Annotated in this window: 48 protein-coding genes, 2 tRNA genes, 1 pseudogene and 1 riboswitch (1 of these 52 running past the window's edge); of the genes and pseudogenes, 13 read left to right on the top strand and 38 right to left on the bottom strand. The window is 65.4% G+C overall.

All coding sequences use genetic code 11. From position 1 onward, the window contains the following. From dnaB to rnr, 7 genes are all read right to left on the bottom strand, one after another. On the bottom strand, positions 1–1,288 hold the 5' portion of the coding sequence (gene dnaB, locus CAG29_RS23715) for a replicative DNA helicase (RefSeq protein WP_085582867.1). Its footprint begins 110 nt before the window's first position; the window shows 1,288 of its 1,398 coding nt (coding positions 1–1,288); the start codon lies at positions 1,286–1,288; its stop codon lies off the left edge, out of view. 135 nt (positions 1,289–1,423) lie between these two features. Then, complete coding sequence (rplI, locus tag CAG29_RS23710) at positions 1,424–1,870, bottom strand: 50S ribosomal protein L9 (protein WP_085582869.1); 447 nt, start codon at positions 1,868–1,870, stop codon at positions 1,424–1,426. Positions 1,871–1,891: 21 nt separating this feature from the next. Next, positions 1,892–2,785, bottom strand: a complete 894-nt coding sequence (locus CAG29_RS23705) for a hypothetical protein (RefSeq protein WP_085582871.1) — start codon at positions 2,783–2,785, stop codon at positions 1,892–1,894. 37 nt (positions 2,786–2,822) lie between these two features. Further along, a complete protein-coding gene (gene rpsR / locus CAG29_RS23700; protein ID WP_002551829.1) occupies positions 2,823–3,053 on the bottom strand; it encodes a 30S ribosomal protein S18 in 231 nt (76 codons plus the stop codon). Between the two features lie 28 nt (positions 3,054–3,081). Further along, complete coding sequence (gene rpsF / locus CAG29_RS23695; protein ID WP_085582873.1) at positions 3,082–3,510, bottom strand: 30S ribosomal protein S6; 429 nt, start codon at positions 3,508–3,510, stop codon at positions 3,082–3,084. 355 nt (positions 3,511–3,865) lie between these two features. Then, on the bottom strand, positions 3,866–4,627 hold the full coding sequence (rlmB, locus tag CAG29_RS23690) for a 23S rRNA (guanosine(2251)-2'-O)-methyltransferase RlmB (protein WP_085582875.1): 762 nt from the start codon (positions 4,625–4,627) through the stop codon (positions 3,866–3,868). Further along, positions 4,624–7,239 (bottom strand): ribonuclease R, encoded by a 2,616-nt coding sequence (rnr, locus tag CAG29_RS23685; RefSeq protein WP_085695225.1) that lies wholly within the window; start codon positions 7,237–7,239, stop codon positions 4,624–4,626. The genes rlmB and rnr overlap by 4 nt, the downstream gene beginning before the upstream one ends. A 226-nt stretch (positions 7,240–7,465) precedes the next feature. Between rnr and CAG29_RS23680 the strand changes: the two genes are divergently transcribed. The 4 genes from CAG29_RS23680 (at position 7,466) to CAG29_RS23665 (ending at position 10,661) form a co-directional block, all read left to right on the top strand. Further along, positions 7,466–7,552 (top strand) — tRNA-Leu (locus CAG29_RS23680). 165 nt (positions 7,553–7,717) lie between these two features. After that, positions 7,718–7,804: transfer RNA gene (locus CAG29_RS23675), tRNA-Leu, on the top strand. Positions 7,805–8,088: 284 nt separating this feature from the next. Continuing rightward, complete coding sequence (locus CAG29_RS23670) at positions 8,089–9,099, top strand: extracellular solute-binding protein (RefSeq protein ID WP_085582879.1); 1,011 nt, start codon at positions 8,089–8,091, stop codon at positions 9,097–9,099. Then, a complete protein-coding gene (locus tag CAG29_RS23665; RefSeq protein ID WP_085695224.1) occupies positions 9,099–10,661 on the top strand; it encodes an iron ABC transporter permease in 1,563 nt (520 codons plus the stop codon). The genes CAG29_RS23670 and CAG29_RS23665 overlap by 1 nt, the downstream gene beginning before the upstream one ends. A 177-nt stretch (positions 10,662–10,838) precedes the next feature. On the opposite strand, the gene CAG29_RS23660 is transcribed toward CAG29_RS23665, so the two are convergent. From CAG29_RS23660 to CAG29_RS23605, 12 genes are all read right to left on the bottom strand, one after another. Beyond that, positions 10,839–12,773 (bottom strand): methyl-accepting chemotaxis protein, encoded by a 1,935-nt coding sequence (locus tag CAG29_RS23660; protein WP_085582883.1) that lies wholly within the window; start codon positions 12,771–12,773, stop codon positions 10,839–10,841. Between the two features lie 140 nt (positions 12,774–12,913). Beyond that, positions 12,914–14,206, bottom strand: coding sequence for an adenylosuccinate synthase (locus CAG29_RS23655; protein WP_085582885.1), 1,293 nt, complete (start codon positions 14,204–14,206; stop codon positions 12,914–12,916). Between the two features lie 54 nt (positions 14,207–14,260). Then, a complete protein-coding gene (locus CAG29_RS23650; RefSeq protein WP_085582887.1) occupies positions 14,261–15,448 on the bottom strand; it encodes an ATP phosphoribosyltransferase regulatory subunit in 1,188 nt (395 codons plus the stop codon). Between the two features lie 313 nt (positions 15,449–15,761). Then, complete coding sequence (hflC, locus tag CAG29_RS23645; protein ID WP_085582889.1) at positions 15,762–16,631, bottom strand: protease modulator HflC; 870 nt, start codon at positions 16,629–16,631, stop codon at positions 15,762–15,764. Next, a complete protein-coding gene (hflK, locus tag CAG29_RS23640; protein ID WP_085582891.1) occupies positions 16,631–17,806 on the bottom strand; it encodes an FtsH protease activity modulator HflK in 1,176 nt (391 codons plus the stop codon). The genes hflC and hflK overlap by 1 nt, the downstream gene beginning before the upstream one ends. Positions 17,807–17,902: 96 nt before the next feature. Continuing rightward, a complete protein-coding gene (hflX, locus tag CAG29_RS23635; RefSeq protein ID WP_085582893.1) occupies positions 17,903–19,204 on the bottom strand; it encodes a ribosome rescue GTPase HflX in 1,302 nt (433 codons plus the stop codon). Between the two features lie 12 nt (positions 19,205–19,216). After that, positions 19,217–19,477 (bottom strand): RNA chaperone Hfq, encoded by a 261-nt coding sequence (gene hfq / locus CAG29_RS23630; protein ID WP_003221112.1) that lies wholly within the window; start codon positions 19,475–19,477, stop codon positions 19,217–19,219. A gap of 95 nt (positions 19,478–19,572) precedes the next feature. Then, positions 19,573–20,544, bottom strand: coding sequence for a tRNA (adenosine(37)-N6)-dimethylallyltransferase MiaA (miaA, locus tag CAG29_RS23625; protein ID WP_085582894.1), 972 nt, complete (start codon positions 20,542–20,544; stop codon positions 19,573–19,575). Then, positions 20,544–22,466: a DNA mismatch repair endonuclease MutL gene (gene mutL / locus CAG29_RS23620; RefSeq protein ID WP_085630956.1), complete on the bottom strand. Its 1,923-nt coding sequence runs from the start codon at positions 22,464–22,466 to the stop codon at positions 20,544–20,546. Before mutL ends, miaA begins: the two co-directional genes overlap by 1 nt. Continuing rightward, positions 22,463–23,842: an N-acetylmuramoyl-L-alanine amidase gene (locus tag CAG29_RS23615; RefSeq protein WP_371856111.1), complete on the bottom strand. Its 1,380-nt coding sequence runs from the start codon at positions 23,840–23,842 to the stop codon at positions 22,463–22,465. The genes mutL and CAG29_RS23615 overlap by 4 nt, the downstream gene beginning before the upstream one ends. Positions 23,843–23,893: 51 nt before the next feature. Further along, on the bottom strand, positions 23,894–24,364 hold the full coding sequence (gene tsaE / locus CAG29_RS23610; RefSeq protein WP_085582900.1) for a tRNA (adenosine(37)-N6)-threonylcarbamoyltransferase complex ATPase subunit type 1 TsaE: 471 nt from the start codon (positions 24,362–24,364) through the stop codon (positions 23,894–23,896). Further along, positions 24,352–25,851: an NAD(P)H-hydrate dehydratase gene (locus CAG29_RS23605; protein WP_085695223.1), complete on the bottom strand. Its 1,500-nt coding sequence runs from the start codon at positions 25,849–25,851 to the stop codon at positions 24,352–24,354. The genes tsaE and CAG29_RS23605 overlap by 13 nt, the downstream gene beginning before the upstream one ends. Before the next feature lie 63 nt (positions 25,852–25,914). Here CAG29_RS23605 and queG point away from each other — a divergent pair, with 63 nt between their 5' ends. After that, the gene (gene queG, locus CAG29_RS23600) at positions 25,915–26,985 is read left to right on the top strand and encodes a tRNA epoxyqueuosine(34) reductase QueG (RefSeq protein ID WP_085656591.1); all 1,071 of its coding nucleotides are present in this window, start codon (positions 25,915–25,917) and stop codon (positions 26,983–26,985) included. 5 nt (positions 26,986–26,990) lie between these two features. Here queG and CAG29_RS23595 read toward each other — a convergent pair whose 3' ends face one another. From CAG29_RS23595 to orn, 3 genes are all read right to left on the bottom strand, one after another. Beyond that, positions 26,991–28,034 (bottom strand): Fic family protein, encoded by a 1,044-nt coding sequence (locus CAG29_RS23595; RefSeq protein ID WP_085695222.1) that lies wholly within the window; start codon positions 28,032–28,034, stop codon positions 26,991–26,993. Between the two features lie 151 nt (positions 28,035–28,185). Continuing rightward, complete coding sequence (locus CAG29_RS23590) at positions 28,186–28,797, bottom strand: trimeric intracellular cation channel family protein (protein ID WP_085582906.1); 612 nt, start codon at positions 28,795–28,797, stop codon at positions 28,186–28,188. A 210-nt stretch (positions 28,798–29,007) separates the two neighbouring features. Then, positions 29,008–29,550 (bottom strand): oligoribonuclease, encoded by a 543-nt coding sequence (orn, locus tag CAG29_RS23585; protein WP_085582908.1) that lies wholly within the window; start codon positions 29,548–29,550, stop codon positions 29,008–29,010. A gap of 110 nt (positions 29,551–29,660) precedes the next feature. Between orn and rsgA the strand changes: the two genes are divergently transcribed. Next, positions 29,661–30,692 carry a small ribosomal subunit biogenesis GTPase RsgA gene (gene rsgA, locus CAG29_RS23580; RefSeq protein ID WP_085582910.1) on the top strand — a complete coding sequence of 344 codons (1,032 nt, stop codon included), beginning with the start codon at positions 29,661–29,663 and terminating at the stop codon, positions 30,690–30,692. A gap of 48 nt (positions 30,693–30,740) precedes the next feature. Here the strand turns inward: rsgA and motB are convergent, their stop codons facing one another. Continuing rightward, a complete protein-coding gene (gene motB / locus CAG29_RS23575) occupies positions 30,741–31,862 on the bottom strand; it encodes a flagellar motor protein MotB (RefSeq protein WP_085695221.1) in 1,122 nt (373 codons plus the stop codon). A 3-nt stretch (positions 31,863–31,865) separates the two neighbouring features. Further along, a complete protein-coding gene (gene motA, locus CAG29_RS23570) occupies positions 31,866–32,717 on the bottom strand; it encodes a flagellar motor stator protein MotA (protein WP_085582914.1) in 852 nt (283 codons plus the stop codon). A gap of 166 nt (positions 32,718–32,883) precedes the next feature. Here motA and CAG29_RS23565 point away from each other — a divergent pair, with 166 nt between their 5' ends. The 4 genes from CAG29_RS23565 to CAG29_RS23550 all read left to right on the top strand — a co-directional run bounded on the left by CAG29_RS23565 (position 32,884) and on the right by CAG29_RS23550 (position 38,081). After that, a complete protein-coding gene (locus tag CAG29_RS23565; protein ID WP_085695220.1) occupies positions 32,884–34,422 on the top strand; it encodes an HDOD domain-containing protein in 1,539 nt (512 codons plus the stop codon). 39 nt (positions 34,423–34,461) lie between these two features. Then, the gene (locus tag CAG29_RS23560; protein WP_085630966.1) at positions 34,462–35,277 is read left to right on the top strand and encodes a rhodanese-like domain-containing protein; all 816 of its coding nucleotides are present in this window, start codon (positions 34,462–34,464) and stop codon (positions 35,275–35,277) included. A 19-nt stretch (positions 35,278–35,296) separates the two neighbouring features. After that, positions 35,297–36,157 (top strand): archaetidylserine decarboxylase, encoded by an 861-nt coding sequence (asd, locus tag CAG29_RS23555; RefSeq protein ID WP_085640585.1) that lies wholly within the window; start codon positions 35,297–35,299, stop codon positions 36,155–36,157. Positions 36,158–36,326: 169 nt separating this feature from the next. Continuing rightward, the gene (locus CAG29_RS23550; RefSeq protein ID WP_085695219.1) at positions 36,327–38,081 is read left to right on the top strand and encodes a molecular chaperone; all 1,755 of its coding nucleotides are present in this window, start codon (positions 36,327–36,329) and stop codon (positions 38,079–38,081) included. 66 nt (positions 38,082–38,147) lie between these two features. On the opposite strand, the gene serB is transcribed toward CAG29_RS23550, so the two are convergent. Beyond that, on the bottom strand, positions 38,148–39,362 hold the full coding sequence (gene serB, locus CAG29_RS23545; protein ID WP_085582924.1) for a phosphoserine phosphatase SerB: 1,215 nt from the start codon (positions 39,360–39,362) through the stop codon (positions 38,148–38,150). Positions 39,363–39,496: 134 nt separating this feature from the next. On the opposite strand from serB, the gene CAG29_RS23540 reads away from it, so the two are divergent. Further along, positions 39,497–41,014, top strand: coding sequence for an AhpA/YtjB family protein (locus CAG29_RS23540; RefSeq protein WP_085582926.1), 1,518 nt, complete (start codon positions 39,497–39,499; stop codon positions 41,012–41,014). Between the two features lie 353 nt (positions 41,015–41,367). Here CAG29_RS23540 and CAG29_RS23535 read toward each other — a convergent pair whose 3' ends face one another. From CAG29_RS23535 to CAG29_RS23495, 9 genes are all read right to left on the bottom strand, one after another. Beyond that, positions 41,368–42,081, bottom strand: coding sequence for a membrane integrity-associated transporter subunit PqiC (locus CAG29_RS23535; RefSeq protein WP_085582928.1), 714 nt, complete (start codon positions 42,079–42,081; stop codon positions 41,368–41,370). 185 nt (positions 42,082–42,266) lie between these two features. After that, a complete protein-coding gene (gene parC / locus CAG29_RS23530; RefSeq protein ID WP_085582930.1) occupies positions 42,267–44,522 on the bottom strand; it encodes a DNA topoisomerase IV subunit A in 2,256 nt (751 codons plus the stop codon). 7 nt (positions 44,523–44,529) lie between these two features. Then, positions 44,530–45,054 carry a TIGR02281 family clan AA aspartic protease gene (locus tag CAG29_RS23525; protein WP_085582932.1) on the bottom strand — a complete coding sequence of 175 codons (525 nt, stop codon included), beginning with the start codon at positions 45,052–45,054 and terminating at the stop codon, positions 44,530–44,532. Beyond that, positions 45,051–46,052, bottom strand: a complete 1,002-nt coding sequence (locus CAG29_RS23520) for an esterase-like activity of phytase family protein (RefSeq protein WP_085695218.1) — start codon at positions 46,050–46,052, stop codon at positions 45,051–45,053. The genes CAG29_RS23525 and CAG29_RS23520 overlap by 4 nt, the downstream gene beginning before the upstream one ends. Continuing rightward, positions 46,052–47,959: a DNA topoisomerase IV subunit B gene (gene parE / locus CAG29_RS23515; protein WP_085582936.1), complete on the bottom strand. Its 1,908-nt coding sequence runs from the start codon at positions 47,957–47,959 to the stop codon at positions 46,052–46,054. Before parE ends, CAG29_RS23520 begins: the two co-directional genes overlap by 1 nt. A gap of 42 nt (positions 47,960–48,001) precedes the next feature. After that, positions 48,002–48,610, bottom strand: a complete 609-nt coding sequence (locus tag CAG29_RS23510; RefSeq protein ID WP_085582938.1) for a YqiA/YcfP family alpha/beta fold hydrolase — start codon at positions 48,608–48,610, stop codon at positions 48,002–48,004. Positions 48,611–48,737: 127 nt separating this feature from the next. Continuing rightward, on the bottom strand, positions 48,738–49,553 hold the full coding sequence (gene cpdA / locus CAG29_RS23505) for a 3',5'-cyclic-AMP phosphodiesterase (protein ID WP_085630976.1): 816 nt from the start codon (positions 49,551–49,553) through the stop codon (positions 48,738–48,740). 98 nt (positions 49,554–49,651) lie between these two features. Continuing rightward, entirely contained in the window at positions 49,652–50,104 is a 453-nt protein-coding gene (locus CAG29_RS23500) for a DUF1249 domain-containing protein (RefSeq protein ID WP_085582942.1), read from the bottom strand. After that, positions 50,095–50,712, bottom strand: a complete 618-nt coding sequence (locus tag CAG29_RS23495) for an NUDIX domain-containing protein (protein ID WP_085582944.1) — start codon at positions 50,710–50,712, stop codon at positions 50,095–50,097. The genes CAG29_RS23500 and CAG29_RS23495 overlap by 10 nt, the downstream gene beginning before the upstream one ends. A 228-nt stretch (positions 50,713–50,940) precedes the next feature. Here CAG29_RS23495 and CAG29_RS23490 point away from each other — a divergent pair, with 228 nt between their 5' ends. After that, entirely contained in the window at positions 50,941–51,687 is a 747-nt protein-coding gene (locus CAG29_RS23490) for an RsiV family protein (RefSeq protein ID WP_085582946.1), read from the top strand. Here CAG29_RS23490 and cytX read toward each other — a convergent pair. Next, positions 51,656–52,948, bottom strand: coding sequence for a putative hydroxymethylpyrimidine transporter CytX (gene cytX, locus CAG29_RS23485; RefSeq protein ID WP_085582948.1), 1,293 nt, complete (start codon positions 52,946–52,948; stop codon positions 51,656–51,658). The genes CAG29_RS23490 and cytX overlap by 32 nt on opposite strands. A 150-nt stretch (positions 52,949–53,098) precedes the next feature. After that, the gene (gene thiC / locus CAG29_RS23480; RefSeq protein ID WP_085630982.1) at positions 53,099–54,988 is read right to left on the bottom strand and encodes a phosphomethylpyrimidine synthase ThiC; all 1,890 of its coding nucleotides are present in this window, start codon (positions 54,986–54,988) and stop codon (positions 53,099–53,101) included. A gap of 147 nt (positions 54,989–55,135) precedes the next feature. Further along, positions 55,136–55,241, bottom strand: a riboswitch (TPP riboswitch). A 206-nt stretch (positions 55,242–55,447) separates the two neighbouring features. Between thiC and CAG29_RS23475 the strand changes: the two genes are divergently transcribed. Then, positions 55,448–56,881, top strand: a complete 1,434-nt coding sequence (locus CAG29_RS23475) for a TolC family outer membrane protein (RefSeq protein ID WP_085640581.1) — start codon at positions 55,448–55,450, stop codon at positions 56,879–56,881. On the opposite strand, the gene CAG29_RS28835 is transcribed toward CAG29_RS23475, so the two are convergent. Together CAG29_RS28835 and CAG29_RS28580 are read right to left on the bottom strand one after the other, a co-directional pair. Beyond that, positions 56,865–56,999, bottom strand: a complete 135-nt coding sequence (locus tag CAG29_RS28835; protein ID WP_256575690.1) for a hypothetical protein — start codon at positions 56,997–56,999, stop codon at positions 56,865–56,867. The two genes, CAG29_RS23475 and CAG29_RS28835, sit on opposite strands and share 17 nt — an antisense overlap. Further along, positions 56,996–57,479, bottom strand: a pseudogene (locus CAG29_RS28580) (hypothetical protein); the annotation flags it as partial. The gene CAG29_RS28835 and the pseudogene CAG29_RS28580, both read right to left, overlap by 4 nt.

Below are 57,479 nucleotides of genomic sequence, written 5' to 3'. Positions count from 1 at the left end.
CGATGATGATTTCGGCGATGCCCTTGTGCTCGGTCTCCGGGTGGTACACCTCGTCCCGGTACACGAACATGATCACGTCGGCGTCCTGCTCGATCGCTCCGGATTCCCGGAGGTCGGAGTTCACCGGACGCTTGTTCGGACGCTGTTCCAGGGAGCGGTTGAGCTGCGACAGCGCCACCACCGGGCAGTTGAATTCCTTGGCCAGGGCCTTCAGGGAACGGGAGATCTCGGAAATCTCGTTGGTGCGGTTGTCGCCGCTGGAGCCCGGGATCTGCATCAGCTGCAGGTAGTCGATCATGATCAGGCCGATGTCGCCGTGCTCGCGCACCAGGCGCCGGGTGCGGGCGCGCATTTCCGAGGGGCTGATGCCGGCGGTGTCGTCGATGAACAGCTTGCGGTCGTTGAGCAGGTTGACCGCCGAGGTCAGGCGCGGCCAGTCGTCGTCCTCCAACTGGCCGGAACGCACCTTGGTCTGGTCGATGCGGCCCAGGGACGAGAGCATACGCATGATCAGCGATTCGCCTGGCATCTCGAGGGAATACACCAGCACGGCCTTGTCGCTGCGCAGCACGGCGTTTTCCACCAGGTTCATCGCGAAGGTGGTCTTGCCCATCGACGGACGGCCCGCGACGATGATCAGGTCGGCGGGCTGCAAGCCGCTGGTCTTCTCGTCGAGGTCGGTGTAGCCGGTGGACAGGCCGGTGATCGCGTCGGACGTGTTGAACAGGGTGTCGATGCGGTCGATGGCCTTGGTCAGCAGGTCATTGACCCCCACCGGGCCGCCGGTCTTGGGACGCGCCTCGGCGATCTGGAAGATCTGCCGCTCGGCCTCGTCGAGGATCTCTTCGGCGGTGCGGCCTTCGGGGTTGAAGGCGCTGTCGGCGATGTCGTTGCTGATGCCGATCAGCTGACGCAAGGTCGCCCGCTGGCGGACGATCTGCGCATAGGCCTTGATGTTGGCGACGGACGGCGTGTTCTTCGCCAGTTCGCCCAAATAGCCAAGGCCGCCGACCTGGGCGGTCTGGCCTTCCTTGTCCAGTTGCTCGGACAGGGTCACGACGTCGATCGGCAGGTTCTGGTCGGCCAGCCTTGCGATCGCGCGGAAGATCAAACGGTGGTCATGCCGGTAGAAATCGCCGTCGGAGACTTGATCGAGCACGCGTTCCCAGGCGTTGTTGTCCAGCATCAAGCCACCGAGCACGGCCTGTTCGGCCTCGATGGAGTGCGGCGGCACCTTCAGGGCGGCGGTTTGCAGATCGTATTGCTCGGGAGCAGAGATTTCGTTCATGGCCACTTGGTTATTCAGGAAAAGCAGGGGTTTGGAAACGGGTGATGCCAGAAAGACAAAGGGCACGACCTGCGAACAGGATCGTGCCCGATGTTAACCGTCTGACGGACAAGCCGCCAGCCGATCAGGTGTCGCTTAAGCCGCTACCACGACAACGCGTACGGTGGCTTCGACTTCGGCGTGCAGGTGCACGGCCACGTCGAATTCACCCACGTTGCGGATGGTGCCGTTCGGCAGACGAACTTCGCTCTTCGCGACTTCAACGCCCGAGGCGGTCAGCGCGTCAGCGATGTCGTGGGTGCCGATCGAACCGAACAGCTTGCCTTCGTCGCCAGCGGTGGCAGTGATGGTCACTTCCAGCTCGGCCAGTTGGGCAGCGCGGCTTTCAGCCGAAGCCTTACGGTCTGCAGCGGCTTTTTCCAGCTCGGCGCGACGCTCTTCGAACGCAGCCAGGTTGGCAGCGGTCGCAGCGGTGGCCTTGCCGAAAGGCAGCAGGTAGTTACGACCGTAGCCGGCCTTAACCTTTACTTTGTCGCCCAGGTTGCCCAGGTTGGCGATTTTTTCCAGCAGGATCAGTTCCATTTGGTATTAACCTCTTAACTTTTAACCTTCACCGTTCGCGTTATCGGTGTCTTTCGACACGTGACGACCGCGAAAATCAATCAGGCTGTCGACAATGGCCAGAACCACGAGCAACGGATAGATCAGCTGCATGAACAGCAACAGCGTCACGTACAACCCCACCAGCCAGAAACCGGCCAGTCGCTTTTGCGCCACCAGCCCGTGAATCAGGGCCAGCCCGGCGAACACCAGCGGTACGCTGCACAACGGCGTCAACATGGCCATCTGCGCACCGAGGTTCGGGCCCAGAAGCATCAACGCCAGCAGCAACATCGCCGGCCCCAGCGGGATCCGGATGGCGCGGAACTCGCGACCAAAACCACCCGGGTTGTACAGCATCGCCTGCCAATAACGCCCGACAATCAGGCTCAGCACGCTGACGATCTGCAACAGGGCCGCAATCAGGCCGGTCAGGACCGGTGCGATCAGCGACGCGAAACGCGCCTGCTCGTCCACCGACAACTGCCGGTAGGCATCACCGAGAAGCGCCGGCATGACCTTAATCAAGGCCTGCGCGAGCATCTCGATCTGGGGCGCGAACGCCGCCCCGAGCACCACTGAAAACACCACGCCCATCGCCACGCTGACCAGCAGCACGCGGAACCAGGACTCGCTTGCGCGCAACACCAGCGCAAGTGTCGAAGAACCCAGCAGCACCAGAAGCGCCCGCGGGTCATCGGCAAACAGCCACCAGAGCAATGCCGGCAGCAGTCCCAGCGACAGAACGCCCAGGGCGTCCGTCAATCCGCGCCGCAGAAGCACCAGGCTCCCGGCGGCGGCACCCAACCAATACAACAACGGCAATGTTGCACATCCGGCCACCACGAGAGTGGCCTGCATACGGCCGCGCATGATGAATTCAGCTAAGGCGCGCATGCATTCAATCCTTTGCTACTTGTCGACTGACCCGGTCTCAGCGGCCGTGGCTGTCGGTGTAGGCCAGCAGGGCCAGGAAGCGGGCGCGCTTGATAGCGGTGGCCAGCTGACGCTGATAACGAGCTTTGGTACCGGTGATGCGGCTTGGAACGATTTTGCCGGTCTCGGATACGTAGGCTTTCAGAGTGTTGAGATCTTTGTAATCGATCTCCTTCACGTCTTCAGCGGTGAAGCGGCAGAATTTACGACGACGGAAGAAACGTGCCATGTAATAGGCTCCTCAAAAGATCCGTGGATTACTCGTCAGCGTTATCGCTGTTGTCGCTGTCGCTATCGCTGTCGTCGCCGTCGGCGTTGACATCGTGCTCAGGACGCTCGCGACGCTCACGGCGCTCACTGCGGTTTTCTTCAGCCTTGAGCATCTCGGACTGGCCGGTGATGGCTTCGTCGCGACGGATGACCAGGTTACGGATCACAGCATCGTTGTAGCGGAAGTTGTCTTCCAGCTCGGCCAGGGCCTTGCCGGTGCACTCAACGTTCAGCATCACGTAGTGAGCCTTGTGAACATTGTTGATTGCGTAGGCCAGTTGACGACGGCCCCAGTCTTCCAGACGGTGGATTTTGCCGCCGTCTTCTTCGATCAGCTTGGTGTAACGCTCAACCATGCCGCCGACTTGCTCGCTCTGGTCAGGGTGGACCAGAAAGATGATTTCGTAATGACGCATGAATGCTCCTTACGGGTTGTAGCCTGCCGCTTGAAAACGGTCAGACAAGGAGTGAATGACACTAGTGGACTTGCCGGCGCGGGGCACATGCGTGCCTGCCGTCACAGCAAGGGGCGCAATTGTAGAGAAGGGGCTGCGCAGGCGCAAGGCAATTGGTGATTATTTGAACAACCCCTGCCCGGCGGCGCAATCACCGGCGACTCCCACAGGGCTGTGGGGCGAATGCAGAATCCGCGGTCACCGAAAAACCTGTGGGAGCGGGCTTGCCCGCGAAAGCGGTCTGTCAGCGACGTGTTTGTCGACTGAACCAACGCATTCGCGGGCAAGCCCGCTCCCACATTTATGGCCGGGTGGCTTAAGGCTTCTTGCCGGCCGCCTTGGCCCGGCGCTGGCGCTGGGCCTCGAACAGGCACACGCCGGTGGCCACGGACACGTTGAGGCTGCTGACGCTGCCGGCCATCGGCAGGTTCACCAGATAGTCGCAGTGCTCGCGGGTCAGGCGACGCATGCCCTTGCCTTCGGCGCCCATGATCAGGATGGTCGGGCCGGTCAGGTCCTGGTCATACAGGCTGGTTTCAGCCTCGCCCGCCGTGCCGACGATCCACAGGCCGCGCTGCTGGAGCTTCTCCAGGGTGCGCGCCAGGTTAGTCACGGCCACCAGCGGAATCACTTCCGCCGCACCGCAGGCGACCTTGCGCACGACAGGGGTCAGGGTCGCGGACTTGTCCTTGGGCACGATCACCGCCAGCGCGCCGGCGGCATCCGCCGAACGCAGGCAGGCGCCGAGGTTGTGCGGATCGGTCACGCCGTCGAGCACCAGCAACAGCGGCGCGCCTTCGGTGCGGTCGAGCAGCTCGTCGAGCATCGCCTCGCCCCAGACCTGGCTCGGGCTGACTTCCGCCACCACGCCTTGGTGAACGCCCTCGACCCAGGCGTCCATTTCGCGGCGTTCGGCCTGGCCGACCGGAACGCGGCTCTCGTTGGCCAGCTCGATCAGCGGCTGCACCCGCGGATCATTGCGGCTTTCGGCCAGCCAGATCTGCTTGACGCGCTTGGGATGGTGACGCAGCAGGGCTTCCACCGCGTGCACACCGTAGATTTTTTCCAGCTGACTCATGACTTGGCCTTGGGTTTACGCGCCCCGCCGCTTTTGGCCGGAGCGGAGCCCGACTTCGGCGGACCCTTGCGGTGTTTGCTTGGCTTGCTGCCCGGTGCCGACCGTCCGGCCTTGCCCCCGGCTGGCGCCTTGCCGCCGCTCTTGGCTTCGGCCAGCAGCGCTTTCTTCATTTCGCGGCTTTTGCGCACTTCGGCGTTCTTGGCCACCGCATCGCTCGGACGGTAGGCATCGGAAGCCTTTTCCTTGGCCGGACGGCGGCTGGCGGTTTTCGCCGGGGCCGGAGCCGGTTCGGCGGCGGCCTTGGCGGCCGGCGCTGCGGTTTCGGTGCTGCGTTTCTTGCGGCCGACCGGTGCGTTGACGGTTTTCTCCGCCATTTCGAAATCGATCTTGCGCTCGTCGAGGTCGACGCGCATGACCCGCACTTCCACGGTGTCGCCCAGGCGGAAGCTGCGACCGGTGCGCTCACCGGCCAGGCGGTGGTGCACAGGATCGAAGTGGTAGTAGTCGCCCGGCAGCGCGGTGACGTGCACCAGGCCTTCGACGTAGATGTCGGTCAGTTCGACGAACAGGCCGAAACCGGTCACGGCGGTGATCACCCCCGGGAACGATTCGCCCACGCGATCCTTCATGAACTCGCACTTGAGCCAGTTCACCACGTCGCGGGTGGCCTCGTCGGCACGGCGCTCGCTCATCGAGCACTGCTCGCCGAGCTGCTCCAGCGCCGCCTCGTCGTACGGATAGATGCGTGCCTTCGGGATGCTCATCGCACCGGCGCGGCGTACGTGCGGGGTGTTCTGCTTCGAATGGATCACGCTGCGGATGGCCCGGTGCGTGAGCAGGTCCGGGTAGCGGCGGATCGGCGACGTGAAGTGGGTGTAGGCTTCGTAGTTCAGGCCGAAGTGGCCGTCGTTCTCGGCGCTGTACACCGCCTGGCTCAGGGAGCGCAGCATCACGGTCTGGATCAGGTGGAAATCCGGACGGTCCTTGATTCCCGCCAACAGGGCCTGGTAGTCCTTCGGCGTCGGGCCTTCCTTGCCTTTGTGCAGGGACAGGCCGAGCTCGCCGAGGAACGCGCGCAGCTTTTCCAGACGCTCCGGCGGCGGGCCGTCGTGGACGCGGTACAGTGCAGGGATCTCATGTTTCTGCAGGAATTCGGCGGTGGCCACGTTGGCCGCCAGCATGCATTCCTCGATCAGCTTGTGCGCGTCGTTGCGGGTGGTCGGACGGATTTCGGCAATCTTGCGCTCGGAACCGAAGATGATCCGGGTTTCCTGGGTCTCGAAATCGATCGCGCCGCGCACGTGACGGGCGGCCAGCAGCACCTTGTACAGCGCATAGAGCTGCTTGAGGTGCGGCACGATGTCGGTGTATTCGCCGCGCAGCTTGCGGCCTTCGGCGGCTTTCGGCGTTTCGAGCATCGCGCTGACCTTGTTGTAGGTCAGGCGCGCATGGGAGTGGATCACCGCCTCATAGAAGCAGTAGTCGGTCATTTCGCCGGACTTGGAGATGGTCATCTCGCAGACCATGGCCAGCCGGTCGACATGCGGGTTCAGCGAGCACAGGCCGTTGGACAGCTCTTCCGGCAGCATCGGAATCACGCGCTCGGGGAAGTACACCGAGTTGCCGCGCACCTGGGCCTCGGCGTCCAGCGCCGAGCCGATCTTCACGTAGCTGGAAACGTCGGCGATCGCCACGTACAGCTTCCAGCCGCCGGAGAACAGGCGCAGCTTGCCGGGCTTGGCTTCGCAGTAGACCGCGTCGTCGAAGTCCCGGGCGTCTTCGCCGTCGATGGTGACGAACGGCAGATGGCGCAGGTCGATGCGCTTCTCTTTGTCCTTCTCTTCGACTTCAGGCTTGAGCTTGCGGGCTTCCTTGACCACGGCCTCGGGCCAGACATGCGGAATGTCGTAGGTGCGCAGGGCGACATCGATCTCCATGCCCGGCGCCATGTAGTTGCCGACGACTTCGATCACATCGCCCTGGGGCTGGAAGCGCGGGGTCGGCCAGTGGGTGATCTTCACCTCGACGAACTGACCGATCTGGGCATTGGCGTTGCGGCCCGGCGTCACCAGCACTTCCTGCTGGATCTTCGGGTTGTCGGCCACGACGAAACCGATGCCGCCTTCTTCGAAGTAACGGCCGACGATGCTTTCGTGGGCGCGGGAGACCACTTCGACGATCACGCCTTCACGGCGGCCGCGACGGTCGACGCCGGACACCCGTGCCAGCGCACGGTCGCCGTCGAACACCAGGCGCATCTGCGCCGGGCTCATGAACAGGTCTTCGGAGCCGTCGTCCGGCACCAGGAAGCCGAAACCGTCGCGGTGACCGCTGATGCGGCCCAGGATCAGGTCGAGCTTGTCCACCGGCGCATAGGTGCCGCGGCGGGTGTAGATCAGCTGGGCGTCGCGCTCCATCGCACGCAGGCGGCGGCGCAGGGCTTCGATCTGGTCTTCGGTGGTCAGACCGAACTCTTCGACCAGCTCTTCGCGGGCAGCGGGCGAACCCCGGTCAGCAAGGTGCTGCAGGATCAGTTCGCGGCTGGGAATGGGGTTTTCGTATTTTTCCGCTTCACGAGCGGCCTCGGGATCGAGGGACTGCCAATCGGCCATTAGAGAGTTTTCACCTTGTCTATATGCGGGCTAGTTTGGCATAGGCGCCATGAAACGGGAAATTTCACGCTATATATGGCCCATCTGAAGCCTTGTATCGACGCCGCCCAAGCGTTTTGAACGCCGCCGGTAAAAAAAACCATTTTTTTGCGCGCCAGGGGTTTACAGTTAAAAAGACGCTCCGTATAGTGCGCGCCATCGACAACGCAGACACGTTGACGAAGCTGCCCAGGTGGTGAAATTGGTAGACACGCCAGCTTCAGGTGCTGGTGACCTTACGGTCGTGGAAGTTCGAGTCTTCTCCTGGGCACCAATTTCGAGTCTCGTGACTCACACAAAAAACCCGCGAAAGCGGGTTTTTTGCATTCTGCCCTCCCGATTCGCAAAAGAAGATTTATTAAAATCAAATCAGGGGTTTACAGATCAAAATGCGCTCCGTATAGTGCGCGACATCAACAGCGACATCGCTGATTGAGAAGCCCAGGTGGTGAAATTGGTAGACACGCCAGCTTCAGGTGCTGGTGACCTTACGGTCGTGGAAGTTCGAGTCTTCTCCTGGGCACCAATTCAGATAAAACCCGCGAAAGCGGGTTTTTTCGTTTCCGGCGTTTGAAAATTCCTGTGGCGAGGGCGCTAGGCTCCCGCTGGCGGACAACCCCCGCCTCGGTTTAGCCACAACGCCGAATGGCGACGGCTTCGCAGCCGAGCGGGAGCAAGCCCCTCACACCGGAATCTGCCCCCTCCTCCGCGCATAGCAAACCCTCGCTCCAACCTCAAGGCGCATTTGAGAACCAAACTCGTTTATCATTGTTGCAAGTTTTTGCAATGCGACAGTGAGGAACCCTGCGAATGATGCTTCGAAATACCCTGCGCCGCGGCTTGACCTTCACCCTGCTCGGCCTGGCGCTCGCCACTCCCCTCACCCAGGCTGCCGACCCAGTCGCCCTGACGCTCTATAACGGCCAACACAAGGAAGTCGGCGACGCGGTCGCCAAGGCTTTCGAAGCCAAGACCGGCATTCACGTCAACGTGCGCAAAGGCAGCAGCAACCAGCTCGCCAGCCAGGTCATCGAAGAAGGCGACCGCTCCCCCGCCGACGTGATCTACACCGAAGAGTCCCCGCCCCTGAACAACCTCGGCGAACTGGGCCTGCTGGCCAAGGCCGACGACACCACCCTGGCGGTGCTGCCCAAAGAATACGTGGCCGGCAACGGCACCTGGATCGGCGTCACCGCGCGGGTGCGTGTCGTGGCGTTCAACCCCAAGCTGATCGATGAGAAAGACCTGCCCAAGTCAGTGCTGGACTTCGCCGATCCGCAGTGGCAAGGCAAGGTCGGCTTCGTCCCGACCAGCGGCGCCTTCCAGGAACAGGCCGTGGCGATCATCAAAAAGCACGGCCGCGACGCCGCCGAAGAATGGCTGACCGGCCTGCGCGCCTTCGGCAAGACCTACAGCAACAATATGGTCGCCCTCAAGGCGGTGGAAAACGGCGAAGTGGCCACCGTGCTGGTGAACAACTACTACTGGTTCGCCCTGCAGCGCGAGAAAGGCAAACTGGATTCGAAACTGCACTACTTCACCGGCGGCGACGTCGGCGGGCTGATCACCGTATCCAGCGCCGCGGTCCTCAAATCCAGCAAGCACCCCAAGGAAGCCCAGCAACTGCTCGCCTACATGGCCAGCGAAGAAGGCCAGCGCGTGATTACCCAGACCACTGCCGAATACCCGCTGCACAAAGGCATGGAATCGGACCGCGGGCTCAAGCCGTTCAGCGAGCTGGAAGCGCCGGACGTGACCCCGGCCGACCTCGGCAACGCCGAAGAGGCGCTGGACCTGGAACGTGAAGTCGGCCTGAACTGATGGCCGCCCCGCTCTCCGCCACCGCCCGCGGCGGTTACTTGCCGCGGCGCAAACGGCCGTCGGTCTGGCTGTTGCTGCCGGTTTTGCTGCTGGTGGTGCTGAGCCTGCTGCCGCTGGCCTACGTCGGCCTAAAGGCCTGGCAGGCCGGCTGGGCCCAGGCGCTGCACTTGTTGTGGCGCCCCTACGTGTTCGGCCTGCTGCGCAATACCCTGGCGCTGATGGTCGGCGTGACGCTGGCCTGCGGCGTGATCGGCCTGTCGCTGGCCTGGCTGCTGGAACGCAGCAACCTGTCGGGGCGGCGCCTGTGGGGCGTGATCCTGTGCCTGCCGTTCGCGGTGCCGGCGTTCGTCAGCAGCTTCACCTGGGTGTCCCTCAGCGCGCAGTTCGAAGGCCTGGGCGGGGCGATCCTGGTGATGAGCCTGTCCAAGTATCCGCTGATCTTCCTGCCGGTCGCGGCGACACTGCGCAACCTCGACCCGTCCCTGGAAGAGTCGGCCCGCACGCTGGGACAGAGCCGCTGGGGTGTGTTCTTTCGCGTCACCCTGCCGCTGCTCTGGCCGTCGCTGCTCTCGGGTTCACTGTTGATCGCGCTGCACATGCTGGTGGAGTTCGGCGCGCTGTCGATCATCGGCCTGCAAACCTTCACCACCGCGATCTATCAGCAGTTCGAACTGGAATTCAGCAACGCCAACGCGGCCATGCTGTCGGCGGTGCTGCTTGCCCTGTGCCTGACCCTGCTTTGGCTGGAACTGCGCATGCGCGGCAAGGGCCGCCACGTACGCACCGGCCAGGGCGCCGCGCGCCGGGCCGAACAGGTGCGCCTCGGCGCCTGGGCGATCGCCGGCCAGTCGTACTGCCTGTTGCTGGCGGTCGTGGGCAGCGGCATTCCTCTCGGCATGCTGGGCTACTGGCTCGCCGTGGGGTCTTCGGCCGCGTTCCCGGTCGCCGCCATCAGCGAAGCGCTGCTGTCGTCGCTGGCGCTGTCACTGGGCGGCGCAGCGTTGTGCCTGGTGCTGGCGGTGCCGGTCGGGTTGCTGGTGGTGCGCCACAAGGGCCGCCTGGCGATCTGGGCCGAGCGCCTGCCGTACCTGCTGCATGCGCTGCCGGGACTGGTGATCGCGCTCACGCTGGTGTATTTCGCCCTGCATTACGTGCCTGCGCTGTACCAGACTTCGGCGCTGCTGCTGATCGCCTATGCCTTGCTGTTCCTGCCGCTGGCCCAAGCGCCGATCCGCACCGCGCTGAACAAGGCCGCGCCGCAGCTGGAAGAAGCGGCGCGCACGCTGGGCGCGTCGTCCTTCACTGCGTTTTGCCGGGTGACCCTGCCGATCATCTTCCCGGCGCTGGGCGCAGCGTTCGCGCTGGTCTTCCTGGATGCGATGAAGGAACTGACCGCGACGCTGCTGCTCAGTCCGACCGGACTCAACACCTTGGCCACCGAAGTGTGGGCCCATACGGCGAACGTGGAGTTTGCGGCGGCGGCGCCTTATGCGGCGCTGCTGATCGTGGTGTCGGGATTGCCGGTCTATCTGCTGACCACCCGGATGTACCTGAGCCGCTGAGACCGCCCCCACAGGATCTGTGTTGCACACGTATCCCTGTGGGAGCCAGCCTGCTGGCGATGGCGTCAGCCCAGACACCGCAGGGCAAGGGCAGAATGCTGCCCCCACATGGATTGGCGCCGGGCGCACAGCCTGCGGGAGCGGGCTTGCCCGCGAAAGGGCCCGCCCAGACAACCGCTAGGCCCGGAACTGCCCCAGACTCGCCTTGAGCTGCGCCGCCAACCCGTCCAGCACCTTGCCGCTGGCCGTGGTCTCCTGAACCGCCTGAGCCGCTTTCTCGGCCTGGGCATGGATCGTCTCGACCCGCCCGCGCACCGCCTGCGCGCCCTGCGCCTGATGCGCCGCCGCCTGGGTGGCCAGACCGATGGCCGCATGCACCTGCTCGACCGACGCCTGCACCGACTGCTGCAGCCGCGCGCTGTCGCGCAACACCAGCAAGCCTTCGCTGGCCTGGCGTCCGGCCTGGCCGATGGCGTCCACCGCCTCGCGCGCGCCCTGCTGCAAGGCCACGATGTGCGCCTGGATGTCGCCGGTGGAGCTTTGGGTCTTGCTCGCCAGCGCCCGCACTTCGTCCGCCACCACCGCGAACCCGCGTCCGGTCTCGCCGGCCCGCGCCGCCTCGATGGCCGCGTTGAGCGCCAGCAGATTGGTCTGCTCGGCGATGCCGTGGATCACGGTCAGCACCACTTCGATCTGCTCGCTCTGCTGGGCCAGCCGCTCGATGACCTTCGCCCCGGTGTCGACCTGCCCCGCCAACGCTTCGATCAGGCTGCCGACCTTGGCCGAGGTGCGGGTGTTCTCGTCGGTGGCCTGACGGATGTCGACCACCTGCTGCAGCGCCGCCTGCATCGCCTGGCTTTCCGACTGCGCCTCGTCGGCCATCTGCGACAGCGCCCGCAGGCTTTCGGCGACCTCATCGCGCTGCATGCCGGCCGCCGCGTCGGCCCCGGCATTGCGCAGGGTCATCGCGCCGATTTCCACGCCCGTGCGCTGGGCCACATCCCCCGCTTCGCGCACGATCGGCTGCAACTTATCCACAAAGCGGTTGACCGCCGAGGCCATGTCGCCGATCTCGTCCTTGCTGTTGATCTGCACACGCTTGGTCAGGTCGCCCTCGCCTGCCGCCAGGTCGTCCATCGCCGTATTGAGCATCTTCAGGCGGTTGACCACCCGGTGTCCCAGCACCACCGCCAGCAACAGCAGCACACCGCAACCGACCAACGCCAGGCCCATACCGATGCGCCAGCGCAGCGTCGCGGCGGCGTCCTGCACGGTGCTGGCGGTGTTGGCCTTCATTTCCGCGGCCGTGGTCTGCGCCGATTGCAGGCGCGCGCGCATGGCCGCGGCGCTGTCGGCGGCGGCGCCCTTGAGGCTGTCGCCGACCAACTGGTCGCTGCTGGCGATCAGAGCCGAGAAGCGCTGGTCGAGGGCGGCCAGGTCGGCATCCACCGACGCCGTCGAGACACCCATCAGCACCTTGCCGATCTCCACACCGTTGGGGTTGATCGAGGCTTCGAGGTAAAAGACCGACGGATCGCGCTTGGCCGCATCCAGCAGCTTGTCCAGCGCCCGCTCGCCCTGGCCTTTCTCCAGCAATGCCTTGTTGATCGGGTTTTCGCGGTTGAGGTAACGGGTCAGGTGCTGGCCGGTGGCGTCGTCGTAGACCACGAACAGCACGTTGGGATTGCGCTGGGCCCGGCGGGCGAACTCGGACAGGGTCGGCACGTCGCTGTCCCACATGGCGCGGGGCGCGACCGAGGCCAGCAACTGGGCCATGTCGTTGGCCGAGTCCTTCAGGTCCTTTTCCAGGGTCGCACGCAGCTGGGCCTGTTCGTCCTTCAGGCGCGAGGACAGGCCGGCGGTGAGCCGCTGACGGGTATTGGTCGAGAGCGTATCGAGACTGGAGGTGACTTCGCGCCCGGCCTGCTCCAGCTCGCCGGAGAGTTTCTGGCTGTCGGCGCCCAGGCGTGTGCCGAGGTCGGCCTCCAGCGCCGTGACGGTGCTCCGTGTCAGGGCAACGGCCACCAGCACTTGCACCAAAAGGGCGATACCGAGGGTAACGAACACAGGCCGCAGCAAACGGCTTTGTAACAGTGAGAGAACAGCCGACACTTTGAATCCCTCTACTTTGACGCCATTAAATTGATGGCACTTCTTGTGGGGATATTTGCAGCAAAGGTCATGCCGTCCAACAGGCATAAACGACAAAGGCCCCGATCAAGGGGCCTTTGTGTTTTTACATCAATGACTTATCAAGCGAACGGATGGCGCAGAACGATGGTTTCGTTGCGGTCCGGACCCGTCGAAATAATGTCGATCGGCGCGCCGACCAGCTCTTCGATGCGCTTGATGTAGTTGCGCGCAGCCTGCGGCAGCTCTTCCAGGGTCTTGGCGCCCAGGGTCGATTCGCTCCAGCCCGGCATCTGCTCGTACACCGGCTCCAGGCCGATGTAGCTGTCGGCGTCGGTCGGCGCGTCGATCACTGCACCGTCCTGGTTCTTGTAGCCGACGCAGATGTTGATGGTTTCCAGGCCGTCCAGCACGTCCAGCTTGGTCAGGCACAGGCCCGAGATGCTGTTGACGTCGATGGCGCGACGCAGGATCACGGCATCGAACCAGCCGCAGCGGCGGGCACGGCCGGTGGTGGCGCCGAACTCATGGCCGCGCTTGGCCAGGAACGCGCCGACGTCGTCGAACAGTTCAGTCGGGAACGGGCCCGAACCGACGCGGGTGGTGTACGCCTTGGTGATGCCCAGGATGTAGTCCAGGAACATCGGGCCGACGCCGGAACCGGTGGCGATGCCGCCGGCGGTGGTGTTGGAGCTGGTGACGTACGGGTAGGTGCCGTGGTCGATGTCCAGCAGCGAACCCTGGGCGCCTTCGAACATGATGTCCTTGCCGTCGCGGCGCAGGCTGTGCAGCTCGGCGGTGACGTCGAGCATCATCGGCTTGAGCAGCTCGGCGTACTCCATGCACTCGTCCAGGGTCTTCTGGAAGTCGATGGCCGGCTCTTTGTAGTAATTGACCAGCACGAAGTTGTGGTAGTCCAGCAGCTCGCCCAGCTTGGCGGCGAAACGCTCGCGGTGGAACAGGTCACCGATGCGCAGGCCGCGGCGCGCGACCTTGTCTTCGTAGGCCGGGCCGATGCCGCGGCCGGTGGTGCCGATCTTCAGCTCGCCGCGGGCCTTTTCACGGGCCTGGTCCAGCGCCACGTGGTAGGACAGGATCAGCGGGCAGGAAGGGCTGATGCGCAGGCGCTCGCGCACCGGCACGCCTTTTTCTTCCAGCTTGTTGATTTCCCGCAGCAGGGCGTCGGGTGCAACCACCACGCCGTTGCCGATCAGGCACTGCACGCCTTCGCGCAGCACGCCCGACGGAATCAGGTGCAAGACGGTTTTCTCGCCGTCGATCACCAGGGTGTGGCCAGCGTTGTGGCCACCTTGGTAGCGCACTACGGCGGCAGCATGTTCGGTCAGCAGATCAACGATCTTGCCTTTGCCCTCATCACCCCACTGGGTGCCCAGGACTACGACATTCTTACCCATAACACTTGTCCTCATTCGCGCAAACTTGGTGCCGGCACCTGCCGGCAGGAAAACTCAAGAAGCCAGTGGCGATACTTGCCAAAGCCCGTTCTGCTGGATCAATTGACGGTCGCAGTCCGCTTCACGGGCGGCGGCCAAAGGTTGCCCAGGCAAGGCCTGGACGACACGCTGACCCTCACTGCGCAACTGGCAGACCTGCTGCCAGAGTGCCGCATCCGTACTGTCAGGCATCCAGATACCGCCGGACGGTAGCTCGATCTCAGCACGCCCCAGGGTCACCAGGGTTTTCAAATCGGTGGAGAAGCCGGTGGCCGGACGGGCGCGGCCGAAGTCGGCGCCGATGTCGTCGTAGCGGCCGCCCTGGGCGATGGACTGGCCCACGCCCGGCACGAACGCCGCGAACACCACACCGGTGTGGTAGTGGTAGCCGCGCAGCTCGCCTAGGTCGAAATACAGCGGCAGCTGCGGGAAGCGCGCCGCCAGGCGCTCGGCGATCGCCAGCAGATCCTCCAGCGCCGCCAGCACCGGCGCCGGCGCGTTGGCCAGGCGCTCGCGGGCGGCGGTCAGCACTTCACGGCCGCCGCACAGGTCCACCAGCGCGCGCAGCATGCCCGCCAGCTCCGCCGGCAGGCCTTCGGTCAAGGCTGTGACCTCGTCGATGGCCTTGCGTTGCAACGCGTCGAACAGCTGTTGCTCGACCTCGCCGGACAGTCCGGCAGCACGGGCCAGGCCGCGGTAGATGCCGACATGCCCCAGATCCATGTGCACGTCCGGCACATCGGCCAGCTGCAGCATGGCCAGCAGCAGGCTGATGACTTCGACGTCGCTGCTCGGGCTGGCGTCGCCATAGAGCTCGGCGCCCAACTGGATCGGGCTGCGCGAGGACGACAGCGCACGCGGCTGGGCGTGCAGCACGCTGCCGGCGTAGCAGAGGCGGTTTGGGCCTTCGCGGCGCAGGGTGTGCGCGTCGATGCGCGCCACCTGCGGGGTGATGTCGGCACGGAAGCCCATCTGCCGGCCCGACTGCGGGTCGATGACCTTGAAGGTACGCAGATCCAGGTCCTGGCCCGCGCCGGTCAGCAAGGATTCCAGGTACTCGATATGGGGAGTCACGACGAACTCGTAACCCCAGCTCTGGAACAGATCCAACACCTGACGACGCGCCACTTCAATGCGCGCCGCTTCCGGTGGCAGCACTTCTTCGATGCCATCTGGCAGCAGCCAGCGGTCTACCGTTGCCATTACGCCATTCCCCTTTGATCCGGGCGGCCAGCCCGAGGGCGAGCCTTGAGTGAAGCAGAAAATGACTGGCCTGCGCAAAAGACACGCGCATGGGCGACGAAGCGAAAAGCCCTGTCACCGGCTTCGCCAATCACTTTCCTCGAAAAACCGTCGGGCCCTCGGGCCCGCGCCCTGCACCAAAAACAGCAATCAAACGTGCAGACGCAAAAAAGCCGGGAATTTCCCGGCTGCCGCATCATACACACGTTTTCCAAAAGGATCACCCCGCCCGAGGTTTTAGCCGCCGGGCGGAATGACGCAGGTCAACGTCGAATCAAGGCTTGGCTTTCTCCAGGTACTTGAAGAAGTCGCTGCTCGGGTCGAGCACCATGACGTCGGACTTGTTCGCGAAGCTTTCACGGTAGGCGCGCAAGCTACGGTAGAACGCGTAGAAATCCTGGTCCTGGCCGTAGGCCTTGGAGTAGATCGCAGCGGCCTGGGCGTCGCCGTCACCGCGAACCTCTTCGGACTCGCGATAGGCTTCGGCCAGCAGCACGCGGCGTTGGCGATCGGCGTCGGCACGGATGCCTTCGGCCAGCTCGTTACCCTTGGCGCGGTGCTCACGGGCTTCACGCTCGCGCTCGGTGCTCATCCGCTCGAACACGCTGCGGTTGACTTCCTTCGGCAGGTCGATGGCCTTGACCCGGACGTCGACCACTTCGATGCCCAGTTCCTTCTCCGCCATCTTGTTCAGCGACGCGGTGATGTCGGCCATCAGCGCATCGCGCTCGCCCGACACCACTTCGTGCAGGGTGCGCTTGCCGAACTGGTCACGCAGGCCCGACTCCAGACGACGGGACAGACGCTCGTCGGCGATCTGCTTGAGGCCGGAGGTCGCGGTGTAGAAACGCTCGGCGTCCTTCACCCGCCATTTGGCGTAGGCATCGACCATGACGGCTTTCTTTTCCAGGGTCAGGAAGCGCTGCGTCGGTGCGTCCAGCGTCATCAGGCGGGCGTCGAACTTGCGCACCTGGTTGACGTACGGCACCTTCACATGCAGGCCCGGCTGGACATCGGCCTGGACCACGCGACCGAATTGCAGCAACACCGCACGCTCGGTCTGAGCCACGATGTAGAAGCAGTTCCAGGCAGCGATCGCCACGACCACGCCGACGATAAGGGCGATCAGCGATTTATTGCTCATCAGCGACTCTCCCGGGTACGTGCCTGCTGTTGCTGCAGATCCGCTGCGGCACGCACATTGGCTTCATTGCTGGTGGCTGCCGCACCGCCGCTCACCGGAGCGCTGGTGTTGCGGCCACTTTCGACCATCTTGTCCAGCGGCAGGTAAAGCAGGTTGCTCTGGCCGTTCTTGTTGCCGGTCACGAGCACCTTGCTGGTGCTGCTGAAGACTTCCTGCATGGTGTCCAGGTACAGGCGCTGACGGGTGACCTCAGGTGCCTTGCGGTACTCGGCGACCAGCTTGGTGAAGCGGTCGGCCTCACCCTTGGCGCGGGAGATCGTCTCGTCGCGGTAGCCGTTGGCGTCCTCGATGATGCGCTGGGCCTGGCCACGGGCTTCCGGCACCACGCCGTTGGCGTAGGTCTCGGCCTGGTTGCGGGAACGCTGCTCGTCTTCACGGGCACGGATCACGTCGTCGAAGGCTTCCTGGACTTCGCGCGGCGCCGCGGCGCTCTGCACGTTGACCTGGGTGACGGTGATGCCGGTGCGGTAGGTGTCGAGGAAGCGTTGCAGGCGCTCCTTGATCTCGCTGGCCATCAGCTCACGGCCTTCGGTCAGCACCTGGTCCATGGCGGTGGAACCCACCACGTGGCGCAGGGCGCTGTCGGTCGCATGCTGCAGGCTGATTTCCGGCTGGTCGACGTTCAGCACGAAGTCCTGCAGGTTGCTGATCTTGTACTGCACGGTCAGCGGCACTTCGACGATGTTCTCGTCTTCGGTCAGCATCTGACCCTGCTTGGTATACGCACGCTCACGCGTGACGTTTTCCATGTACTTCTTGTCGATCGGCGGGAAATAGATGTTCAGGCCCGGGCCGACGGTCTCGTAGTACTTGCCGAAGCGCAGCACCACGGCCTGCTCCTGCTCGTCCACCACGTACACCGCGCTGTACAGCCACACGGCCGCCAGCACGACCAGACCGATGCCGAGCAGGCCGCCGAAGCCGCCGCCCTTGCCCGATCCGCCCCCGTCGTCACCCCGTTTCTTGCCACCACCGAACAACCCGTTAAGGCTTTCCTGCAGCTTGCGGAAGGCCTCGTCGAGATCCGGCGGGCCCTTGCGGTCGCCATTGTTGCGACGCTTGCCACCCCAAGGATCCTGATTGTTCGAGTTGCCACCCGGCTCATTCCAAGCCATAGCGCTCTCCATCTGATAAAGCAAAGACGCGCCCACGGCGCGCCGCCCCATGCTACAGAATGCCTGTCACCGCGGCACAACCGCTTTTTCAGGCTTTTATTGCAAAGTGTGTTGCTCGATGAAGTCCACCGGCTGCAATCCTTCGCGGCTCACCAGCCGGTTCAGCTCGATCCGCGGCAACCGGACGGCCAGCAGGCTGGCGCCTTCGTCGTCGTGTTCTTCTTTCTGCACTGCGCCCAGTTCGAAGAACTGCGCGCGCAACCTGGCGAAACGTTGCGGCAAGCGCAGCGTGCCGACGAACAGGTCATCGCCGAGCAGCTCGGCCACCGCCTGCTTGAGCAGGTCCAGGCCGGAGCCGTCCCGCGCCGACAGCCAGACCCGCTGCGGCCGGCCATCGGCGTCGCGCTGGATCTGCGGCTCAACGCCCTCGAGCAAATCGAGTTTGTTGTATACCTCCAGGATCGGCAAGTCTTGCGCCCCGATCTCGTCGAGCACCACCATCACCTGCTCGATCTGCTCCATCCGGTCCGGCTCGTGGGCGTCGATCACGTGCAGCAGCAGGTCGGAGTTGCTCGACTCTTCGAGCGTAGCCCGAAACGCCTCGACCAGTTTGTGCGGCAGGTGACGGATGAAGCCCACGGTGTCGGCCAGCACGATCGGCCCGAGGTCTTCCAGATCCAGACGGCGCAGGGTCGGGTCGAGGGTGGCGAACAGTTGGTCTGCCGCATACACCTCGGACTCGGTCACCGCGTTGAACAGCGTCGATTTGCCGGCGTTGGTGTAGCCCACCAGCGACACCGTCGGGATGTCCGCGCGCTTGCGTCCGCGCCGCGACTGCTCGCGCTGGCTGCGCACTTTCTCCAGCCGGGACTTGATCTGCCGCAGACGAACCCGCAGCAGGCGCCGGTCGGTCTCGAGCTGGGTCTCGCCCGGGCCGCGCAGGCCGATGCCGCCCTTTTGCCGCTCAAGGTGGGTCCAGCCGCGCACCAGCCGCGTGCTCATGTACTCAAGCTGGGCCAGTTCAACCTGGAGCTTGCCTTCATGGGTGCGGGCGCGTTGGGCGAAAATATCGAGAATCAGACCCGTGCGGTCGATCACGCGGCACTCGAACTCGCGCTCGAGGTTGCGTTCCTGACTGGGTGAGAGGGTGTGATTGAAAATCACCAGGTCGACCTGTTCGGCCTTGACCAGGTCGCGCAACTCCTCGACCTTGCCACTGCCAATCAGGGTCTTGGCGGTTGGCCGATGACGCGGCACGCTGAAAAACGCGACGGTCTCGGCGCCAGCCGAAAGTGCCAACTCCTGAAACTCCTGCGGATCTTCGCGCGCCTCAGGGTCCTGACCATCCAAGTGAACGAGAATGGTTCGTTCACCACCACCGTGGCGCTCAAAGAACAAAGGAGACTCCTATCAGGCGTTACCAGGCTCTGCGTCACCTGCATCGGATTCGGTTGCGCTTGGCAGACGAATTGGACGGACCGGCACGACGGTAGAGATAGCGTGTTTGTAGACCATCTGGCTGACGGTGTTCTTCAGCAGGATGACGAACTGGTCGAACGACTCGATCGTACCTTGCAGCTTGATGCCGTTGACCAGGTAGATGGAAACCCCAACTTTCTCTTTACGTAAAGTATTCAGGTAAGGGTCTTGTAGCGAATGCCCTTTTGACATGTGCCGCACTCCTTTAAGGATTCAATAATAAAAAAATAGGTAAACGGGTGGCTTTTGCCGCCACACCCCCAAGGATAGACGGCAATTGCAGGGACTCAGCTCAATATGGAGATCGTCCCAAGGTATTTCAAGGCGCGTGGCAGATTGTCGCAATCCAGACTGTCGAGCCAATGCAAACCATCCCAGCTGCGCAGCCAGGTGAACTGGCGTTTGGCCAATTGGCGCGTGGCGATGATGCCCCGCTCCTGCATTTCGGCCGACGTCAGCTTGCCGTCCAGATAATCCCAGACCTGGCGGTAACCCACCGCACGTATAGACGGCAACCCGGCATGCAGGTCACTTCTATTGCGCAGGGCTACGACCTCGTCGATGAATCCCTGTTCCAGCATATTTGTGAATCTTTGTTTAATGCGCTCGTGCAGTACCTGGCGATTTGCCGGAGCGATCGCCAGATTCGCGACAGTATAGGGCAATTGTTGCCGCCCCGATGCGGCTGCGTCGGCACTTTGCGCAGATTGTTGCTGGCGCAGCGCGGTCATGCTCTGACCGCTGACCCGGTAGACCTCCAGCGCACGACTCAGGCGCTGCGGATCGTTCGGGTGAATCCGCGCCGCCGACACCGGGTCGATGGCCGCCAACTGCTCGTGCAGGGCCTGCCAGCCAAGGCGCGCCGCCTCTTCTTCGATCTGCGCACGCACTTCGGGATCGGCCGCCGGCATGTCGGCCAGGCCCTCGACCAGCGCCTTGTAGTAGAGCATGGTGCCGCCCACCAGCAGCGGGATCTTGCCCCGGGCGGTGATGTCGGCCATGGCGATCAGCGCATCACGGCGGAAATCCGCAGCCGAGTACGCCTCGGCCGGATCGAGGATGTCGATCAGGCGGTGGGGAAACTCGGCCAACAGTTCCTTGGACGGCTTGGCGGTGCCGATGTCCATGCCGCGGTAGACCAGCGCCGAGTCGACGCTGATCAGCTCGCACGGCAGCACCTTGGTCAGCTCGATGGCCAGGTCGGTCTTGCCCGCAGCGGTCGGGCCCATCAGGAATATCGCTGGAGGAAGCTGGCTCATCAACGACCGCGCAAAAACAGTTTGTCCAGGTCGTCCAGGCCCAATTGGGTCCAGGTCGGCCGGCCATGGTTGCATTGACCGCTGCGCTCGGTGTTTTCCATGTCGCGCAGCAGGCCGTTCATTTCCGGCAGGGCCAGGCGCCGGTTGGCGCGGACCGCGCCGTGGCAGGCCATGGTGCCCAGCAGTTCGTTCAGGTGCGCCTGGATCCGGTCGCTGGTGCCGTACTCCATCAGGTCGGCCAGCACGTCGCCGACCAGCCGGTTGGCCTCGGCCTGTTTGAGCAGCGCCGGAATCTGCCGGATCGCCAGGGTTTCCGGGCCCAGGCGCTGCAGTTCGAAGCCCAGGCGCTGGAACCACGCCGCGTGCTCTTCGGCGCAGTCGGCCTCGCGCTGGCTCACCGCCAGCGACTCCGGCACCAGCAGCGGCTGGCCGCTCAGGCCTTCACTGGCCATGGCGATCTTCAGGCGCTCGTACATGATTCGCTCATGGGCGGCGTGCATGTCCACCAGCACCAGTCCCTGGGCGTTCTCGGACAGGATGTAGATGCCCTTGAGCTGCGCCAGCGCGTAGCCCAGCGGCGGGATGTCGCCCTGACCGCTCGGCAGCGCATTGCCGCCGGCCGGGGTTGCGGTTTCCGGCAGCGGCGCGAAGAACTCGCGGTAGGCGGCCTGGGCTTCGGCGGCCGGCACGGCGGACTGCGGACGCGGCGTGTACTGGTACTGGTAGCCCGCCCCGCTGCCGCCGCCGGCCGGCGCGTTGAACGACGGCTGCGCCTGGGGTTGCTCCAGCAGGGTGTTGGCCGCCAGGCGCATCTCGCCCTGGGGGCCGAACTCGCCGGCTTCGAGGCCGGTCGGGCGGACGAATCCGCTGGAGGCGACCGGCGCCGCCACCTGATCCTCCGGACGCACATCGCCCAGCGCCCGGTGCAGGGTGCCGTAGAGGAAGTCGTGCACCATGCGCCCGTCGCGGAAGCGCACTTCGTGCTTGGTCGGGTGCACGTTGACGTCCACCGCCGCCGGATCGACCTCGAAGAACAGCGCGAAGGTCGGATGACGGCCATTGAACAGCACGTCGCGGTAGGCCTGGCGCACCGCGTGGGCCACCAGCTTGTCGCGCACCGCGCGGCCGTTCACGAAGAAATACTGCAGATCCGCCTGGCTGCGGTTGAACGTCGGCAGGCCGACCCAACCCCACAGGCGCAGGCCGTTGCGCTCGATCTCGATCGGCAGCGCCTGCTCCAGGAAGCCCGAACCGCAGATCGCCGCCACACGCCGGGCGCGGGCCGCGTCGTCGCGGGCCTCATGCAGGCTGAGGATGGTCTTGCCGTTGTGACGCAAATGGAAAGCCACGTCGAAGCGCGCCAGCGCCAGACGCTTGATCACTTCTTGCAGGTGATCGAATTCGGTCTTTTCGGTCTTGAGGAACTTGCGCCGCGCCGGTGTATTGAAGAACAGGTCGCGCACCTCCACCGAGGTGCCCACCGGATGCGCCGCCGGCTGCACCCGGGGCGCCATGTCGCGGCCTTCGGTCTCCACCTGCCAGGCCTGGTCGGCGTCGCGGGTGCGCGAGGTCAGGGTCAGGCGCGCCACGGAGCTGATCGACGCCAGCGCCTCGCCCCGGAAGCCCAGGCTCATCACCTGTTCGAGGTCTTCGAGGTTGCGGATCTTGCTGGTGGCGTGCCGGGCCAGCGCCAGCGGCAGGTCATCGGCGGAAATGCCGCTGCCGTCGTCGCGCACCCGCAGCAGCTTGACGCCGCCCTGCTCGACGTCGACATCGATGCGCCGGGCGCCGGAGTCCAGGCTGTTTTCCAACAGTTCCTTGATCACCGACGCCGGGCGCTCGACCACCTCGCCGGCGGCGATCTGGTTCGCCAGCCGGGGGCTGAGCAGTTCAATGCGGGCCGAACTCAACACTTGGTTCATTCCTTGGACGCCAGTTCAGTGCCGGGAATGGTCAGGTGCTGACCGACCTTGAGCTCATCGCTGCTCAGGTTGTTGGCGCTGCGCAGCGTGGCCGGCGACACCTGATAGCGCACGGCGATCATCGCCAGGGTTTCGCCCGGGCTCACCCGGTGGTCGCGCGGCCCCTGGGCGATCTTGCCCGAGTCACGCAGCCAGGCGATGTAGGTGCCCGGCGGCGGGTTCTGCTGGAAGAACTGACGCACGCCGCTGCTGATCGACCGCGCCAGCGCCTGCTGGTGGCTCGATGCCGCCAGCTTGGAGGCCTCGTTGGCGTTGGAGATGAAGCCGGTCTCGACCAGGATCGACGGGATGTCCGGCGACTTCAGCACCATGAACCCGGCCTGTTCCACCCGTTGCTTGTGCAGCGGCGTGACCCGGCCGATGTTGCTCAGCACCTTCTGGCCGACGTTGAGACTGGAGGTCAGCGAGGCGGTCATCGACAGGTCGAGCAGCACGCCGGCGAGCATTCGGTCCTTGTCGTCGAGGCTGACGTTGCCGGCACCGCCGATCAGGTCGGAACGGTTTTCGCTGTCGGCCAGCCAACGGGCGGTCTCCGAGGTGGCGCCACGGTCGGACAGGGCGAACACCGACGCGCCGAACGCGGCGGCCGAAGGTGCGGCGTCGGCGTGGATCGAGACGAACAGGTCGGCGCCCTTCTTGCGGGCGATCTCGGTGCGGCCGCGCAGCGGGATGAAGTAGTCGCCGGTGCGGGTCAGCTCGGCGCGAAAGCCCTTCATGCCGTTGACCTGACGCTGCAGCTCGCGGGCGATCTGCAGCACCACGTCTTTTTCACGCTGGCCGCGCGAGCCCGAGGCGCCGGGGTCTTCACCGCCGTGGCCGGCGTCGATCACCACGATGATGTCGCGTTTGCCGGCCGGGGCCGGCGGCAGCTTGATCGCCGGTTCCGCCGGGGTCACCGGCACGGCCGGCACGGTGGCCACCGACGGCGTCGGCGCAGGCGGCGGCGCGGCGTCGGCCGGGTTGTCGAACAGGTCGACCACCAGACGGTTGCCGTACTGCGCATTCGGCGCCAGGGAGAAGCTTTTCGGGGTGACGGCCTTCTTCAGGTCGATGACCACCCGCAGGTCGGTCGGCGTACGCTGGGCCGAGCGCATGGCGGTGATCGGCGTGTTGGCGGTCTGTACGTTCAGCGGCGCACCGAGGGTGGCGCCGTTGATGTCGATCACCAGCCGGTCCGGCGCGGTCAGGGTGAACACGCTGTGCTGCACCGGGCCGCTCAGGTCGAACACCAGACGCGTGTTGTCCGGCGCCCGCCACAGGCGCACGCTGTTGACCTTTGTGTCGGCCACAGCGCTGACGGTCACTGCCATCAACATCAGCCCAGCGGCAGCCACCAACGCGCGAAAGCGCATACCTAACCCCATCATTTATTTGGATTCCAACGCCAAAGCGGCACACCAGGCCTCGCCGCGCGAGCCCTGGGACAAAATGGTCAGCGAACGCCCGCTGTCTTGCGGGCTAATGGTAATGGTCAGGTCAGGCTTTGGCAAAAAGCCTGCACCTTTGTCGGGCCACTCGATCAGGCACAGGGCATCGTCTTCGAAGTAGTCGCGGATGCCGAGGAATTCCAGCTCCTCCGGGTCGACCAGCCGGTACAGGTCGAAGTGGAAGGCGCGGATGTCGCCGATCTCGTAGGGCTCGACCAGCGTGAAGGTCGGACTCTTCACCGCGCCCTGGTGGCCCAGGCCCCGGATCAGCCCGCGGGACAGGGTGGTCTTGCCCATGCCCAGGTCACCCACCAGGAAAATCAGGCCATGCCCCCCGGTGATGCGGGCGATCCGTGCGCCAAAGTCGGTCATGGCCTGTTCATCGGCCAGGTACAGGGTTACTTCAGACACGGTGCATGCTCCTCCAACAGCTGACGAATGGCTGGAATCAGATCACTGGCCGCCAGCCCACGGCCGAATTCACCTTGTTGCAGACCCGCATTGGCATGCAGCCAGACCGCCAGGCAGGCGGCCTGGAAACTGTCCATGCCTTGGGCCATCAGTGCGCCGAGCAACCCGGCCAGCACATCGCCGAGGCCGGCGGTCGCCATCGCGGGGTGGCCCTGATGGCACACGGCCAACCTGCCGTCGGGATGGGCGATCAAGCTGCCGGCGCCCTTGAGCACCACTACCGCTGTATATTTCTGGCTCAACGCCAGGGCCGCCGCCGGCCGGTCGGCCTGCACTTGCGCGGTGCCGATCCCGAGCAAACGGGCCGCCTCCCCCGGATGCGGCGTGATCACGCAATCCTTCGGCAAGCTCACCCGGCCTGCGGCCAGTTGGTTCAGCGCGTCGGCGTCCCACACCTGGGGCAACGGCGCATTGGCCGCCGCCGACAGCAGGCTGCGCCCCCAACCGGCCTGACCCAGCCCCGGCCCGACCACCAGCACCGAAGCCTTCTCCAGAAGCCCCATCAACTGATTGGCCGACGATACGCCCAGGGCCATGGCTTCCGGCACCCGGGCCAGCGCCGCCGGCACATGCTCTGCCCGGGTCGCCAGCGACACCATCCCCGCACCGCTGCGCAGCGCGCTTTCGGTGCTGAGCACGATCGCCCCGCCGAAGCCGTGGTCGCCGCCGATCAGCAGCACATGACCGAACCGGCCCTTGTGCGCCGTCGCTGCGCGAGGGGCCGGCCGCGGCAGGTTAGCGACGTCGAGACGACGGGCGGCAACGGGAATGTCACTGAAGGTTTCGGCCGGCGCCTGCAGATCGTTGAACGCCAGTTCACCGACATGGTCGGCGGCATCGCCGGTGAACAGCCCCAACTTGAGGCCGATGAACGTCACAGTGAGGTCGGCACGCACCGCCACGCCCAGCACCCGCCCGGTGTCGGCGCACAATCCGGACGGCACATCCACCGCCGCCACCGACAGGCCGCTGGCGTTGATCCCGTGGATGGCCGAGGCATACGGCTCGCGCACCTCGCCGCTCAGGCCGGTGCCGAGCAGCGCATCGAGGATCACGCCGCGCAGTTCGCTCTGCGCATTCCAGCCCTGCACGGCCACCCCTTCGGCCAGGGCCTGCCCATGGGCCTGCGCCGCATCCCCCTGCAAACGCTGCGGATCGCCGACAGCCAGCACCCGCACATGCCAGCCGGCACGGTGCGCCAGCGCCGCCACCAGATAACCGTCGCCGGCGTTGTTGCCGTGGCCGGCCAGCACCGTCAGTTCGTTGGCCGCCGGCCAGCGGCGCACCAGCGCGCGCCAGGTCGCCCGGGCGGCGCGGTGCATCAGTTCCAGGCCCGGCGTGCCGGCAGCGATCAGCCGCGCGTCGATGTCCCGCACCTGGGCGGCGCGGTACAGCGCGTCGGGTAAATGATCTTTCGTGTGCGGCATGCGTCTTCGGGCTCCGATGTCTGGCAGAATTATACGCACCTCAGTTCCGGTTTCTCTCGCCTCATGTCCGCCATCACCACAGACCTCCCCGCCCTGGCCCAATCCATCAAGGACTGGGGCCGCGAGCTGGGCTTTCAGCAAGTCGGCATCAGCGGTCTGGACCTGGCCGAGCACGAGGGGCACCTGCAGCGCTGGCTCGAGGCCGGCTACCACGGCGAAATGGACTACATGGGCGCCCACGGCAGCAAGCGCTCGCACCCCGAAGAGCTGGTGCCGGGCACGCTGCGCGTGGTCTCGCTGCGCATGGACTACCTGCCGGGCGACACGCACATGGCGCAGCTGCTCGCCCAACCGGAAAAGGCCTACATCTCCCGCTACGCCCTGGGCCGCGACTACCACAAGCTGATCCGCAAGCGCGTGCAGCAACTGGCGGACCGGATCCAGGCGCAGATCGGCCCGTTCGGCTTCCGCGCCTTCGTCGACAGCGCCCCGGTGCTGGAGAAGGCCATCGCCGAACAGGCCGGCCTGGGATGGATCGGCAAGAACACCCTGGTCCTGAACCGCAAGGCCGGCAGCTATTTCTTCCTCAGCGAACTGTTCGTCGACCTGCCGCTGCCGGTCGACCCGCCCCACGCCACCGAACACTGCGGCCGGTGCAGCGCTTGCCTGGACATCTGCCCGACCAACGCCTTCGTCGGCCCCTATGTGCTGGACGCCCGGCGCTGCATTTCCTACCTCACCATCGAGCTGAAGAACGCCATCCCCGAAGACCTGCGGCCGCTGATCGGCAACCGGGTGTTCGGCTGCGACGATTGCCAGATCGTCTGCCCGTGGAACCGCTTCGCCCGCGCGACCGGGGAAAGCGACTTCAAGCCCCGGCACAACCTGGACAACGCCGAACTGGCCGAACTGTTCCTTTGGGACGAAGACACGTTCCTCAGCAGCACCGAAGGCTCACCGCTGCGCCGCGCCGGCTACGAGCGCTGGCTGCGCAACCTGGCGGTGGGGCTGGGCAACGCCCCGTCGAGCATTCCGGTGCTGCAAGCGCTGAAGGCACGCCGCGACCATCCGTCGGAACTGGTGCGCGAACATGTCGAGTGGGCCCTCAGACAGCATGCCGCACGCAGCGCATGAAATCCTTAAAGCTTTTTCCACTTGGCGCTGCGTCCCTTCCCTGTCGACTCGATCAATCCCTCAGCCTTCAGCGAACGTAAAACCATCCGCACGGTATCGCGACTGATGCCAGGGCAGGACACCTCTATCTCTGTGATGGAGAACGGCAGACTGCGCTTCAAGGCTTCGCTCCTGACTCTATCGCTCTTACCCCCACGACGCTTTTCTATCGTGCCGACACGTTCTTCGAGTTCCTTATATGTCCTGAGCAGCGTCCCCCAGAAGTAGTCAATCCATGGCCGAACGTCGTGCGTTGCGTCGTGCCACCCCTGGGAACTCAATTCGAGCGTTGAGTAATAGCTTTCCTTCGAATCTTCGAATATTCGCTCAAGGCTTATGAAGCGCCCGACGCGGTAATCAAATTGGTAAAGCAGCAACAATGTCAGCAACCGGGCAACCCGCCTGTTGCCGTCGGAAAAGGGATGAATGCAAAGGAAATCGAGGATGGTCAGCGGAACCAGCACCAAGGGATCCGTCAGATTCAGCTCCAGCGCCTGGCGATAACGCACCATCATTTCGCTCATGGCGATGGGCGCCATGTGTGCGGAAACCGGCTGAAAGCGGATACGTGACGATCCGTCCGTGCGGCGCTCGATGATGTCGTTGTTCGTTGCCTTCCAGTCACCCCCGTCCTGCGGCAGGTAACGGTAAAGCAAGCTGTGCAACTGCCTGACCACACCTTCGGAAAACGGCATACCCTCAGCCGCTTCATGGATCAGTGCGAGGGCGTCTCGATAGCCCGCGATTTCCTGCTCGGATCGACTTTTCGGTTCAGAGTGTTTGCTCATCAAGGACTTCAAGCGAGCGGGCGCCACGGTCACGCCCTCAAGCCTGTTGGACGACTCGGCTGATTCGATCACTGCGATCTGCCTCAAGCCATGCAGCACTTGAGGCGATTGCGCAATGAACAACTGTTGCTTGCCCCGGAACTCACCTAGCGTCCGAAGCGTTGAAATCTGTAATCCGTCGTAGCGCAAATCGCTGAGGTACCGGGGCGTCAGTGAGTGCATCTCAAGGCATCCTGCAAAATAGGGCACAGAAGACAAATAGGGTAATGAAGAGTCAATTAACCCCCTTTAAGCTTCTTTTTACCCCATTCGATCAGCCCCAACTATTCAACAAGTCCGACAGGATGTTTCCCCCGGCCAAGCGATACCGCCCTCAATGCTCGTCGTTATAGACGAACTTCGGCATTTCCCAATGAAACCGGATAGCCAGCAGCCGCAGCAGGAAGCCGCCGAACAGGGTGATCAGGATCGCCTGCTCGCTCGGTACGTTCAGGAACAGGCAGAGCATGTAGCACCATGCGGCGGCGAAAGAGACGCTGGCGTACAGTTCGCGCCGGAAGATCAGCGGGATGTCGTTGCAGAAGATGTCCCGCAGGATGCCGCCGAACACCCCGGTGATCACGCCGCTGACCGAAGCCACGAGCATGCCGTGGCCCATTTCCAGGGCGGTCATGCAGCCGATCAGGGTGAACGCCACCAGGCCGACAGCGTCGAGCACCAGGAACAGTGAGCGCAGGTGGCGCATCCAGCGTGCGGTGAACACGGTCAGCATCGCGGCGGCCGAGGTCAGCACCAGGTATTCGGGATGCTTCACCCAGGTCAGCGGATAGTGCCCCAGCAGCACATCGCGCACCGAACCGCCGCCGAGCGCCGTGACGCAGGCGATCAGCACCACGCCGAACCAGTCCATGCCGCGTCGGCCGGCGGACAGGGCGCCGGTCATGGCTTCGGCGGTGATGGCGATCAGGTAGAGCATCAGCAGCATGGTGGCGGTCCTGGCAGGAAGGCGCGCAGTCTAGCCATTTCGCGGCCGCACCAGAAGGGGGCGGATGCGCCGTGGCGAGGGAGCTTGCTCCCGTCGGAGGGCGGAGCACTCCCATGCACCCTTTCAAGCAGGACGCGCCCGCGGGGACTGCGGCGGCTGCGCAGCCGAGCGGGAGCAAGCTCCCTCGCCACAGGGGCCCGCTGCGGCGGATCAGAACTTGATGAAGTGCTCGCGGTAGTGGCGCAGCTCGGCGATGGACTCGCGGATGTCGTCCAGCGCCAGGTGGGTGCTGCCTTTCTTGAAGCTGTCGCGCACGTCCGGCGCCCAGCGGGCGGCCAGTTCCTTGAGGGTGGAGACGTCGAGGTTGCGGTAGTGGAAGTAGCTTTCCAGCGCCTTCATGTGGGCGAACAGGAAGCGCCGGTCCTGGCAGATGCTGTTGCCGCAGATCGGCGACTTGCCCTTCGGCACCCACTTCTCCAGGAAGGCGATGGTTTCGGCTTCGGCCTCGGCCATGCTCACGCGGCTTTCGCGCACACGTTGGGTAAGGCCCGAGTTGCCGTGGGTGCGGGTGTTCCATTCGTCCATGCGGGCGAGGACGTCGTCGCTGTGGTGGATGGCGATCACCGGGCCTTCGGCCAGGGTGTTCAGGTCGCTGTCGGTGACGATGGTGGCCATCTCGATGATGACGTCGGTGTCCGGGTTCAGACCGGTCATTTCCAGGTCGATCCAGATCAGGTTCTGCGGGTTCTGCATGATTCGTCTCCTAAGCAATGGTGCGCAGTTTAGCCTAGGCGGGTGGCCGGGCGTGCTAAACTCGCCGCCGTTTTACCCATTCGCTGCATTCTTTTTATTACGGAACACCCATGGCCAAACGCCAACTCAACCGCCGCCAGAGCTGGCGCATCGAAAAGATTCAGGGCGAGCGCGCCGCCCGCGCCGCCAAACGCGAGTCCTCGGCCGTCGAGGCCCTGGAGGGCGGCGACCTGGGCCCGGAACAGCACGGCCTGGTGATCGCCCACTTCGGTGTGCAGGTCGAGGTCGAGGCGACCGACGGCGACCAGGCCGGTCAGGTGTTCCGCTGCTACCTGCGCGCCAACCTGCCGGCGCTGGTGACCGGCGACCGGGTGGTCTGGCGCGCCGGCAACCAGGGCATCGGCGTGATCGTCGCGCAGCTGCCGCGCAGCACCGAGCTGTGCCGCCCGGACAGCCGCGGCCAGCTCAAGCCGGTGGCGGCCAACGTCGACATGATCGTCATCGTCTTCGCCCCGCTGCCCGAGCCCCACGCCAACCTGATCGACCGCTACCTGGTGGCGGCCGAGCACGCCGGCATCCGTCCGCTGCTGCTGCTCAACAAGTTCGACCTGATCGACGAGCAGAACGCCCCGGCGCTCAATGCGCTGCTGGCGGTGTACCGCACCCTCGGCTATCCGGTGCTGGAAGTCTCGGCCCACCACGGCAACGGCATGGAACAGCTGCAGCAGTTGCTCGACGGCCGCATCAGCGTGTTCGTCGGCCAGTCCGGCGTCGGCAAGTCGTCGCTGGTCAACAGCCTGCTGCCGGAGGTGGAGACCCGCGTCGGCCCGCTGTCGGAATGGTCCGGCCAGGGCCAGCACACCACAACCACCGCGCGCCTGTTCCACTTCCCCGGCGGCGGTGAGCTGATCGACTCGCCGGGCATCCGCGAATTCGGCCTGGGCCACGTCAGCCGCGCCGACGTCGAAGCCGGCTTCATCGAGTTCGAAGACCTGCTCGGCACCTGCCGCTTCCGCGACTGCAAGCACGATCGCGAACCCGGCTGCGCCCTGCTCAAGGCCCTGGAAGACGGGCGCATCCAGCAGCAACGGATGAACAGCTACCGCTCGATCATCGCCAGCCTGCCCGATAACGGCTACTGAACCGCCGGACACAAAAAAGCCGCGAGATCATCGCGGCTTTTTTGTGGGTCACTGCTTCGGCGCGGGGGCTGCGGGAGCCGCCGGTGCCGGAGCGGGCGCCGGAGCGGGCGCCGGAGCCGGAGCCGGAGCCGGAGTCGGAGTCGGAGTCGGAGCATGGGTGCCCGGCTCGGCCGGTTTCGGCAACGGATCGTCGAACAGGTTCAGCCGTTCGCGCAACTCGTGCGGCGCCACCGGTTGCTGATCCGCCGGCAAGGCGTTCGGATCGGCCGGGGTGGCCGGCGCGGCGCCTTCCTGGCCGTCGGCCGGCTTCGCCGGGTCGGCGCCCTGGGAGCCTTCGATGGCGGCCTGGGCCTTCTTGGTCAGCACCACGATGTCGATGCGGCGGTTGACCGGGTTGAACGGGTTTTCCTTGTCGAACAGCGCCGACGAGGCATAACCCACCACCCGCGCCACCTGCGACTCCGGATAGCTGCCCGCCACCAGTGCACGCCGGGCGGCGTTGGCGCGGTTGGCGGAAAGCTCCCAGTTGCCGAACTCGCCGCTGCCGGTGTACGGCTTGGCGTCGGTGTGGCCGCTGATGCTGATCTTGTTCGGCACCGCCTTGATGGTGTCGGCCATGGCCAGCAGGATGTCCTCGAAGTACGGCTTCAGGCGCGCGGAGCCCGAGTCGAACATCGGCCGGTTCTCGGCGTCCATGATCTGAATGCGCAAGCCGTTCGGGGTGATCTCGAACAGGATCTGATCCTTGAACTTCTGCAGCTGCGGGTTCTCTTCGACCTTGTTCTGCAGTTCCTGCAGCAACAGTTCCAGGCGTTCCTTCTCGACCTGCTCGGCCATGCCCTCGACCTGCTCGGTGTCGACCGTGACCTTGTCTGGCTGCGGCTGCGACTTCACCTCAGGGTTGAGGGTGTTTTCCGGCGCCAGGGTCGGCGTGCCGCCCAGGTCGATGATGTACGGCGTGCCGCTTTCGGAGAAGCCGACCGGATCCTTGAAGTAACCGGCGATGGCGATCTTCTGCTCGGGCGTGGCGGTGGACAGCAGCCACAGCACCAGGAAGAACGCCATCATCGCCGTGGCGAAGTCGGCGAAGGCGATTTTCCAGGCGCCGCCGTGATGTCCGCCACCGTAGCGCTTGACGCGCTTGATGATTATCGGCTGGTTGTTTTCCATGGCTTAACGACCGCGAACCGCTTGTTCCAGCTCGGCGAAGCTCGGACGGTGCGCCGGGTACAGGACCTTGCGGCCGAACTCCACGGCCAGCGACGGCGGCATGCCGGAAGCCGAAGCCACCAGCGAGGCCTTGATGGCTTCGTAGACGTTCAGCTCTTCCTTGGCGTCATGGGCCAGGGAGTGGGCCAGCGGGCCGAAGAAGCCGTAGGCCGCGAGAATACCGAAGAAGGTACCGACCAGCGCCGCACCCACGTGCAGGCCGATGGATTTCTGATCGCCTTCGCCCAGGGAGGCCATGGTCACCACGATACCCAACACCGCCGCGACGATACCGAAGCCGGGCATGCCGTCGGCGATGCCGTTGACCGCGTGGGACGGGTGCTCCAGTTCTTCCTTGAGGCTGAACAGTTCCATGTCGAACAGGCCTTCGAGCTCGTGCGGGGCCATGTTGCCGGAGGACATGATGCGCAGGTAGTCGCAGATGAACGCGGTCATGCGCTCGTCTTTGAGCACGGCCGGGTACTTGGCGAAGATCGGGCTCGCGGCGGCGTCTTCGATGTCGCCTTCGATGGCCATCATGCCTTCGCGGCGGCTCTTGTTGAGGATCTCGTAGATCAGGCCGAGCACTTCCAGGTAGAAAGTGTGGCTGAAGCGCGAACTGAACATGCCCAAGGCTTTCTTGAACACGTGCATCGTCATGTAGCCGGGGTTGGCCTGAAGGAAGGCGCCGAGGGCCGCGCCGCCGATGATCATCACCTCGAAGGGCTGGATCAGGGCCGCGATCTTGCCGTGGGAGAGCACGTATCCGCCGAGCACGCTCGCGAATACGACGATGATGCCGATAATTTTAGCCATAGATAGAAAGTACTTGTTTAAGTCGGGTTCAAGGTCATATTCGGAAGTTAAAAAATCTCTTCTTCTACTTATCGGCAAAACTGCGCCAGACTATAGGCAGTTCAGGCGAAAAGCCAATTTAGCCCATGCCGGGCGCGTCTTTCGAAGATCAAGATCCCGTCCCGACATGGCTAATGAAACGAACGTCCCACACGCAACACCGAACACCCTGGAAGGCTGGGTCAAGCTGCTCGACGGCGTCCGCCTGCCGGTGCCGCAGTCGGCCCACGACCGCGTCTGCCGGGCGATCCGCGACAACCGCAGCTCGCTGCGCGACATCGCCGGACTGATGCAGGACAGCCCGGCGCTGGCCCTGAGCATCATCCGCGAAGCCAACCGCCACACCCAGGGCAGCATGGCGGAGCCGGCGGAAAACCTCGAAGTCGCCATCAACCGCCTGGGCCTGGCCCGCACCGAAGAACTGCTCGCGCGCCTGCCCGCCGAGCCTGACGGGCAGATCCCCCAGGCCCTGCGCCAGCTGCAGATGATCAGCCAGCACGCCACGCAGCAAGCCAACGGCTTCTTCGCCGGCCGCCTGGCGCGGCTGTGGCAGGACATCCACTGGGGCAGCCTGCTGTTCCTGTCGCCGCTGTGGCCCCTGGCGCTGACCCACCCCAAACTGCTTGAGGAATGGGAACTGCGGGTGATCCACAAGGGCGAATCGGCCCGCGACGTGGAACGGCAACTGTTCGGCGTGCGCCTGCTGAAGATCGGCCAGGCGCTGGTCGATGCCTGGCGCTTGCCGATCTGGGTGCAGCAGGGCTATCGGCTGTTGCTCAACGAGCGGCGCGAACTGGTCAAGGTGCTGCGCATCGCCCGCGACAGCGAGCATCCGCTGCGCCAGCAGAACCGCCTCGACGACGACCCGACCCTGCGCCACTGGCTCAACCAGCCGGCCAACACGGTGCTGCTGGCCAACGGCCTGGCGCTGTCGGCACAACAGGCCTGGGACTGCCCCCACAGCGAGCGCTGGCAGTACCTGACCAGCCTCTATCTGCAGATCCCCATGGACGAGGTGCAGCAACAACTGCACCAGCAGGCCGCCATCAGTGCGCGCCAGCACTTCATGCCGGACCTGTGGCACCCCGCGGTATCCCTGCTCTGGCCCTCGGGCACCCGCCGTGTCCCGGCCGGCCTGCTGCCGCCCGCCGCCCCCAGCGCCGAGGACCTGGCCAAGTGGCGCCGGCAATGCGCCGAGCTGCTGGCCGAGCCGAGCCGCTTCACCAACGCCATGCACCTGACCATCGCCGCCCGCGACGCCCTGGTCGCCAGCGGCCTGCGCCGGGTGATGATCCTGATGGCCGACCGCACCCATTCCAACCTGCGCGTGCACCAGACGGCCGGGCTGCCGCCGGAGGCCGCCGCGCTGAATGTCGCGGTCAGCCAGAGCACCGTGCTGCAGCGCCTGCTGGCCCAGCAGGCGCAGGTGCGCATCACCCCGGACAACAACGCGCAGTTCTCCGCCCTGCTGCCGCCGGCCCTGCGCACGCTGTTCCGCGGCGAGCACCTGTTCCTGCGTTCGCTGGTGAACAACGGCCGGGTGATCATGATCGTGGTCGCCGACCAGGGCGGCGGGCCGTTCGCCGACGTCACCGTGCAGGCCTTCGGCAAAACCGCTCAGTGCATCGAGAAAGCCCTGCACAGCTTTAGCCACCGCCGCCAATGACGGCTACAATCGTTTCCCTTTGTGCTCTGGAGACCTCACATGTCTGACTTCTCTGGCCTGGCGCTGGTGATCGAGCCGAGCGACCTGCTCCCGCGCCTCGATGCCCCCAACCTGATCCTGGTGGATCTGACCAGCCCTGCCCGCTATGCCGAGGGGCACATTCCCGGCGCACGCTTCGTCGACCCCAAGCGCACCCAGCTCGGCCAGTTGCCGGCGCCGGGGCTGCTGCCGTCCAAGGACAAGCTCGAAGAGCTGTTCGGCGAGCTGGGCCACCGCCCGGACGCGGTCTACGTGGTCTACGACGACGAAGGCGGCGGCTGGGCCGGGCGCTTCATCTGGATGCTCGACGTGATCGGCCACCGCCACTACCACTACCTGGACGGCGGCCTGCCGGCCTGGCTGGCGGAGGGCTCGCCGATGTCGATCCAGGTGCCGAAGCCGGGAGACGGCCCGGTGACCCTGACCCTGCACGAAGAGCCCACCGCCACCCGCGAATACCTGCAAAGCCGCCTCGGCGCCGCCGACCTGGCGATCTGGGACGCCCGCGGGCCGCTGGAATACTCCGGCGAGAAAGTGCTGGCGGCCAAGGGCGGGCACATCCCCGGCGCGGTCAATTTCGAATGGACCGCCGGCATGGATCGGGCGCGCCAGCTGCGCATCCGCACCGACATGCCGCAAATCCTGGAACGCCTCGGGATCACCAAGGACAAAGAAATCATCACCCACTGCCAGACCCATCACCGGTCGGGCTTCACTTATCTGGTGGCCAAGTCCCTCGGTTATCCGCGGGTCAAGGGCTACGCCGGTTCCTGGGGCGAATGGGGCAACCACCCCGACACGCCCGTCGAGCTTTAAAGGTTTTTAAGGACAGTCAATGAAAGAGCGTTTGTTCATCCTCAGCCAGTACCTGCTGCCCCATCACCTGCTGTCGCGCCTGGCCGGCTGCATCGCCGAGTGCCGTGTGCGCTGGTTCAAGAATGCCTTCACCACCTGGTTCGCCAAGCGTTATCAGGTGGACATGTCCCAGGCGCTGGTGGAGGACGTGACGGCCTACGAGCACTTCAACGCCTTCTTCACCCGGGCTTTGAAAGACGGCGCACGTCCGCTGGACACCACACCAGGCGCGATCCTCAGCCCTGCCGACGGCGCCGTCAGCCAGCTCGGCCCGATCGAGCACGGCCGCGTGTTCCAGGCCAAGGGCCACAGTTTCAGCGTGCTGGAACTGCTGGGCGGCGACGCGGCCAACGCCGCGCCGTTCATGGGCGGCGACTTCGCCACCATCTACCTGTCGCCGAAGGACTACCACCGCGTGCACATGCCGCTGGCCGGCACCCTGCGCGAAATGGTCTACATCCCCGGGCGCATCTTCTCGGTCAACCAGACCACCGCCGAGAACGTGCCTGAGCTGTTCGCCCGCAACGAGCGCGTGGCGTGCATCTTCGACACCGAGCGCGGCCCGATGGCCGTGGTGCTGGTGGGCGCGATGATCGTCGCGTCGATCGAAACCGTCTGGGCCGGCCTGGTGACCCCGCCCAAGCGCGAGCTGAAGACCTTCCGCTACGACGAAGCCGCCCGTGCGCCAATCTACCTGGAAAAAGGTGCGGAACTTGGGCGCTTCAAGCTGGGTTCCACCGCGATCGTGCTGTTCGGCCCGGATCAGGTGAAATGGGTCGAATCCCTGTCCGCCGGTTCCCCGGTGCAGATGGGTCAGGCCCTCGCCCTGCCGTCCGCCTGAGCCTGACGCCGCGCCCTTTCGCACCGTTGCGAAGGGGCGCGGCGCACCTTGCCTTCCCGCCTGCCGGCTCGCCTCCCGAGCGCAAAAAACCTTCCGCACACCGGCGAAGCAGAACACACCTGCTAGAGTTCTGGGCATTGCCCCATTCGCCGCCGGAGGCCGTCACGGCATGAGCGAACCTCGACTCCAACCGCAGTTGCAGGCCCCAGTCCCGACCCAATTGCGCCTGACCTTCTGCGCCCCCGCCCCACGCGACCTCAAGCGCTGGATCGCCGCCCTGCCCAAGGCCAACATCGGCGAGTCCGCACGCCAGCTCTACCAAGGGCTGGGCGAGCTCAACCAGTTGCTCACCCCCAGCGACAACCGCCTGCAACTGCTGGAACTGCTGCGCCCTGAGGTGTATTTCGTCTGTCAGCACCTGGAGCGGCACTTTCTGCACCAGGCGATCATGCTCGACGACCGCTCGCGCAAGATCAGCAACCTGTGCCAGGCCCTCCAGGGCCAACTGGCGACCGGCTACAAACAGATCGTCCTGCGGATCGCGCCGAAATACACCAGCCCTCGCGCCGCCCTGCTCAGCGCCGCGCTGCAGCGGGCCACCCATGCGCTCAAGGGCCAACTGCTGCGCGCGACGCAGCTCTACAGCCCCGCGCCCGAGGGCCTGTGGTTCGAGCTGCATCAGCTGTTCCTCACCGCTGCGCGGCTGCAACTGCAGCATCGGCGGGTGCGCGACGACCTGGCCAGCCTCACGGCGGAGCTGAGCGTCGAACAGACCTACATCGCCGCCCTGCTGCTGGGCAGCGCCCGCTGCAACCAACTGCGCCAGAACCAGATCGCCCGGCTCGCAGAAGTGCTGGAGCCGTGGGCCGCCTGGCTCAAGCTGCATCCCGGGGTGACGGGCGAAGGCCTGTTCGCCGTCTCGGCCGAACTCGACACAGGGCCGCGCTACCGCAGCATGTTCCGCAGCCAGCAGCAGGCCGGCCTGCTCGGCTTCGACCCGCAGCCCCTGGTGAACGCCATCGAAGCCCATCTGCTGCACCAGGACACGCCGAACCCGCTGCCGGTGCCGTCGGGCCTGAGCCACGACAGCCTGCAACACCTGCACGCCACTTGGGGCCAGACGGCCGAACGCAGCTTCCAGCGCACCGTCGGCCAGGGCAACCTGACCGTGTGCATCGGCATGAGTGCGCTGCATTTCTATTTAGGGGGCGAGCGCACGTTCAGCGAGTTGCTCAGGCATCCCGGCGCCCGCACGGCGAACTTCAGCCAGGCGGTGGCCCGGAGCGAAAAGGACAGTTGGAGCCAGGCGTTCGACGCAGCGCCCCAGAGCCCGTCCGACGAATTGCTGCCGTATGAGGAAATCAACTACGAACCGCTGGCCGACGACAGTGACGACGCCGACAACCCGCCGCATTACCCGACCTACGCCTTGCCGGTGATCAACCACAGCCCCGGCGGCTATTGCCTGGCGTGGCCCAAGGAAGTGCCCGCCGAATTGCAGGCGGGTGAAATGGTCGGCATCCAGGACAGCGCGAACCAGGGCTGGAGCATCGCCGTGGTGCGCTGGATCCGCCAGGTGCGCGACGGCGGCACGCAGATGGGCATCGAACTGGTGGCGCCCCATGCCCAGCCCTGCGGGCTGCAACTGGTGCGCACCCGGGACGACCACAGCCATTACCTGCGCGGCCTCTTGCTGCCGCAGATCAGCGCGATCGACCTGCCGGCGACGCTGCTGGCGCCGCGCCTGCCGTTTCAGGAGGGCAACAAGGTGCTGATCAATACGTTGGGGGAAGAGCACCGCGCCGGGCTGGACCGGCGGGTGGCCAGCACCCACAGCTTCAACCAGTTCGCCTACCGCTCGCTGGAAGCCGCGCAGAACGGCGGGAGCGAGGAGGATTTCGATTCGTTGTGGAAGTCGCTGTGAGGCGGCAAAGCCTTGGGGCGAGGGAGCAGGCTCCCGCACCACAGGCCCTTCCGGCCACCGTGCCCGTCAGAGCTGCCCGTCGCGGTCGCGGAAACCCAACAGGTACAGCACGCCGTCCAGGCCCAGGGTGGAGATCGCCTGCTTGGCCGACTGCTTGACCAGCGGCTTGGCGCGGAACGCCACGCCCAGGCCGGCGATCGCCAGCATCGGCAGGTCGTTGGCGCCGTCGCCCACCGCAATGGTCTGCTCCAGGCGCAGGCCTTCCTTGTGCGCCAGCTCCTTGAGCAGGTCGGCCTTGCGCTGGGCGTCGACGATCGGCTCGACCGCCACGCCGGTGCACTTGCCGTCGACCACTTGCAATTCGTTGGCGAACACGTAGTCGATGCCGAGCTTGGCCTGCAGTTGCTTGGCGAAGTAGGTGAAGCCGCCGGACAGGATCGCGGTCTTGTAGCCCAGGCGTTTGAGCTCGGCGAACAGGGTTTCGGCGCCTTCGGTCAGGCGCAGCGAGGCGCCGATGGCGTCCAGCACGCTGACGTCCAGGCCCTTGAGCAGCGCCAGGCGCTCCTTGAAGCTTGCCCGGAAGTCCAGTTCGCCGGCCATCGCCCGCTCGGTGATCGCCGACACTTGTTCGCCGACGCCGGCGGCCTTGGCCAGCTCATCGATGACTTCGGCCTCGATCAGGGTCGAGTCCATGTCGAACACCGCCAGGCGGCGGTTGCGGCGGAACAGCGAGTCTTCCTGGAAGGCGATGTCGACGTTCAGTTCCTGCGCCACGCTGAGGAACTCGGCGCGCAGCGCCTGCGGATCCGCGGCCTCGCCGCGCACGGAGAACTCGATGCAGCCCTTGCCCTTGTCGTCCGGGGTGTCCAGCGGCATGCGCCCGGACAGGCGGTCGATGTGGTCGATGTTCAGGCCATATTTGGCGGTGATCGAGCTCACGGCCTGCAGCTGGCCGGCGGTCACCTTGCGGGTCAGCAGGGTGACGATGTGGCGCTGCTTGCCCTGGTTGCCCACCCACTGCTGGTAGTCCGCTTCGGACACCGGGGTGAAGCGCACCTGCTGGTCCAGCTCGTAGCCCTTGAACAGGATGTCCTTGAGCACGGACTTGCCCTGTTCGCTGTCGGGGATCTCGACCAGGATGCCGAACGACAGGGTGTCGTGGATCACCGCCTGACCGATGTCGAGGATGTTAACGCCACCCTGGGCCAGAACGCCGGTAATGGCCGCGGTCAGACCCGGACGGTCGGACCCTGTGATGTTAATCAGGACGATTTCGCGCAACGCGCACCCCCGCAACTGGAAAAAAACCGCATTCTACCCATTTTCAGTGACCATCGGGCACCGCAGGCGCTTTGCCGGTCTGGGGCCTGTCGCTATACTGCGCGTCAACTTCACGGACTAAAGAGCCGAGCTCAGTGAACCGGCCCACGCCAGTAAAAACCGACAACTTCTTCCTGCTGATCTTCCGTGCGCTGCGCCACCGCCGTGTGCCGATCGCATTGCGCATCGCCAGCCATAACGTGATCCTGGTCGCCCTGGCCCTGGTGATCTACGCCTGCGTGATGGGCCTGCAGTTCAAGCAGGCCATGCACGAGCAGGCCGACGCCCTGGGCGAGAGCCTGACCACGCAGACCGCCACCTCCGCCACCGAGCTGCTGGTGTCCAACGACATCCTCAGCCTCAATGTGCTGCTCAACAACCTGACCAAGAACAAGCTGGTGGCCCACGCCGCCATCTACAGCGTGGACAACCGCATCCTCGCCGAGTCCGGCCAGCGGCCCAAGCACGGCCTGCTGGGCGAAGCCGAGGGCATGTACCAGAGCAAGATCACCTTCCAGGACGTGACCGCCGGCCAGTTGCGCATCAGCCTGGACATGGATCAGTTCCAGCAGCCGATGACCATCAGCCTGCAGAGCATGGGCATCCTCAGCGCAATCCTGCTGGCGCTGTCCCTGGCCCTGAGCCTGCGCCTGGGCCGCCACCTGTCCACGCCGCTGCTGCAGCTGCGGGTGTGGCTGCGCAACATCGACGAATACACGCCGGGCACCGACCGCCAGGACGAGATCGGCGACCTGGCCCGCCAGTTGCACGCCAACTTCGCCCCGGAGCCGGCCGCGCCGCCGCCCGAGCCGGAACCCGAGTTCGAGGACGACGACGTCGACCCGGCCTTCGAGGTGCGCAACCTGCGCGACCCGAGCTTCGACGAAAGCCGCCCGGTGGAGGCCCGCAAGCCGGCGCCCCGGCAGGTGGTCAGCACCGTGGAAGACGACGAGGACGACGAAGACCCGTTCGCCGACCTGCGCAACGACTCGCTGAACGGTTCGGCCCAGCCGGCCACCCGCAAGGCCACGCCGAGCGTGCCCCAGCACAGCGCGGTGCTGGCGGTGCAGCTGGGTTCGCAGGAACAACTGCGCCGCCTGCCCCGGGCCCGCCTGGAAGAACTGCTGGACCGCTACCGCGATTGCCTGGACCAGGCCGCTTCGCTGTACCAGGGCGAGATCGAAACCCTGAACGACGGCAGCACGCTGATGCTGTTCCACACCGAAGACAGCGGCGACGATTACCTGACCAACGCCATCTGCTGCGGTGAGCTGCTGCGGGCCTTGAGCCATCAGTTGCAGATCGAAGTCGCCGACAGCGGCATCACCCTGCAATTGCAGCTGGGCCTGACCCTGGGCGACGAGCTGTTCGGCCTGAGCCAGATCGACCTGCTGCTGACCGACTCGGCCCAGGACGCCCTGGCCCTGTCGCAGCACAGCCGCAACCTGCTGCTGGTGGAGCGCAAGATCAGCGATGACGCGCTGATCCGCCAGCGCGCACGGATCCGCCCGATCGCCAGCCCCGAAGGCGCCTGCTGCGTCGAACGGCTGATGGAGCCTTACCCGTCGATGCTGGAGCGGCAACTGGCGCGGATGCACGAACGCCGGGCGTAAGCCTCAGGCCCGATGCAAAAAGCCCGCAGGCAAGTCATTGCCTGCGGGCTTTTTGTTGCCCCACAAAAGGTGAGGTCGGCACTGCCGAATTCTGTGGAGGCCGATCCACCGCTATCGCCAGCAGGCTGGCTCCCACGGGGATCCGGGGTGATGACAGGTTCTGTGCCCACCCCAAAAACCTGTGGGAGCTTGCCTGCAAGCGATGAGGCCGGCACTGCCGACATCCCTGTTGCCTGACCCACCGCCATCGCTGGCAGGCCAGCTCCCACGGGGAATTGCGGCGTCATCAGAACTGAACCGACAGGCAAGAAAAAGCCCACACTTGGCGGGCTTTTTATCGGAGCGGGGCGACCTCAGAAGCGGAACACTTCCATGTCGGTGCGGATCGGCGAAGCCATCGGGATCTTCGGCTGCTTCTCGGCTTCCGCCGCCGGCGCTGCCGGTTTGGGGGCCGGCTTGCGTGGCACTTCAGCCACCGGAGGCTGGTTGGCCAGCGGCTTGAGCGCCACCGACAACTGCTCCGCCAGGCGCTGCAGCAAGATGCCCTGGGCCTGGACCTGCGAAGCGGTGCTGCCGGCGTGCAGCTCTTGCAGATGGACGATGCGGTTGTCCCGCACCTGGCCACGGCGGTCGAGCAGACGCCATTGCGCATCGAGGATCGCCGGCTGCGAAGTGCCGGAATCCAGCCGGGTGATGGTCAGCAGCACCTGCACGTCCGGGGTGAAGCCCTGGGTGGCGGGCGCCAGCACCACACGCTGGCTGTCCAGATGGCCGGCGACCTGGCGCAGCAGCAACTGGTCGATATCCGACGAAAGGCTACCGGCCCAGCGGCCGTCGGTGGCGGCCTGCAGGCTGCCGTCGGGCTGACGCTGCAGCAGGGTTTCGCGTTGCAGGTAGTCGGCGACCACCACAGGGCCCAGCAAAACCGCCATGCCCGCGCTTTGCGCAGGCTGAGCCGGACTTCCGCTGTCCAGCTGATACAGCGACACCGGTTGGTGAACGCTGCAGCCCGCCAGGCCGAGAACGCCGGCGAGCAACAAAATTAGAGGAAGGCGCAGAGCAGTCATCGTCCCGTCCAGGTGGCCGCCACAAGGCTGACCACAGTGAAAATACTCAATAAACATGAAGAACGCGCGGCCACGCCGGCGCTTGAAAGGCCATATCATCCGTGAATATGCGTTCCGACTCCAGCGCCAAAGCGTCGATCCACGCGTTAAATCGTGGATCGGGCGCTCTGGGACGCCTCATTGAGTTATTCGACGAGCAGCGCATCCACCCGCTGGAAGCCACGCGGCAACTTGTTGCCCCGCCGGCCGCGCTCACCTTTGTAGTGTTCGAGGTCGTCGGCCTTCAGCGACAAGGTCCGTTTTCCGGCCTGCAGCACCAAGGTGGCGCCTTCCGGAAGGACGGCGATGTCCGTGACGTATTCTTCGCGGCTGGCCACGCGCTCACCGGGGATGCCGATGATCTTGTTGCCCTTGCCCTTACCCAATTGTGGCAGATCGCTGATCTTGAAGATCAGCAGGCGACCCTCGGTCGTCACCGACGCCAGCCAGTTCTGCTCGCGGTCGGCCACCGGACGCGGCGCGATCACCTTGGCGTTGTTCGGCAGGCTCAGCAGGGCCTTGCCGGCCTTGTTCTTGGCCTGCAGGTCCTCACCCTTGACCACGAAACCGTAGCCGGCGTCGGACGCGATCACGTACATCGCATCGTCTTCAGGCATCAGCACGCATTCGAAGGTGGCGCCGGGCGGCGGCGTCAGACGGCCGGTCAGCGGTTCGCCCTGGCCCCGGGCCGACGGCAGCGTGTGCGCGGCCAGCGAGTAGCTGCGACCGGTGGAGTCAATGAGCACGGCGAACTGGTTGGAACGCCCCGCCGCCGAGGTCTTGAAGCCGTCGCCGGCCTTGTACGACAGGCCGGTGGCGTCGATCTCGTGGCCCTTGGCCGAGCGGATCCAGCCCTTTTCCGACAGCACAACGGTCACTTTCTCGTTCGGCAGCAGGTCGTGCTCGGTCAGCGCCTTGGCCTCGGCGCGCTCGACGATCGGCGAGCGGCGGTCGTCGCCGTAGGTCTCGGCGTCCTTGAGCAGTTCGCTGCGCACCAGTTTCTTCAGCTTGGCTTCGCTGCCCAGCAGGGCTTGCAGCTTGGCCTGCTCCTTGAGCAGTTCGTCCTGCTCGTCGCGCAGCTTCATCTCTTCCAGCCGCGCCAACTGGCGCAGGCGGGTGTCGAGGATGTAGTCGGCCTGGATCTCGCTGAGGGCGAAACGCTCGATCAGCTTGGCCTTGGGCTGATCCTCGGTGCGGATGATGTGGATCACTTCATCCAGGTTGAGGTAGGCGATCAGCAAACCGTCCAACAGGTGCAGGCGGCGCTCGACCTTGTCGAGGCGGAACTGCAGGCGGCGACGGACGGTCTGCACGCGGAATTCCAGCCACTCCACCAGCAGCGCGCGCAGGTTCTTCAACTGCGGCCTGCCGTCCAGACCGATGATGTTGACGTTGACCCGGTAGGTCGATTCCAGCTCGGTGCTGGCGAACAGGTGCTGCATCAGCGCTTCGTGGTCGACGCGGCTGTTGACCGGGATGATCACGATGCGGCACGGGTTCTCGTGGTCGGATTCGTCGCGCAGGTCGGCGATCTGCGGCGCCTTCGACGGCTTGGCCTGCATCAGCGCGGCGATCTGCTCCAGCACCTTGGCCCCGGAGACCTGGTGCGGCAGCGCGGTGATGACGATGTCGCCGTCCTCGACGTGGTACACGGCACGCATGCGCACCGAGCCCTTGCCGGTCTCGTACATCTTCACCAGGTCGGCGCGCGGCGTGATGATTTCCGCTTCGGTCGGGTAGTCCGGGCCCTGGATGTGCTCGCACAGTTGCTCGACCGTGGCCTTCGGCTCGTCGAGCAGTCGCACGCAGGCGCTGGCGACTTCGCGCAGGTTGTGCGGCGGCACGTCGGTGGCCATGCCCACGGCGATGCCGGTGGTGCCGTTGAGCAGGATGTTCGGCAGGCGCGCCGGCAGCACCAGCGGTTCCTGCAGGGTGCCGTCGAAGTTCGGGCCCCAGTCCGCCGTGCCCTGGCCCAGTTCGCTGAGCAGCACCTCGGAGTAGCGCGACAGGCGGGCTTCGGTGTAGCGCATGGCGGCGAAGGACTTCGGATCGTCCGGCGCACCCCAGTTGCCCTGGCCGTCCACCAGCGTGTAGCGGTAGCTGAACGGCTGGGCCATCAGCACCATCGCTTCGTAGCACGCCGAGTCGCCGTGGGGGTGGAACTTGCCGAGCACGTCGCCGACGGTGCGCGCCGACTTCTTGTGCTTGGCGTCGGCATCCAGCCCCAGCTCGCTCATGGCGTAGACGATACGCCGCTGCACGGGTTTCAGGCCGTCGCCGATATGCGGCAGGGCACGGTCCATGATCACGTACATGGAGTAGTTGAGGTAGGCATTTTCGGTGAAGTCAGCCAGCGACCGGCGTTCCACACCGTCCAGGCTGAGATCAAGGGAGTCGCTCATGCGGGCCTCATCGGTTCGTTGTCTGGCGCAGCAGCATGGTGCCGCCGCGCTGGGTGAATTCAAGTTTGTTCAGGGCGCTCATGCCGAGCAGCACCTGTTCGCCGTGCAGGCCGGGCGCCACCAGTGCGCGGACGTCCCGCAGCACGATGTCGCCCAGTTGCAGGCGGTCGATCCGGGTACGGTAGCCCTGGCTCAGGCCGTTGGCCGTGCTCAGGGTCACGCCGAACCCCTCTTCCAGTTTCAGGCGCGCGGCCAGGTCCGCCGGGATCGACACGTCGGTCGCGCCGGTGTCGAGCATGAACTCCACCGTCTGACCGTTGATCTGGCCGCTGGCGACGAAATGCCCTTGGGCATTGCCGGCCAGTTTCACCTCGATGTAGCCGTCGCCCTGTTCAGAGCTGACCACCACGTTGGGGTTCTGCTGACGCTCTTCCCACTGGCCGAAGAACCGCGTGGCCAGAAACAGCGCCGCGCACCAGGCCAGGATCATCATCACCCGGCCGGCGCGCTTGCCCGGCGGCTGCGGGCTCATGGCTTGGCGCTCCAGCCGCCGTCGGGGGCGGCAAAGCGCCAGACGATCGGACGCTTCTCGCCGTCGGCGCGGGCGCCGTCGTTGTTGTCGAGGCCGATCCAGGCGCCCTGGGCGTCGATCACCAGCGCCTCCGCCAGCCCGTAGGGCTGCGGATAACGGCGTTTTTCCTGCAAGGCGTCTTCGGCGAACGACCAGCAGCGCTCGACCTTGGCCGTCTCCAGGTCGCGCCGGCAGACCTGGAACGCATTGCGCTCCAGGGTGAACAGCTTGCCGTCGAACAGCGACAGGTCGGCGAAGTCACGGGTGACCGCCCGGGCCTTGGGAAACTGCGGCGGCTGCATCTCGACGCCGGCTTCGCTGAGCAGCACGCAGCCGCCGTCGCAGTCCCACACCGTCTGCTGGCGCTTGATCCGCAGCAGGCCGCGGCGCTCACGCTCGGCAGCCAGCCACATCCGGTCGCCCGCCGGGTTGATCGCCAACCCTTCGAACAGGGCGTTGAAGTGCAGCAGCATGCCGCTGGCCCGGGCCTCGCGCACCAGCAGCGGCGAGATCTTCAGCCACGCGGCCTGCCCTTGCGCCGGCACTTGCAGCACCGCCGCATGGGCCTCGCTGACGATGTAGCGGTTGCCCGCGCCGTCGCAGGCGATGCCTTCGAAGTCCAGGTCGCCGCCGCGCACGAACGAAGCCGCCCAGGTGCGCGAACTGATGCCCCACGGCAGGCCGCTGTCCGGCACCGGCGGAGGGTCGATGCGCACGGTTTCGGCGCGCCAGACCGGGTCGCGGGTGTCGAGGCGGTAGATCTGGTCATCGTCGCGGTCCGACACGGTCCACAGCTCGTTGCCGCACAGCGCGAGCCCCGACAGGTTGCCGCCGCGCATGCCTTCGACCGGGTGCTCGGCCAGCAGCCGCAGCTGCGGCGCCGGCTCGGCGGACGCCATTGTCCAGGCAAACGTCGAAGCCAGCAGCAACGCACCCGCCAGGATCCCGCCAAACCGCATCAGGCCTGCACCTCGGCAAGGTTGCCCTTGGACTCCAGCCAGGTCTTGCGGTCGCCGGCGCGTTTCTTCGCCAGCAGCATGTCCATGATTTCCGAGGTCTGGGCGTAGTCTTCGCCCAGCGTCAGCTGCACCAGGCGCCGGGTGTTCGGATCCATGGTGGTTTCACGCAGCTGCGGCGGGTTCATCTCGCCCAGGCCCTTGAATCGGGTGACCTGCGGCTTGCCGCGCTTCTTCTCGGCCACAAAGCGGTCGAGGATCCCGTCGCGCTCGGGTTCGTCCAGGGCGTAGTAGATCTCTTTGCCCAGGTCGATGCGGAACAGCGGCGGCATCGCGACATAGACGTGGCCGGCATCCACCAACGGGCGGAAGTGCTGGACGAACAGCGCGCACAGCAGGGTCGCGATATGCAGGCCGTCGGAGTCGGCGTCGGCGAGGATGCAGATCTTGCCGTAGCGCAGCTGGCTCATGTCCTCGGCGCCCGGGTCGACGCCGATGGCCACCGCGATGTTGTGCACTTCCTGACTGGCCAGCACTTCGCTGCCGTCGACTTCCCAGGTGTTGAGGATCTTGCCGCGCAGCGGCAGGATCGCCTGGAATTCCTTGTCCCGCGCCTGCTTGGCCGAGCCGCCGGCGGAGTCGCCCTCCACCAGGAACAGTTCGGAACGCATCGGGTCCTGGCCTGCGCAGTCCGCCAGCTTGCCCGGCAGCGCCGGGCCCTGGGTGACGCGCTTGCGCTCGACCTTCTTGCTCGCCTTCAGGCGGCGGCCGGCGTTGTTGATCGCCAGTTCCGCCAGGGCCAGGCCGGTCTCCGGGTTGGCGTTGAGCCACAGGCTGAACGCGTCCTTGACCACGCCGGAGACGAACGCCGCCGCCTCGCGGGACGACAGGCGCTCCTTGGTCTGGCCTGAGAACTGCGGCTCCTGCATCTTCATCGACAGCACGAAGGCGATGCGCTCCCAGACGTCTTCCGGCGCCAGCTTCACGCCGCGCGGCAGCAGGCTGCGGAATTCGCAGAACTCGCGCATCGCGTCGAGCAGGCCCTGGCGCAGGCCGTTGACGTGGGTGCCGCCCTGGGCCGTGGGGATCAGGTTGACGTAGCTTTCCTGCACCGCGTCGCCACCCTCGGGCAGCCACAGCAGCGCCCAGTCCACGGCTTCCTTGTTGCCGGCCAGGTTGCCGCAGAACGGCTCGTTCGGCAGGCGCTCGAATTCGCTGACCGCGTCCACCAGGTAGGAGCGCAGGCCGTCTTCGTAGTGCCACTCGACCTTCTCGCCGGTGCTCTTGTCCTCAAACGTCACCGACAGGCCCGGGCACAGGACGGCCTTGGCCTTGAGCACGTGCTTGAGGCGGCTGATGGAGAACTTGGCGGAGTCGAAATACTTCGGGTCCGGCGAGAAGAACACGCTGGTGCCGGTGTTGCGCTTGCCGACGGTGCCGACGATCTCAAGCTCGGACGCCTTGAAGCCGTCCTTGAACGTCATCTGGTATTCGTTGCCGTCGCGCTTGACCCGCACGCGGACTTCGGTCGACAGGGCGTTGACCACCGAGATGCCCACGCCGTGCAGGCCGCCGGAGAACTGGTAGTTCTTGTTGGAGAACTTGCCGCCGGCATGGAGCTTGGTGAGGATCAGCTCGACGCCCGACACGCCCTCTTCCGGGTGGATGTCCACCGGCATGCCGCGGCCGTCGTCGCAGACCTCCAGCGAGTGGTCGGGGTGGAGGATGACCTGCACCGACTTGGCGTGGCCGGCCAGGGCTTCGTCGACGCTGTTGTCGATGACTTCCTGGGCAAGGTGGTTCGGCCGACTGGTGTCGGTGTACATGCCGGGGCGCTTGCGCACCGGGTCGAGGCCCGAGAGGACTTCGATGGCGTCGGCGTTATAGGAGCTAGCGCTGGGAGTGGCCATAGGGTCTCGTCGTCAGTGATTCAGTGAAAATGGGGCAAGGTTTCACAGTGCGGTGAAATCGATTGCCTGATACATATCGGCGCCGATGCCGGCAAACCCGAGCAGCGCCGGCAATTGCGCGGCAAAACCTTGATAGCCGTGGTCGCCGCCGGCCTGGATGCGCAACGCACAGGCCCGGTAATACCGCTGGGCGAGGCGATAGTCCAGCGTTTCGTCGCCGGTCTGCAGCCACACCTGATAGCGCTGCGGATCCTGGGGCGCCGGCACTTCCAGTTCGGCCAGGGCCGTGACGTGGTCGTGGGTCAGCTCCCAGGTTTCGTCGGTGTACAGGTTTTTCTGCGTGCCCAGGAACCCGTCGAACATCCGGTGCGGGCTGACGGCCGGGTTGACCAGCAAGGCCTTCAGGCCATGGCGCTCGGCCAAGTGAGTCGCATAGTAGCCGCCGAGCGAGCTTCCCACCAGCAGCGGCCGGCCCAGCTCGGCGATCGCCTGTTCCAGCTGACCGATGGCTTCGCGGGGATGGTGATGCAGCGCCGGAACCCGCAATTGGCCGCCCAGGCCCAGCCGCTCCATCACTTCGACCAGCTGACAGGCTTTTTTCGAGGCCGGAGCGCTGTTGAAACCGTGGATGTAGAGGATCGAACCGGACATTTGAGCTCCCTGGGCGTCGGCGAAGAAATGCGGAGTCTACAGGGAGTCAGCCGGTTCGGGGACGTTTGTGCGGACGCCTTCGCGGGCATGCCCGCTCCCGCAGGGAGCAGCGCTGCCGTTGGAGGGCTCAGTAGCCGTTGGAGCCGTAGTCGATGGTGAAGTCGAACCCGGTCACGCGCTCCACGCCGGTCTCCAGCCGCCCGTCCGGCAACAGCCGCAGCCAGCGGTAGCCCGGCGCCTGTTCGCCGACCTTGAAGTCGTCGCTGCCCGGCTCGAACTGGATGCAGGTCGAGGGCGAGGCGATCAGCCGCACGCCGTTGCGCTCGCGGTCTACTTCCTGGTGCACGTGCCCCCACAGCACCGCCCGAACCTGGGGAAAGCGGTCCAGCACTTCGAAGAACGCCTCGGGGTTGCGCAGGCCGATCGGCGCCATCCACGCGCACCCGATGGGCACCGGGTGATGATGGAAGCACACCAGATGATGGCGCTCGGGCGCCTCGCTCAGGGCGCGGGCGAGCAATTGCAGCTGCTCGTCCTGCAAGTACCCCGGCACCGAGCCGGGCACCGCCGAATCGAGCAGCGTCACCCGCCAGTTGCCGATGTCCACCACCGGTTCAAGCAACGCGCTCTGCACGGCCGCCTCGGCCATGACCTGCGGTTCGTCGTGGTTGCCGGGGATCCACCGCGAAGGGGCGTCGATCTGTTCGGCCAGGCGGCGAAACGCCTGGTAGGACGCCAGCGTGCCGTCCTGGGACAGGTCGCCGGTGGCGATCATCAGGTCGATCCGCGGCTGCTGGCCGAGCACCAGTTCGATGACCTTCTGCAGGCTGTCGCGGGTGTTCATGCCCAGCAGGGTGCCGTCCGCTTCGGCAAACAGGTGGCTGTCGGACAACTGCACCAGCAACGCCGCATCGGCGGTGGTCAACGTGGATACGCTCGGCAAGGCGTTCTCCCAGGCGGAATCACAAAGGGTGCGGCAATTATGCTGGGGGATCGGCAAAAGGGGAAACCGGCGAACCGGACGCAGTTCACAACTCGCCGCTATCGGACCGCCGCGTACTCGTGGCCGCAGGCCAGGCAGTGGCTCAGCCATTCGCCGAGGAACAGGTTGAGCTGGGCCTTTTCGTCCGGCTGGTGCATGGCCGCGTTCGGATAAGGGTAGATACCGCGAAAGCGCCGCGAGTGCTCGGCGCTGATGACTTCGGCCATGCGCGCGTCGTGGTAGACCTGCACCTCCAGCTGCGGCACCGGCAGCCACGGCAGGCTGTGCTCCTGGCGCACCTGCAGGGTCGTGGTGTACGGGCAGGCCTGCAGCACTTCCAGGGTCAGCACGCCAAGCATCTGGTCGCCCTGGGTCATGGCGATGCGCCGCGCCTGGGGTTCGTGGCGCATGTCCGGCAGCAGGCGCATCAGACGCGCGTAGTTCGCCTCGCAGGCCGCCTGCAGCCCCGCCAGGTCGACCCGGTAGCGGTCGCGCTGCAGGCTTACGACCATAGCCCCCTCACTTCGGCGCGGTTCAGCGCCAGCCAGTGCAGGGCGATGATGCTCGCCGCATTGGCGATGCGACCGTCGCGCACCGCCTGCAAGGCATCTTCGAACGCCCAGACCGTGACGCGGATATCTTCGGCCTCCTCGACCAGCCCGTGCAGGCCGCCGACGCCTTCGGTGCTGCAGCGCCCCAGGTACAGGTGGACGAATTCGTCGCTGCCCCCCGGCGACGGGAAATAGCGGGTCATCGGCCACAGGGCCTTGATGTCCAGCCCGGCCTCTTCCTGGGCCTCGCGGCGGGCGACCTCTTCCGGCTCCTCGTCCTTGTCGATCAGGCCGGCGACCAGTTCCACCAGCCAAGGGTTGTCGGTCTTGTCCAGCGCGCCGATGCGGAATTGCTCGATCAGCACCACTTCATCGCGCTGCGGATCGTAAGGCAGCATGCACACCGCGTCGTGGCGCACGAACAGCTCGCGGTCGATCTCACGGCTCATGCCGCCGTCGAACAGCTCATGGCGCAGGTAGAGCCGGTCGAGCCGGTAGAAGCCCTTGTAGCACTGCTCGCGCCGCACGATATCAACGGCGCTCGGAGTGGTTTTGGCGAAATCGGTCATGAGCATCCTCTTTACTGCGAATCCGACACGAGGCGCCTCTTGGTCACTTGCGGCCTCGACTTCGCGCCATCCTAACGCGCCCGTACGGTTTGATGCAGCCCCTTTACCGTCAGCGGGATGGACGGTGGAGGCGAAACCCACTCTAATTAGCTTAGTGGCGAACTGACTGCTCCGTTGAGAGTCGAAGCCGTAACTTTTTCGCCTTCCCCTGCTTTCGAAAGGACGTCCATGTCGCTTTTCAAAATCGCTTCCGTGGCTGCCGTCGCCCTGACCCTGGGCGCCTGCGCCAGCCTGTTCCAGCCCAACTACCGCACGCCGCTGGAAACCGTCCGCGACGCGTCCGAACAGCTCAAGCCCGGCTGCGCCAACGCCGACTGCCCGCTGGTGAACATCGACACCCTGCGCTTCCCGGCCGAGCCTGCGCTGGACGGCATCATCGAAAAACGCCTGCTGCAGATGACCCGCACCGAACCGGGCGCCCCGAGCGCGCCGACCCTGGCGGCCTACCGCGAGCAGTTCCTGCGCGACGCCGGCCCGCGCAACAGCAGCTACCTGCAGGCCAAGGTACGCGAGCAGCATGACGGACTGGTGATCGTCGAACTGTCGAGCTACCTCGACACCGGCGGCGCCCACGGCACGCCAGGGCGCGGCTTCATCAACTATTCGCGCCAGCAGCACAAGGTGCTGACCCTTTCGGACATGCTGCTGCCGGGCCAGGAAGAGGCGTTCTGGAAGGCTGCGCAAGTGGCGCACAACAGCTGGCTGATCAGCACCAAGCTCGATCAGGAAGCGGATTTCGTGAAGAACTGGCCGTTCGTGAAGACCCCGAACGTGGCGCTGACCTACGGCGGCGTCATCCTCAAGTACGACGTGACCACCATCGCGCCTTACGCGCTGGGCCACGTCGAACTGAAGATCCCCTACCCGCGCCTGAACGGCATCCTCAAGCCTGAGCTGTTTCCCGGCCGTAACTGAAGGCCCGGCCAAGCACCAGCTGCAGCAGCCCTGCCAGCACCAGCGCCGGCAGGGTCGCGCCCACGTCCGGATACAGGTTGGCCAGCAGGTGATAGGTGCTGATGCCGCCCAGCCAGGCCAACAGCGCCGGCCAGCGCAGCGCGGTTGAAGCGGTCTGGCCGCTGCGCTTGCGCAGGATGAAGTGATCCACCAGCACCACGCCGAACAGCGGCGCGAACACCGAACCGATCAGCAGCAGGAAATTCTGGTACTGGGCCAACGGCGCCAGCAGCGCGATCAGGGTGCAGACCACGCCGATGGCCAGCGCCAGATGCTCCACCTTCAGCCGCAGCAGGATCCCGCTGGACACCGCCGCCGAGTGGATGTCGGCGAAAGCGTTCTCCGACTCGTCCAGCAGGATCAGCAGCAGCGGAATCCCCAGCCCCGCCCCGGCCAATGCCAGCAGCAGCGCGTTGACTTCACCGCTCGGCGCGAACGCCAGGGTGTAGGCCACGCCCAGGCTCATCAGCCAGAAGTTACCGATGAAGAAACCGACGGCGGTGCCGCCGAACACGTTCTTCGCCCGCTTGCCGAAACGCGAGTAGTCGGCGATCAGCGGCAGCCACGACAGCGGCATGGCGATGGCGATGTCGAAGCCCACGGCGAACGGCATCGAACCGTCGCCCGAACGCGCCCACAGGGCCGCCAGGTCAGCCTTGGCGAACAGGTTCCAGGTCAGCCAGACGCACGCGGCCAACAGCAGCCAGATACCCCACTTGCGCAGGATCTTGCGCACGAACGTCAGCGGCCCGCTCACGGCCAGGAGCGTGGCCAGCGCACCGAAGAACAGCGTCCACAGCACCGGGTTCGCCCACAGTGAACCCTCGCTGAATGCGCGGGTGCCGAGCAGGCTGGCGGCGTCGCGCATGACGATGATCTCGAACGAGCCCCAGCCGATCAGTTGCAGCAGGTTGAGCAGCGCCGGCAGGCTCGCGCCCTGGCGGCCGAGGCTGAGCTTGAGCGCCGCCATCGACGACAGGCCCGTGTCGCTGCCGATCACGCCGACGGCGGCCAACAGCAGGACACCCACCAGCGTGCCGAGGAAGATCGCCAGCAACGCGCCCGACAGGCCCAGGCCCGGCGCCAGCAGCGCACCGGTCTGCAGCACCATCAGGCCGATGCCGAGGGAGAACCACAGGGAAAACAGATCACGGCCGCCGAACACGCGCTTGTCGGCGGGCACGGCGAGGTCGGGGGAATAGGTGCTGGGTTGAATGCTCAAGGGTGTTATCTCAGAGGGACATGTGTTGTTGTGTCGATCGCTATCGCCGGCAGGCTGGCTCCCACACAGAACTCGCGAACGCCGCAAATCCTTTGTGGGAGCCAGCCTGCCGGCGATGGGGCCTGTGCAGGCCCCTTTTTTACGGCCGGATCAAACCTTCTTGTACAGCTGGCTGCCTTCCTTCTTGAACCGCTCGGCCTGCTCGGCCATGCCCTGAGCGACGTCCACGTCCACCGCGTCGATCCGCTGGTTGGCCGCGTATTCGCGCACTTCCTGGGTGATCTTCATCGAGCAGAACTTCGGCCCGCACATCGAACAGAAATGCGCGACCTTGGCCGAGTCCTTCGGCAGGGTCTCGTCGTGGAACGAACGGGCGGTGTCCGGATCCAGGCCGAGGTTGAACTGGTCTTCCCAGCGGAACTCGAACCGTGCCTTGCTCAAGGCGTTGTCGCGGATCTGCGCGCCCGGGTGCCCCTTGGCCAGGTCGGCGGCGTGGGCCGCGATCTTGTAGGTGATGATCCCGGTCTTCACGTCATCCTTGTTCGGCAGGCCCAGGTGCTCCTTCGGCGTCACGTAACAGAGCATGGCGCAGCCGAACCAGCCGATCATCGCCGCACCGATGCCGGAGGTGATGTGGTCGTAGCCCGGCGCGATGTCGGTGGTCAGGGGGCCGAGGGTGTAGAACGGCGCCTCGTCGCAGCATTCCAGCTGCTTGTCCATGTTCTCCTTGATCAACTGCATCGGCACGTGGCCCGGGCCTTCGATCATGCACTGCACGTCGTGCTTCCAGGCGATCTTGGTCAGCTCGCCCAGGGTCTCCAGTTCGCCGAACTGCGCTTCGTCGTTGGCGTCGGCGATGGAGCCCGGACGCAGGCCGTCGCCCAGCGAGAAGCTGACGTCGTAGGCCTTCATGATTTCGCAGATTTCTTCGAAGTGGGTGTAGAGGAAGTTTTCCTTGTGGTGCGCCAGGCACCACTTGGCCATGATCGAACCGCCGCGGGACACGATGCCGGTCACCCGCTTGGCGGTCAGCGGCACGTAGCGCAGCAGCACGCCGGCGTGGATGGTGAAGTAGTCCACGCCCTGCTCCGCCTGCTCGATCAGCGTGTCGCGGAACAGCTCCCAGGTCAGGTCTTCGGCCACGCCGTTGACCTTCTCCAGCGCCTGGTAGATCGGCACCGTGCCGATCGGCACCGGCGAGTTGCGGATGATCCACTCGCGGGTCTCGTGGATGTGCTTGCCGGTGGACAGATCCATCACGGTGTCCGAGCCCCAGCGGATGCCCCAGGTCAGTTTCGCCACTTCTTCTTCGATGGACGAACCCAGGGCGCTGTTGCCGATGTTGCCGTTGATCTTCACCAGGAAGTTGCGGCCGATGATCATCGGTTCCAGTTCGGTGTGGTTGATGTTGGCCGGAATGATCGCGCGGCCCCGGGCGATCTCCTCGCGCACGAACTCAGGGGTGATTTCCTTGGGGATGCTCGCGCCGAAGCTGTGGCCGGCGTGCTGCTGCTTCAGGAGGCCGGCGGCGCGGGCCTCCTGCAACTTCATGTTTTCGCGGATGGCGACGTATTCCATCTCGGCGGTGATGATGCCCTTGCGCGCGTAGTGCATCTGGCTGACGTTGGCCCCGGCCTTGGCGCGGCGCGGGTTGTTGACGTGGGCGAAGCGCAGCTTGGTCAGCTCGGGGTCGGCGAGGCGCTGCTGGCCGAAGTCCGAGCTCAGGCCGGCCAGGCGCTCGGTGTCGCCGCGGTCTTCGATCCAGGCCGAACGCACGTCGCCCAGGCCCTTGCGCACGTCGATCACCACATTCGGGTCGGTGTACGGGCCCGAGGTGTCGTAGACGGTGACGGGGGCGTTGATCTCGCCGCCGAAGTCGGTGGGGGTCACATCGAGGGTGATTTCGCGCATCGGCACGCGGATGTCCGGGCGCGAGCCCTGAACGTAGACTTTTTGCGAACGGGTGAACGGCTGAACCGACTGCTCATCGACCTTGGCCGAATCACTGAGGTTGATCGCGCTTTTTTCTTTTGTCGTCATCACGGGCTCTCCAGACAGCATCCAGGCAGTGGATTGTCGGGGCAGAACCTGAAAGGCACGGACGCACCGGGGGCGGTGCTGTGCATCGTCGTCGAGCGTTCGATTGTCGAACAATTTCCCGGACGAAGCACAAGAGGACTCGCCGGGCTGACGAGAAATCTTGTTCCCTACGCAGGCGCTAACCTGATCAGGTTCAACGGGATCCGAAATGATTCGATCTCAGCCTCACAGCAAGGCACCCCGACAAGAACCCGGCCAGTCTAGACACAACCGCCGAAGAACGCCAACGCCACGGCAAACACCATGATGAATGGCGCAATCGCACGGCTCGCCAGGATTGTGAGGGGCCCGAAGCGCTACTACACTCGCCTTGCCCCGCTGCGCCTTGACGCTGCGCAGGCCGCGCCTTACCTTTGGCGCCCGGATTATTCTCATAATATTCAAGCTAGGGATCGCCTCATGCTGCGCAAACTCTCACTGGCTGTCGCCGTGTCCTGTGCGTCCAATGCCATGGCCTGGGCAGCGGAAGCGCCGTTGTCGACCAAGACCGATCTGGTCAGCGTCTACCAGGAAGCGGTCGACAACAACGCCGACCTGGCCGCCGCCCGCGCGCAGTACGGCGCCCAGAAGGAAGTGGTGCCCCAGGCCCGCGCCGGGCTGCTGCCCAACCTCTCCGGCGGCGCCGAAGTGGCCAACGTGCGCACCAGCATCGATCAGCCGTCGGCCACCGCCAACCGCAGCGCCCATTCCTATCAGGCGACCCTGGCCCAGCCGCTGTTCCGCGCCGACCGCTGGTTCCAGTACCAGGCCGCCAAGGACGTCAACGAGCAGGCCGCCCTGCAACTGTCCGCCACCGAGCAGAACCTGATCCTGCAATCGGCGGAAAGCTACTTCAACGTGCTGCGCAGCCAGGACAACCTGGCCTCGACCAAGGCCGAGGAAGCCGCGTTCAAGCGCCAGCTCGACCAGTCCAACGAACGCTTCGACGTGGGCCTGTCGGACAAGACCGACGTGCTCCAGTCCCAGGCCAGCTACGACACCGCCCGGGCCAACCGGATCGTCGCCCAGCGCCAGGTGGACGATGCGTTCGAGGCGCTGATCACCCTGACCAACCGTCAGTACAACTCGATCCAGGGCATCGTGCACACGCTGCCGATCCTGCCGCCGGCGCCGAACGACGCCAAGGCCTGGGTCGACACCGCCGCCAGGCAGAACCTCAACCTGCTGGCCAGCAACTACGCGGTCAGCTCGGCGGAAGAGACCCTCAAGCAACGCAAGGCCGGCCACTTGCCGACCCTCGATGCGGTGGCCAAATACGAAAAGGGCGACAACGATGCCCTCGGCTTCGCCAACCCGAACGCCTTCGGCACGCCTTACCGCGGCAACGTCGAGCAGGGCACCGTGGGCCTGCAACTGAACATCCCGATCTACAGCGGCGGGCTGACCAGCTCCCAGGTGCGCCAGTCCTATGCGCAACTGGACCAGAGCGAGCAGCAACGCGAATCCTTGCGCCGGCAGATCGTCGAAAGCACCCGCAACCTGCACCGCGCGGTCAACACCGACGTCGAGCAGGTGCAGGCGCGCCGCCAGTCGATCATCTCCAACCAGAGCGCGGTGGAAGCCACCGAAATCGGTTATCAGGTGGGCACGCGCAACATCGTCGACGTGCTCGACGCCCAGCGCCAGCTCTACACCTCGGTGCGCAACTACAACAACACCCGCTACGACTACATCCTCGACAACCTGCGCCTGAAGCAGGCGGCCGGCACGCTCAACCCCGGCGACCTGCAGGATCTGACCCGCTACCTCAAGCCCGACTACAACCCGGACAAGGACTTCCTGCCGCCGGACCTGGCCAAGGCGGCCGAAGAGCAGCTCAAGGCCCGTCCTTGAGGGCAGCAGAAACCCGCAGAAATGCGGGTTTTTTGTGGTTGCGCAACGGCAACGGCGCCAGATAGTCATTGCGCGAAAACATCCCTTTTTTCGTGGTGCCGGCCGTTGGCGCGCTCATGCCGACGCCTCGGCTTGAGCCGCCAATTCCGCTTCGCGCTGGGCGATGGCGGCTGCAAGCGCCGGGGAGCGTTGGGCCCATTGCTCGGGCGGCAGGGGTTTTGACCATTCGAGGATGTCGGGGTGGGACAGGTCGGGCGGCGGCGATAATTTCCAGGTTTGCAACATCATCGCCAGGGGTCCATTCAAGAGGATGCCGCCTATCACCAGCCACACCGCCTTGCCGAACTCCTGCGCCACCCAGTATTGCCGGATACCATCCAGATACGCACAAGTAGTACCCCAGAAAACGCCCCGGCCCCGCAGCTTTTCCCGGCCGCCCTCAAAGTCGTTGGTCTGCGGCAAAACCTGCGGCCCGATCTCCATGTAACTGCGCATGCACTCCCACAACGCCATCGCCGTGGTGCCGCCGCCGCAAGGGAAGCCCAGCGAAAAATGCCTGTTGTCCTCGCCGGCGGTCGGGTCGGGGTTTTCGAAGCCG

It is taken from the genome of Pseudomonas sp. B7(2017) (assembly GCF_002112745.1).
GTDB classification, from domain to species: domain Bacteria; phylum Pseudomonadota; class Gammaproteobacteria; order Pseudomonadales; family Pseudomonadaceae; genus Aquipseudomonas; species Aquipseudomonas ekonensis.
This window is presented reverse-complemented; position numbering and strand designations above follow the sequence as displayed.

Bases quoted from the DNA above. Each gene is read 5' to 3' on its own strand.
- rplI (WP_085582869.1), bottom strand. From the start codon at position 1,870: ATGGAACTGATCCTGCTGGAAAAAATCGCCAACCTGGGCAACCTGGGC.
- CAG29_RS23705 (WP_085582871.1), bottom strand. From the start codon at position 2,785: ATGCGCGCCTTAGCTGAATTCATCATGCGCGGCCGTATGCAGGCCACT.
- rpsR (WP_002551829.1), bottom strand. From the start codon at position 3,053: ATGGCACGTTTCTTCCGTCGTCGTAAATTCTGCCGCTTCACCGCTGAA.
- rpsF (WP_085582873.1), bottom strand. From the start codon at position 3,510: ATGCGTCATTACGAAATCATCTTTCTGGTCCACCCTGACCAGAGCGAG.
- rlmB (WP_085582875.1), bottom strand. From the start codon at position 4,627: ATGAGTCAGCTGGAAAAAATCTACGGTGTGCACGCGGTGGAAGCCCTG.
- rnr (WP_085695225.1), bottom strand. From the start codon at position 7,239: ATGGCCGATTGGCAGTCCCTCGATCCCGAGGCCGCTCGTGAAGCGGAA.
- CAG29_RS23670 (WP_085582879.1), top strand. From the start codon at position 8,089: ATGATGCTTCGAAATACCCTGCGCCGCGGCTTGACCTTCACCCTGCTC.
- CAG29_RS23665 (WP_085695224.1), top strand. From the start codon at position 9,099: ATGGCCGCCCCGCTCTCCGCCACCGCCCGCGGCGGTTACTTGCCGCGG.
- CAG29_RS23655 (WP_085582885.1), bottom strand. From the start codon at position 14,206: ATGGGTAAGAATGTCGTAGTCCTGGGCACCCAGTGGGGTGATGAGGGC.
- CAG29_RS23650 (WP_085582887.1), bottom strand. From the start codon at position 15,448: ATGGCAACGGTAGACCGCTGGCTGCTGCCAGATGGCATCGAAGAAGTG.
- hflC (WP_085582889.1), bottom strand. From the start codon at position 16,631: ATGAGCAATAAATCGCTGATCGCCCTTATCGTCGGCGTGGTCGTGGCG.
- hflK (WP_085582891.1), bottom strand. From the start codon at position 17,806: ATGGCTTGGAATGAGCCGGGTGGCAACTCGAACAATCAGGATCCTTGG.
- hfq (WP_003221112.1), bottom strand. From the start codon at position 19,477: ATGTCAAAAGGGCATTCGCTACAAGACCCTTACCTGAATACTTTACGT.
- miaA (WP_085582894.1), bottom strand. From the start codon at position 20,544: ATGAGCCAGCTTCCTCCAGCGATATTCCTGATGGGCCCGACCGCTGCG.
- mutL (WP_085630956.1), bottom strand. From the start codon at position 22,466: ATGAACCAAGTGTTGAGTTCGGCCCGCATTGAACTGCTCAGCCCCCGG.
- CAG29_RS23615 (WP_371856111.1), bottom strand. From the start codon at position 23,842: ATGTTGATGGCAGTGACCGTCAGCGCTGTGGCCGACACAAAGGTCAAC.
- CAG29_RS23605 (WP_085695223.1), bottom strand. From the start codon at position 25,851: ATGCCGCACACGAAAGATCATTTACCCGACGCGCTGTACCGCGCCGCC.
- queG (WP_085656591.1), top strand. From the start codon at position 25,915: ATGTCCGCCATCACCACAGACCTCCCCGCCCTGGCCCAATCCATCAAG.
- CAG29_RS23595 (WP_085695222.1), bottom strand. From the start codon at position 28,034: ATGCACTCACTGACGCCCCGGTACCTCAGCGATTTGCGCTACGACGGA.
- CAG29_RS23590 (WP_085582906.1), bottom strand. From the start codon at position 28,797: ATGCTGCTGATGCTCTACCTGATCGCCATCACCGCCGAAGCCATGACC.
- orn (WP_085582908.1), bottom strand. From the start codon at position 29,550: ATGCAGAACCCGCAGAACCTGATCTGGATCGACCTGGAAATGACCGGT.
- rsgA (WP_085582910.1), top strand. From the start codon at position 29,661: ATGGCCAAACGCCAACTCAACCGCCGCCAGAGCTGGCGCATCGAAAAG.
- motB (WP_085695221.1), bottom strand. From the start codon at position 31,862: ATGGAAAACAACCAGCCGATAATCATCAAGCGCGTCAAGCGCTACGGT.
- motA (WP_085582914.1), bottom strand. From the start codon at position 32,717: ATGGCTAAAATTATCGGCATCATCGTCGTATTCGCGAGCGTGCTCGGC.
- CAG29_RS23565 (WP_085695220.1), top strand. From the start codon at position 32,884: ATGGCTAATGAAACGAACGTCCCACACGCAACACCGAACACCCTGGAA.
- CAG29_RS23560 (WP_085630966.1), top strand. From the start codon at position 34,462: ATGTCTGACTTCTCTGGCCTGGCGCTGGTGATCGAGCCGAGCGACCTG.
- asd (WP_085640585.1), top strand. From the start codon at position 35,297: ATGAAAGAGCGTTTGTTCATCCTCAGCCAGTACCTGCTGCCCCATCAC.
- CAG29_RS23550 (WP_085695219.1), top strand. From the start codon at position 36,327: ATGAGCGAACCTCGACTCCAACCGCAGTTGCAGGCCCCAGTCCCGACC.
- CAG29_RS23535 (WP_085582928.1), bottom strand. From the start codon at position 42,081: ATGACTGCTCTGCGCCTTCCTCTAATTTTGTTGCTCGCCGGCGTTCTC.
- parC (WP_085582930.1), bottom strand. From the start codon at position 44,522: ATGAGCGACTCCCTTGATCTCAGCCTGGACGGTGTGGAACGCCGGTCG.
- CAG29_RS23525 (WP_085582932.1), bottom strand. From the start codon at position 45,054: ATGAGCCCGCAGCCGCCGGGCAAGCGCGCCGGCCGGGTGATGATGATC.
- CAG29_RS23520 (WP_085695218.1), bottom strand. From the start codon at position 46,052: ATGCGGTTTGGCGGGATCCTGGCGGGTGCGTTGCTGCTGGCTTCGACG.
- parE (WP_085582936.1), bottom strand. From the start codon at position 47,959: ATGGCCACTCCCAGCGCTAGCTCCTATAACGCCGACGCCATCGAAGTC.
- CAG29_RS23510 (WP_085582938.1), bottom strand. From the start codon at position 48,610: ATGTCCGGTTCGATCCTCTACATCCACGGTTTCAACAGCGCTCCGGCC.
- CAG29_RS23500 (WP_085582942.1), bottom strand. From the start codon at position 50,104: ATGGTCGTAAGCCTGCAGCGCGACCGCTACCGGGTCGACCTGGCGGGG.
- CAG29_RS23495 (WP_085582944.1), bottom strand. From the start codon at position 50,712: ATGACCGATTTCGCCAAAACCACTCCGAGCGCCGTTGATATCGTGCGG.
- CAG29_RS23490 (WP_085582946.1), top strand. From the start codon at position 50,941: ATGTCGCTTTTCAAAATCGCTTCCGTGGCTGCCGTCGCCCTGACCCTG.
- thiC (WP_085630982.1), bottom strand. From the start codon at position 54,988: ATGACGACAAAAGAAAAAAGCGCGATCAACCTCAGTGATTCGGCCAAG.
- CAG29_RS23475 (WP_085640581.1), top strand. From the start codon at position 55,448: ATGCTGCGCAAACTCTCACTGGCTGTCGCCGTGTCCTGTGCGTCCAAT.
- CAG29_RS28835 (WP_256575690.1), bottom strand. From the start codon at position 56,999: ATGAGCGCGCCAACGGCCGGCACCACGAAAAAAGGGATGTTTTCGCGC.